Source organism: Enterobacter sp. JUb54, from assembly GCF_014298075.1.
In the GTDB taxonomy this organism is placed as follows: Bacteria; Pseudomonadota; Gammaproteobacteria; order Enterobacterales; family Enterobacteriaceae; genus Klebsiella; species Klebsiella lignicola.
In genome coordinates this window covers 5,227,342-5,284,029 of record NZ_CP060418.1, presented here as the reverse complement: position 1 = coordinate 5,284,029, position 56,688 = coordinate 5,227,342, and the positions used below count along the sequence as shown (strand labels likewise).

57 protein-coding genes, 1 other RNA gene and 1 pseudogene (2 of these 59 cut by a window edge) are annotated in these 56,688 nt (G+C 51.9%); 30 read left to right on the top strand and 29 right to left on the bottom strand.

Going from position 1 to position 56,688, the window contains the following annotated elements:
* The 5 genes from rplS to ffh form a co-directional block, all read right to left on the bottom strand.
* Positions 1-164, bottom strand: the beginning of a protein-coding gene (gene rplS / locus HF679_RS24630) for a 50S ribosomal protein L19 (RefSeq protein WP_095282974.1). The gene continues 184 nt to the left of window position 1, outside the view; 164 of the gene's 348 nt are visible here — the first part of the coding sequence; the start codon lies at positions 162-164; the stop codon falls past the left edge of the window.
* Between the two features lie 39 nt (positions 165-203).
* Positions 204-971 (bottom strand): tRNA (guanosine(37)-N1)-methyltransferase TrmD, encoded by a 768-nt coding sequence (gene trmD / locus HF679_RS24625; protein WP_123756914.1) that lies wholly within the window; start codon positions 969-971, stop codon positions 204-206.
* A gap of 31 nt (positions 972-1,002) precedes the next feature.
* Entirely contained in the window at positions 1,003-1,551 is a 549-nt protein-coding gene (gene rimM, locus HF679_RS24620; protein ID WP_123756913.1) for a ribosome maturation factor RimM, read from the bottom strand.
* Positions 1,552-1,569: 18 nt separating this feature from the next.
* Positions 1,570-1,818 carry a 30S ribosomal protein S16 gene (gene rpsP, locus HF679_RS24615; RefSeq protein WP_110277455.1) on the bottom strand — a complete coding sequence of 83 codons (249 nt, stop codon included), beginning with the start codon at positions 1,816-1,818 and terminating at the stop codon, positions 1,570-1,572.
* A 249-nt stretch (positions 1,819-2,067) separates the two neighbouring features.
* Positions 2,068-3,432, bottom strand: a complete 1,365-nt coding sequence (ffh, locus tag HF679_RS24610) for a signal recognition particle protein (protein WP_123756912.1) — start codon at positions 3,430-3,432, stop codon at positions 2,068-2,070.
* Positions 3,433-3,603: 171 nt separating this feature from the next.
* On the opposite strand from ffh, the gene HF679_RS24605 reads away from it, so the two are divergent.
* Both HF679_RS24605 and HF679_RS24600 read left to right on the top strand, forming a co-directional pair.
* Positions 3,604-4,395: an inner membrane protein YpjD gene (locus tag HF679_RS24605; RefSeq protein WP_123756911.1), complete on the top strand. Its 792-nt coding sequence runs from the start codon at positions 3,604-3,606 to the stop codon at positions 4,393-4,395.
* Between the two features lie 75 nt (positions 4,396-4,470).
* The gene (locus HF679_RS24600; protein ID WP_123756910.1) at positions 4,471-5,757 is read left to right on the top strand and encodes an HlyC/CorC family transporter; all 1,287 of its coding nucleotides are present in this window, start codon (positions 4,471-4,473) and stop codon (positions 5,755-5,757) included.
* A gap of 117 nt (positions 5,758-5,874) precedes the next feature.
* Here the strand turns inward: HF679_RS24600 and grpE are convergent, their stop codons facing one another.
* Positions 5,875-6,465, bottom strand: a complete 591-nt coding sequence (gene grpE, locus HF679_RS24595) for a nucleotide exchange factor GrpE (RefSeq protein WP_148060401.1) — start codon at positions 6,463-6,465, stop codon at positions 5,875-5,877.
* Positions 6,466-6,589: 124 nt separating this feature from the next.
* Between grpE and nadK the strand changes: the two genes are divergently transcribed.
* The 3 genes from nadK (at position 6,590) to bamE (ending at position 9,705) form a co-directional block, all read left to right on the top strand.
* Complete coding sequence (nadK, locus tag HF679_RS24590) at positions 6,590-7,468, top strand: NAD(+) kinase (protein ID WP_123756908.1); 879 nt, start codon at positions 6,590-6,592, stop codon at positions 7,466-7,468.
* 86 nt (positions 7,469-7,554) lie between these two features.
* Positions 7,555-9,216, top strand: a complete 1,662-nt coding sequence (gene recN / locus HF679_RS24585; RefSeq protein WP_123756907.1) for a DNA repair protein RecN — start codon at positions 7,555-7,557, stop codon at positions 9,214-9,216.
* Positions 9,217-9,363: 147 nt separating this feature from the next.
* Positions 9,364-9,705 (top strand): outer membrane protein assembly factor BamE, encoded by a 342-nt coding sequence (gene bamE / locus HF679_RS24580; protein ID WP_123756906.1) that lies wholly within the window; start codon positions 9,364-9,366, stop codon positions 9,703-9,705.
* A 72-nt stretch (positions 9,706-9,777) separates the two neighbouring features.
* Here the strand turns inward: bamE and HF679_RS24575 are convergent, their stop codons facing one another.
* On the bottom strand, positions 9,778-10,068 hold the full coding sequence (locus tag HF679_RS24575; protein ID WP_123756905.1) for an RnfH family protein: 291 nt from the start codon (positions 10,066-10,068) through the stop codon (positions 9,778-9,780).
* Complete coding sequence (locus tag HF679_RS24570) at positions 10,058-10,495, bottom strand: type II toxin-antitoxin system RatA family toxin (protein ID WP_195723713.1); 438 nt, start codon at positions 10,493-10,495, stop codon at positions 10,058-10,060. The genes HF679_RS24575 and HF679_RS24570 overlap by 11 nt, the downstream gene beginning before the upstream one ends.
* A gap of 152 nt (positions 10,496-10,647) precedes the next feature.
* Between HF679_RS24570 and smpB the strand changes: the two genes are divergently transcribed.
* From smpB to HF679_RS24550, 4 genes are all read left to right on the top strand, one after another.
* The gene (gene smpB / locus HF679_RS24565; protein ID WP_123756903.1) at positions 10,648-11,130 is read left to right on the top strand and encodes an SsrA-binding protein SmpB; all 483 of its coding nucleotides are present in this window, start codon (positions 10,648-10,650) and stop codon (positions 11,128-11,130) included.
* 143 nt (positions 11,131-11,273) lie between these two features.
* Positions 11,274-11,637, top strand: a transfer-messenger RNA (tmRNA) gene (gene ssrA, locus HF679_RS24560).
* 165 nt (positions 11,638-11,802) lie between these two features.
* A complete protein-coding gene (locus HF679_RS24555; RefSeq protein WP_187042473.1) occupies positions 11,803-13,032 on the top strand; it encodes an integrase domain-containing protein in 1,230 nt (409 codons plus the stop codon).
* 136 nt (positions 13,033-13,168) lie between these two features.
* Positions 13,169-14,287, top strand: coding sequence for a hypothetical protein (locus tag HF679_RS24550; protein ID WP_187042472.1), 1,119 nt, complete (start codon positions 13,169-13,171; stop codon positions 14,285-14,287).
* 119 nt (positions 14,288-14,406) lie between these two features.
* On the opposite strand, the gene HF679_RS24545 is transcribed toward HF679_RS24550, so the two are convergent.
* The 10 genes and pseudogenes from HF679_RS24545 to HF679_RS24955 all read right to left on the bottom strand — a co-directional run.
* On the bottom strand, positions 14,407-15,879 hold the full coding sequence (locus tag HF679_RS24545; protein ID WP_187042471.1) for a relaxase/mobilization nuclease domain-containing protein: 1,473 nt from the start codon (positions 15,877-15,879) through the stop codon (positions 14,407-14,409).
* A complete protein-coding gene (locus HF679_RS24540) occupies positions 15,876-16,250 on the bottom strand; it encodes a plasmid mobilization protein (protein WP_020231149.1) in 375 nt (124 codons plus the stop codon). Before HF679_RS24540 ends, HF679_RS24545 begins: the two co-directional genes overlap by 4 nt.
* Positions 16,251-16,678: 428 nt before the next feature.
* Positions 16,679-16,939: a hypothetical protein gene (locus HF679_RS24535; RefSeq protein WP_261802975.1), complete on the bottom strand. Its 261-nt coding sequence runs from the start codon at positions 16,937-16,939 to the stop codon at positions 16,679-16,681.
* A gap of 580 nt (positions 16,940-17,519) precedes the next feature.
* Positions 17,520-17,795 carry a hypothetical protein gene (locus HF679_RS24530; RefSeq protein WP_187042470.1) on the bottom strand — a complete coding sequence of 92 codons (276 nt, stop codon included), beginning with the start codon at positions 17,793-17,795 and terminating at the stop codon, positions 17,520-17,522.
* Positions 17,796-17,798: 3 nt separating this feature from the next.
* Positions 17,799-18,086 carry a hypothetical protein gene (locus tag HF679_RS24525; protein WP_046687680.1) on the bottom strand — a complete coding sequence of 96 codons (288 nt, stop codon included), beginning with the start codon at positions 18,084-18,086 and terminating at the stop codon, positions 17,799-17,801.
* A gap of 348 nt (positions 18,087-18,434) precedes the next feature.
* On the bottom strand, positions 18,435-19,484 hold the full coding sequence (locus HF679_RS24520) for a DUF4238 domain-containing protein (protein WP_187042469.1): 1,050 nt from the start codon (positions 19,482-19,484) through the stop codon (positions 18,435-18,437).
* Positions 19,485-20,417: 933 nt separating this feature from the next.
* Entirely contained in the window at positions 20,418-20,651 is a 234-nt protein-coding gene (locus tag HF679_RS24515; RefSeq protein WP_261802974.1) for a hypothetical protein, read from the bottom strand.
* A 132-nt stretch (positions 20,652-20,783) separates the two neighbouring features.
* On the bottom strand, positions 20,784-20,987 hold the full coding sequence (locus HF679_RS24510) for a helix-turn-helix transcriptional regulator (RefSeq protein ID WP_044695395.1): 204 nt from the start codon (positions 20,985-20,987) through the stop codon (positions 20,784-20,786).
* A 908-nt stretch (positions 20,988-21,895) separates the two neighbouring features.
* Complete coding sequence (locus HF679_RS24505) at positions 21,896-22,207, bottom strand: hypothetical protein (protein ID WP_123756868.1); 312 nt, start codon at positions 22,205-22,207, stop codon at positions 21,896-21,898.
* A 479-nt stretch (positions 22,208-22,686) separates the two neighbouring features.
* Positions 22,687-22,833 (bottom strand): annotated as a pseudogene (locus tag HF679_RS24955) (hypothetical protein); the annotation flags it as partial.
* Between the two features lie 523 nt (positions 22,834-23,356).
* On the opposite strand from HF679_RS24955, the gene HF679_RS24500 reads away from it, so the two are divergent.
* Together HF679_RS24500 and HF679_RS24495 are read left to right on the top strand one after the other, a co-directional pair.
* The gene (locus HF679_RS24500) at positions 23,357-24,214 is read left to right on the top strand and encodes a transcriptional regulator (RefSeq protein WP_187042468.1); all 858 of its coding nucleotides are present in this window, start codon (positions 23,357-23,359) and stop codon (positions 24,212-24,214) included.
* A complete protein-coding gene (locus tag HF679_RS24495) occupies positions 24,211-24,690 on the top strand; it encodes a hypothetical protein (RefSeq protein WP_123756866.1) in 480 nt (159 codons plus the stop codon). Before HF679_RS24500 ends, HF679_RS24495 begins: the two co-directional genes overlap by 4 nt.
* A 93-nt stretch (positions 24,691-24,783) precedes the next feature.
* Here the strand turns inward: HF679_RS24495 and HF679_RS24950 are convergent, their stop codons facing one another.
* From HF679_RS24950 to HF679_RS24470, 5 genes are all read right to left on the bottom strand, one after another.
* Positions 24,784-25,353, bottom strand: a complete 570-nt coding sequence (locus HF679_RS24950; RefSeq protein ID WP_227540148.1) for a fimbrial protein — start codon at positions 25,351-25,353, stop codon at positions 24,784-24,786.
* A 438-nt stretch (positions 25,354-25,791) separates the two neighbouring features.
* A complete protein-coding gene (locus tag HF679_RS24485; RefSeq protein WP_154145238.1) occupies positions 25,792-28,401 on the bottom strand; it encodes a fimbria/pilus outer membrane usher protein in 2,610 nt (869 codons plus the stop codon).
* A 41-nt stretch (positions 28,402-28,442) separates the two neighbouring features.
* The gene (locus HF679_RS24480; protein ID WP_123756863.1) at positions 28,443-29,120 is read right to left on the bottom strand and encodes a molecular chaperone; all 678 of its coding nucleotides are present in this window, start codon (positions 29,118-29,120) and stop codon (positions 28,443-28,445) included.
* 96 nt (positions 29,121-29,216) lie between these two features.
* Complete coding sequence (locus tag HF679_RS25055; RefSeq protein WP_123756862.1) at positions 29,217-29,663, bottom strand: fimbrial protein; 447 nt, start codon at positions 29,661-29,663, stop codon at positions 29,217-29,219.
* An 800-nt stretch (positions 29,664-30,463) separates the two neighbouring features.
* Entirely contained in the window at positions 30,464-31,147 is a 684-nt protein-coding gene (locus HF679_RS24470; RefSeq protein ID WP_123756861.1) for a helix-turn-helix domain-containing protein, read from the bottom strand.
* 382 nt (positions 31,148-31,529) lie between these two features.
* Here HF679_RS24470 and HF679_RS24465 point away from each other — a divergent pair, with 382 nt between their 5' ends.
* The 10 genes from HF679_RS24465 to HF679_RS24420 all read left to right on the top strand — a co-directional run bounded on the left by HF679_RS24465 (position 31,530) and on the right by HF679_RS24420 (position 41,847).
* Positions 31,530-33,107, top strand: a complete 1,578-nt coding sequence (locus tag HF679_RS24465) for an arylsulfatase (protein ID WP_154145239.1) — start codon at positions 31,530-31,532, stop codon at positions 33,105-33,107.
* A gap of 121 nt (positions 33,108-33,228) precedes the next feature.
* Positions 33,229-34,524 (top strand): anaerobic sulfatase maturase, encoded by a 1,296-nt coding sequence (locus HF679_RS24460; protein WP_123756859.1) that lies wholly within the window; start codon positions 33,229-33,231, stop codon positions 34,522-34,524.
* Positions 34,521-35,519, top strand: a complete 999-nt coding sequence (locus HF679_RS24455; RefSeq protein WP_154145240.1) for an AAA family ATPase — start codon at positions 34,521-34,523, stop codon at positions 35,517-35,519. The genes HF679_RS24460 and HF679_RS24455 overlap by 4 nt, the downstream gene beginning before the upstream one ends.
* Positions 35,519-36,424: a DUF58 domain-containing protein gene (locus tag HF679_RS24450; RefSeq protein ID WP_154145241.1), complete on the top strand. Its 906-nt coding sequence runs from the start codon at positions 35,519-35,521 to the stop codon at positions 36,422-36,424. The genes HF679_RS24455 and HF679_RS24450 overlap by 1 nt, the downstream gene beginning before the upstream one ends.
* Entirely contained in the window at positions 36,425-36,865 is a 441-nt protein-coding gene (locus tag HF679_RS24445; RefSeq protein ID WP_154145242.1) for a DUF4381 family protein, read from the top strand.
* A complete protein-coding gene (locus HF679_RS24440) occupies positions 36,858-37,835 on the top strand; it encodes a VWA domain-containing protein (protein ID WP_123756855.1) in 978 nt (325 codons plus the stop codon). The genes HF679_RS24445 and HF679_RS24440 overlap by 8 nt, the downstream gene beginning before the upstream one ends.
* The gene (locus HF679_RS24435) at positions 37,832-39,349 is read left to right on the top strand and encodes a vWA domain-containing protein (protein ID WP_123756854.1); all 1,518 of its coding nucleotides are present in this window, start codon (positions 37,832-37,834) and stop codon (positions 39,347-39,349) included. Before HF679_RS24440 ends, HF679_RS24435 begins: the two co-directional genes overlap by 4 nt.
* Positions 39,346-40,374 carry an oxygen tolerance domain protein gene (locus tag HF679_RS24430; RefSeq protein ID WP_261802973.1) on the top strand — a complete coding sequence of 343 codons (1,029 nt, stop codon included), beginning with the start codon at positions 39,346-39,348 and terminating at the stop codon, positions 40,372-40,374. The genes HF679_RS24435 and HF679_RS24430 overlap by 4 nt, the downstream gene beginning before the upstream one ends.
* Positions 40,371-41,366: an HAD family hydrolase gene (locus HF679_RS24425; protein WP_187042467.1), complete on the top strand. Its 996-nt coding sequence runs from the start codon at positions 40,371-40,373 to the stop codon at positions 41,364-41,366. The genes HF679_RS24430 and HF679_RS24425 overlap by 4 nt, the downstream gene beginning before the upstream one ends.
* 310 nt (positions 41,367-41,676) lie before the next feature.
* A complete protein-coding gene (locus HF679_RS24420; protein ID WP_154145243.1) occupies positions 41,677-41,847 on the top strand; it encodes a hypothetical protein in 171 nt (56 codons plus the stop codon).
* Positions 41,848-42,396: 549 nt separating this feature from the next.
* On the opposite strand, the gene HF679_RS24415 is transcribed toward HF679_RS24420, so the two are convergent.
* Positions 42,397-43,308, bottom strand: coding sequence for a LysR family transcriptional regulator (locus HF679_RS24415; protein WP_123756852.1), 912 nt, complete (start codon positions 43,306-43,308; stop codon positions 42,397-42,399).
* 112 nt (positions 43,309-43,420) lie between these two features.
* Here HF679_RS24415 and speB (HF679_RS24410) point away from each other — a divergent pair, with 112 nt between their 5' ends.
* From speB (HF679_RS24410) to HF679_RS24375, 8 genes are all read left to right on the top strand, one after another.
* The gene (gene speB, locus HF679_RS24410; RefSeq protein ID WP_187042466.1) at positions 43,421-44,371 is read left to right on the top strand and encodes an agmatinase; all 951 of its coding nucleotides are present in this window, start codon (positions 43,421-43,423) and stop codon (positions 44,369-44,371) included.
* 11 nt (positions 44,372-44,382) lie between these two features.
* The gene (locus HF679_RS24405; RefSeq protein ID WP_123756850.1) at positions 44,383-45,240 is read left to right on the top strand and encodes a sugar phosphate isomerase/epimerase family protein; all 858 of its coding nucleotides are present in this window, start codon (positions 44,383-44,385) and stop codon (positions 45,238-45,240) included.
* 2 nt (positions 45,241-45,242) lie between these two features.
* On the top strand, positions 45,243-46,319 hold the full coding sequence (locus tag HF679_RS24400; protein WP_174510395.1) for an isopenicillin N synthase family dioxygenase: 1,077 nt from the start codon (positions 45,243-45,245) through the stop codon (positions 46,317-46,319).
* A 9-nt stretch (positions 46,320-46,328) separates the two neighbouring features.
* Complete coding sequence (locus HF679_RS24395; protein ID WP_123756848.1) at positions 46,329-47,132, top strand: ABC transporter substrate-binding protein; 804 nt, start codon at positions 46,329-46,331, stop codon at positions 47,130-47,132.
* 31 nt (positions 47,133-47,163) lie between these two features.
* On the top strand, positions 47,164-48,684 hold the full coding sequence (locus HF679_RS24390) for an amino acid ABC transporter permease/ATP-binding protein (protein ID WP_123756847.1): 1,521 nt from the start codon (positions 47,164-47,166) through the stop codon (positions 48,682-48,684).
* Entirely contained in the window at positions 48,685-49,413 is a 729-nt protein-coding gene (locus HF679_RS24385; RefSeq protein WP_187042465.1) for a class II aldolase/adducin family protein, read from the top strand.
* 5 nt (positions 49,414-49,418) lie between these two features.
* Positions 49,419-50,351, top strand: a complete 933-nt coding sequence (locus HF679_RS24380) for a 2-hydroxyacid dehydrogenase (RefSeq protein WP_123756845.1) — start codon at positions 49,419-49,421, stop codon at positions 50,349-50,351.
* An 86-nt stretch (positions 50,352-50,437) separates the two neighbouring features.
* Entirely contained in the window at positions 50,438-51,232 is a 795-nt protein-coding gene (locus HF679_RS24375; RefSeq protein ID WP_154145249.1) for an SDR family NAD(P)-dependent oxidoreductase, read from the top strand.
* A 52-nt stretch (positions 51,233-51,284) separates the two neighbouring features.
* Here HF679_RS24375 and HF679_RS24370 read toward each other — a convergent pair whose 3' ends face one another.
* Positions 51,285-52,100, bottom strand: coding sequence for a transporter substrate-binding domain-containing protein (locus HF679_RS24370; RefSeq protein ID WP_187042464.1), 816 nt, complete (start codon positions 52,098-52,100; stop codon positions 51,285-51,287).
* A gap of 14 nt (positions 52,101-52,114) precedes the next feature.
* The gene (gene speB, locus HF679_RS24365; protein ID WP_123756842.1) at positions 52,115-53,086 is read right to left on the bottom strand and encodes an agmatinase; all 972 of its coding nucleotides are present in this window, start codon (positions 53,084-53,086) and stop codon (positions 52,115-52,117) included.
* A 134-nt stretch (positions 53,087-53,220) separates the two neighbouring features.
* On the opposite strand from speB (HF679_RS24365), the gene HF679_RS24360 reads away from it, so the two are divergent.
* Positions 53,221-54,123, top strand: a complete 903-nt coding sequence (locus tag HF679_RS24360; protein WP_123756841.1) for a LysR family transcriptional regulator — start codon at positions 53,221-53,223, stop codon at positions 54,121-54,123.
* A gap of 35 nt (positions 54,124-54,158) precedes the next feature.
* Here HF679_RS24360 and HF679_RS24355 read toward each other — a convergent pair whose 3' ends face one another.
* The 3 genes from HF679_RS24355 to HF679_RS24345 all read right to left on the bottom strand — a co-directional run.
* Entirely contained in the window at positions 54,159-54,920 is a 762-nt protein-coding gene (locus HF679_RS24355) for a transporter substrate-binding domain-containing protein (RefSeq protein ID WP_154145251.1), read from the bottom strand.
* Positions 54,921-55,330: 410 nt separating this feature from the next.
* Positions 55,331-55,660: a hypothetical protein gene (locus tag HF679_RS24350; protein WP_187042463.1), complete on the bottom strand. Its 330-nt coding sequence runs from the start codon at positions 55,658-55,660 to the stop codon at positions 55,331-55,333.
* Positions 55,661-55,727: 67 nt separating this feature from the next.
* Positions 55,728-56,688: the 3' portion of a galactitol-1-phosphate 5-dehydrogenase gene (locus HF679_RS24345; protein WP_222618213.1), read on the bottom strand. 86 nt of this gene lie beyond the right edge of the window; the window shows 961 of its 1,047 coding nt (coding positions 87-1,047); its start codon lies beyond the right edge, outside the window; its stop codon occupies positions 55,728-55,730.

Below are 56,688 nucleotides of genomic sequence, written 5' to 3'. Positions count from 1 at the left end.
AGACCGCGGTTACGAATAGCGATAACCACGCCCTCGAATGCCTGCAGACGTTTTTTGGAACCTTCAACAACCCATACTTTCACTTCCACGGAATCACCCGGGCGGAAGGAAGGTACGTCCTGCTTCATCTGTTCTTGTTCAATTTGCTTAATAATGTTGCTCATAATTTAATCTCTTATCCTGGGTAAACTGATATTGGGGGCTTACGCCGTCCCATCATGTTTATGTTGCTGTTGTGCGTGTTCAGTTTTGAACTGCGCCAGCAACTTTGCTTGCTCTTCAGTCAGAGCCAGGTTTTCCAAAAGTTCAGGTCTTCTAAGCCAGGTCCGGCCCAGCGACTGTTTCAAACGCCAGCGACGTATCTCAGCATGGTTTCCCGACAGCAATACTGGCGGTACTTCCATCTCTTCTAACACTTCAGGGCGAGTATAGTGTGGACAGTCCAGCAACCCATCAGCAAAGGAATCTTCCGTTGCTGATGCTTCATGGCCCAGAACTCCCGGAATGAACCGGGAAACGGAGTCAATCAGCGTCATTGCCGGTAACTCTCCACCGCTGAGAACGTAATCACCGATTGACCATTCTTCGTCAATTTCGGTCTGGATTACGCGCTCGTCTATCCCTTCGTAGCGACCGCACACCAGAATCAGTTTCTGATTCGTTGCCAGTTCGCTGACGCCTGCTTGATCAAGCTTGCGTCCCTGAGGTGACAGATAAATCACCTTAGCGCCTTCACCTGCCGCGGCTTTTGCTGTGTGGATGGCGTCCCGTAAGGGTTGCACCATCATTAGCATCCCCGGTCCGCCGCCGTAAGGACGATCGTCCACGGTACGGTGCCGGTCATGAGCAAAGTCACGAGGACTCCAGCTCTGGATGCTCAGCAGGCCATTTTTTACTGCCCGGCCAGTTACCCCGTAATCGGTAATTGCGCGGAACATTTCAGGAAACAGGCTAATTATGCCAATCCACATAGCGCCGTCTTTTACCGTTTATCCGGATAATTTAAAAACCAGGATCCCAATCTACTTCGATTGTACGAGTAGCGAGATCGACTTTCTTGATAACCTGCCCATCGAGGAACGGAACCAACCGCTCCTTGATGCCAAATGCATCTTTCAGGTTTGCCTTAATGACGAGAACGTCATTTGACCCGGTTTCCATCATATCGATGACTTTACCCAGGCCATAACCTTCAGTGGTGACTACCAGGCAACCCATCAGGTCTTTCCAGTAATAGTCGCCCTCTTCGAGCTTCGGCAACTGCGAGGAATCGACGACAATTTCACAATTAGTCAGCAGATTCGCAGCATCGCGATCGTCAATGCCTTTCAGCTTAATCACGATGTCCTGATTGTGGTGGCGCCAGCTTTCCAGCTCAACAACCTGCCACTGACCCGCCTTCTGGATTAACCAGGGCTGATAGTCAAAAATGCTTTCGGCGTCTTCGGTGGAGGAAAACACTCTGAGCCAACCACGGATACCGTAGGAAGAACCCATCTTGCCCAATACAATCGGATCAACAGGTGCTTGTGCGGTGTGTTGCTTGCTCATCATGACCACCGTGACAGATTAAGCTGCTTTGTTTGCTGCTTTGATCAGCGTAGCTACGCGATCGGAAACTGTCGCACCCAGGCCAACCCAGTGAGCGATACGATCCAGATCCAGACGAGTTTCTTCTTCATTCGCAGATGCGATCGGGTTGAAGAAACCAACGCGCTCGATGAAGCGACCGTTACGTGCATTACGGCTGTCAGTGACAACAACCTGGTAGAACGGACGCTTTTTAGCGCCGTGACGAGCTAAACGAATAGTTACCATAACATCCTCTTGTGTGAATAGAACAACCGGGCCCCATCGAGGAACGGAGCCCGGGTGTCATATTAAAAGCCCGAAAATTTTACTCATTTTTGGGGAAATTGCAATCAACAGTTGATAAGTCGGCTATAAAAGGCCGTCGGCGGTGCGGTCAGTTCGGTGCCGACGTGCGCGCAACCACCGGAGCGTACACGTAGTACGTGAGGATGGCGAGCACACCCCGGTGCCGAAATGGCAAACAAGCCAGGCCGATTAGCGACCAGGGAATCCTGGCGGCATCATCCCTTTCATGCCCCGCATCATCTTCATCATGCCGCCTTTCGACTTCATCTTCTTCATCATGCGCTGCATATCGTCAAACTGCTTGAGCAGACGGTTCACATCCTGCACCTGCATGCCACAGCCCGCGGCGATACGGCGTTTACGTGAACCTTTAATGATTTCAGGTTTGGCGCGCTCTTTCAGGGTCATCGAGTTGATGATCGCTTCCATCCGCACCAGCACTTTGTCGTCCATCTGCGATTTGACGTTGTCCGGGATCTGCCCCATACCCGGCAGTTTACCCATCAGGCTGGCCATGCCGCCCATGTTTTTCATCTGGCGCAGCTGCTCAAGGAAGTCGGTCAGGTCGAAGCCATCGCCCTTCTTCAGCTTGGAAGCCAGTTTCTCGGCCTGTGCACGGTCAACCTTGCTCTCGATATCTTCGATCAGCGACAGCACGTCGCCCATGCCGAGAATACGGGATGCAATACGATCCGGGTGGAACGGCTCCAGCGCTTCGGTTTTTTCGCCGACACCGAGGAACTTGATCGGTTTGCCGGTGATGTGGCGAATAGACAGCGCCGCACCGCCACGAGCATCACCATCGACCTTGGTCAGCACCACGCCGGTCAGCGGCAGCGCTTCGTTAAAGGCCTTGGCGGTATTCGCGGCATCCTGGCCGGTCATCGCATCCACGACAAACAGCGTTTCTACCGGATTCAGTGAAGCGTGGACCTGTTTGATCTCGTCCATCATCGCTTCATCGACGTGCAGACGACCGGCAGTATCCACCAGCAGCACGTCGTAGAATTTCAGCTTGGCTTCTTTCAGCGCCGCGTTGACGATATCGACAGGCTTCTGGCCCACGTCGGACGGGAAGAAATCAACGCTAACCTGCTCGGCCAGGGTTTCCAGCTGTTTAATCGCCGCCGGGCGATAAACGTCCGCGGAGACAACCAGCACTTTCTTCTTGTGCTTCTCACGCAGGAATTTACCGAGCTTGGCAACGCTGGTGGTTTTACCCGCACCCTGCAGGCCCGCCATCAGCACGACAGCCGGCGGCTGCGCGGCTAAATCCAGCGCCTGGTTCTCTTCGCCCATCGCCGCAACCAGTTCGTTACGTACGATTTTGACGAATTCCTGGCCCGGGGTCAGGCTTTTGTTAACTTCATGACCCACCGCGCTCTCTTTGACGCGGCTGATGAAATCACGCACGACAGGCAGAGCAACGTCCGCCTCCAGCAGCGCCATGCGCACTTCGCGCAGGGTGTCTTTAATATTGTCTTCGGTAAGGCGTCCGCGGCCGCTAATGTTGCGCAGCGAACGCGACAAACGATCGGTTAAATTATCAAACATTGTCTCTCGCCTGAGGTGGAAACTGTCGGTCGCGGTAGCGACTCGAAAAACACGGATTTGGCGCAGTATAACACGACATGAAGCGCGATGTGATGCAACGGTTGGAGCAGACGTCGCGTAACGCTATACTGCTTATCTTTCTTACTTATTTAGTCAACAGTCGACGCCCATATGCCTGTTTTTGCTCTACTCGCGCTTGTCGCCTATTCCATCAGCCTTGCGCTGATCGTCCCCGGCTTACTGCAAAAAAACAGCAGCTGGCGGCGAATGGCGATACTTTCCGCAACAATTGCGTTGATTTGTCATGCTTTTGCGCTGGAGTCACGCATTTTCCCCGGCGGAGAGAGCGGGCAAAATCTCAGCCTGCTTAACGTCGGCTCGCTGGTGAGCCTGATGATCTGTACGGTGATGACCATCGTTGCTTCGCGCAACCGTGGCTGGCTGCTGCTACCCATCGTTTATGCGTTTGCGCTGATTAATCTGGCTTTCGCCACCTTCGTCCCCAACGAATACATCACCCACCTCGAAACCACGCCGGGGATGCTGGTGCATATCGGCCTGTCGCTGTTCTCTTACGCGACGCTGATCATTGCCGCGCTGTATGCGCTGCAGCTGGCATGGATTGACTATCAGTTGAAAAACAAAAAGCTCGCTTTCAGCCATGAAATGCCACCGCTGATGAGTATTGAGCGTAAAATGTTTCATATCACCCAGGTTGGCGTGGTTCTGCTGACCCTGACGCTCTGCACCGGCCTGTTCTACATGCAGAATCTGTTCAGCACGGAAAATATCGATAAAGCCGTCCTGTCGATCGTGGCGTGGTTCGTCTATATCGTTCTGCTGTGGGGACATTATCATGAAGGCTGGCGCGGTCGCCGGGTCGTCTGGTTTAACGTCGCCGGGGCCGGACTGCTGACGCTGGCCTACTTCGGCAGCCGCGTGCTGCAACAGTTAATGAGTTAACCCAGACTACAAGCCTGGCCCGGCAGGCATCATCGAGACAAACAGCCTACCGGGCCAGGCGCTAAGGAGTCCCCCCTGGAACACATATCTACCACCACGCTGATCGTCACACTGATCATCATGGTGATCATCTCCGCCTACTTCTCTGGTTCAGAGACCGGCATGATGACGCTGAACCGCTATCGTCTGCGCCACATGGCCAAACAGGGCAACCGCCAGGCGAAGCGTGTCGAAAAACTGCTACGTAAACCTGACCGCTTAATCAGCCTGGTGCTGATCGGCAATAACCTCGTCAACATCCTCGCCTCCGCACTCGGGACGATTGTCGGTATGCGCCTGTATGGCGATGCCGGGGTGGCGATTGCCACCGGCGTACTGACCTTTGTGGTGCTGGTTTTTGCCGAAGTCCTGCCGAAGACCATCGCCGCGCTGTATCCGGAAAAAGTGGCCTACCCCAGCAGTTTCTTGCTGGCACCGTTACAGGTGCTGATGATGCCGCTGGTGTGGTTTCTTAACACCATCACCCGCCTGCTGATGCGCATGATGGGCATCAAAACCGATATCATCGTCAGCGGCGCGCTGAGCAAAGATGAGCTGCGCACCATCGTGAACGAGTCGCGGACCCAGATCTCCCGCCGCAACCAGGACATGCTGCTGTCGGTGCTGGATCTCGAAAAGGTCAGCGTTGACGACATCATGGTTCCGCGCAATGAAATCATCGGGATTGATATTAACGACGACTGGAAGGCCATCGTTCGCCAGCTGACCCACTCCCCGCATGGGCGCATTGTGCTGTATCGCGGCTCGCTGGATGACGCCATCAGCATGCTGCGCGTGCGCGAAGCTTACCGCCTGATGACCGAGAAAAAAGAGTTCACCAAAGAGGTGATGCTGCGCGCCGCCGATGAGATCTATTACGTCCCGGAAGGAACGCCGCTCAGCACACAGTTGGTGAAGTTCCAGCGGAATAAGAAGAAAGTCGGCCTGGTGGTCGATGAGTATGGCGATATCCAGGGCCTGGTAACGGTAGAAGACATTCTCGAAGAGATCGTCGGCGATTTCACCACCTCGATGTCACCAACGCTGGCGGAAGAAGTGACGCCGCTAACCGACGGCACGGTGATTATCGACGGCAGCGCCAACGTCCGTGAAATCAACAAAGCCTTTAACTGGCACCTGCCGGAAGATGAAGCGCGAACGGTTAACGGTATTATTCTGGAAGCGCTGGAAGAGATCCCGGTTCCCGGCACGCGCGTGCGCATCGAGCAATACGATATCGATATTCTCGACGTTCAGGACAACATGATTAAGCAGGTCAAGGTCATGCCGGTCAAACCGATTCGCGAAAGCGTCGCCGAGTAATCATCCGGCAAATCAGATACGGCGAGCCTGGGGTTCGCCGTTTTTTTGCCCCGGAAACGGGCAGAAGATAAGAGAAAGAGAAAAACGGCCACCGGCTGGCGGCCGTTTGGAAGCGAATTACTTCGCTTTTGCCACGGTGACCATCGCCGCGCGAATGGTACGTCCGTTCAGGGTATAGCCTTTTTGCATCACGCCCAGCACGTTGCCCGCAGCCACATCGTCAGACTCAACCATCGCAATGGCCTGATGGACGTTAGGATCCAGCGGTACGTTGGTATCGGCAATCACTTCCACGCCGAATTTGCGTACAACATCCAGCATCGACTTCAGCGTCAGCTCGATACCCTCGACCATAGAGGCCATGTCAGGGTTGGCTTTGTCCGCCACTTCCAGTGCGCGATCCAGACTGTCGATAACCGGCAGCAGTTCGTTGACGAACTTCTCAAGCGCAAATTTGTGCGCTTTTTCGATATCCAGTTCGGTACGACGACGCAGGTTATCTTCATCGGCTTTCGCGCGCAGTTTCACTTCCAGTTCACGTTTCTGTGCTTCAGCAAGCTGTGCTTCCAGATTCGCAATTGTTTCATCGCGCGGATCCACCTGCTCAGCCGAAACTTCAGGCTCAACAGCCTCAACGCTCTCGTGCTGTTCCGTGATAATTTCTTCCGGGGCTTGCCCGTCAGGCGTTTTCTGTTCTTTACTACTCATGAATTTCTCCGCGTTTTTTTTCGCATTCATCTCGCTAACTTCGCTTATTATGGGGATCCGTTTCCGGGTTTCAAGGGAAGCCGTCAGATTGTCATCATTCATTTAACGCAAGGACATCCAGAACATGAAGAATCATTTCAAGTGTATAGGCATTGTGGGACATCCTCGTCACCCAACCGCGCTGACCACACATGAAATGCTCTGGCGCTGGTTATGCAGCAAAGGATACGAGGTCCTGGTCGAACAGCAGATCGCTCATGAACTTCAGCTTAGCAATGTCAAAACCGGCACGTTGGCTGAAATTGGTCAGCAGGCAGATCTGGCGGTGGTGGTCGGCGGCGACGGCAATATGCTCGGCGCGGCGCGAACCCTGGCGCGTTACGATATCAACGTCATCGGCATTAACCGCGGCAACCTCGGCTTTCTGACCGACCTTGACCCGGATAACGCCCTGCAGCAGCTCGCGGACGTGCTGGAAGGCCACTACATCTCCGAAAAACGCTTTTTACTGGAAGCGCAGGTGTGCCAGCAAGACTGTCAGAAACGTATCAGCACCGCGATCAATGAAGTGGTTCTGCACCCGGGCAAAGTCGCGCATATGATTGAGTTTGAGGTCTACATTGATGAGGTGTTTGCCTTCTCCCAGCGCTCCGACGGCCTGATTATCTCCACCCCAACGGGCTCGACCGCCTACTCGCTTTCCGCCGGCGGCCCTATTCTGACGCCGTCACTGGACGCCATCACCCTGGTCCCGATGTTCCCGCATACGCTATCGGCTCGCCCGCTGGTGATTAACGGCGACAGCACCATCCGCCTGCGTTTCTCTCAGCGCTGTAGCGATCTGGAGATCAGCTGTGACAGCCAGATAGCGCTGCCGATTCAGGACGGCGAAGACGTACTGATCCATCGCTGCGATTATCATCTGAATCTGATTCACCCCAAAGATTACAGCTATTTCAATACATTGAGTACCAAGCTTGGCTGGTCTAAAAAATTGTTCTGATTTTTACCGCCGCCTCTTTACTGGATAAAAAACCAGTCTATACTGTATGAAAACACAGTAATGGTTTTTCATACAGGAAGGCAGCTATGCTGGCGCAACTCACCATCAGTAATTTTGCTATCGTTCGTGAACTGGAAATTGATTTTCACAGCGGCATGACCGCGATCACCGGGGAAACCGGTGCCGGGAAATCGATCGCCATCGATGCGCTGGGGCTGTGCCTTGGCGGAAGAGCAGAAGCAGACATGGTGCGACGTGGCGCCAGCCGTGCAGACCTTTGCGCCCGCTTCGCCTTGAAAGACACACCGGCGGCCCAGCGCTGGCTGGAAGAGAACCAGCTGGAAAGCGGGTGTGAGTGTTTACTCCGCCGCGTCATCAGCACTGACGGCCGCTCCCGGGGCTTTATTAACGGCACCGCCGTCCCGCTCTCTCAGCTGCGCGAACTCGGCCAGCTGCTTATCCAGATTCACGGCCAGCATGCACACCAGCGGCTGACCCGGCCCGAACATCAAAAAGCGCTGCTCGATGGTTACACCTGTGAGTATGCGCTTACTCAGCGTATGGCTGAGCATTACCATCAGTGGCATCAGAGCTGCCGCGAGCTGGCGCAACATCAGCAACAAAGCCAGGAGCGCGCCGCGCGGGCCGACCTGCTGCAATACCAGTTAAAAGAGCTCAATGAGTTCAACCCGCTAGCGGGTGAGTACGAGCAAATCGACGAAGAGTATAAGCGTCTGGCCAACAGCGGCCAGCTGCTGACCACCTGCCAGCACGCGCTGACGGTACTCGCCGATAGCGAAGAAGCTAACCTGCAGAGCCAGCTCTACACCGCCAGGCAGCTGGTGACCGAACTCGCCGGCATGGACAGTAAGCTCTCCGGCGTGCTGGACATGCTCGAAGAAGCGGCCATTCAGCTCAGCGAAGCCACCGACGAACTGCGCCACTATAACGACCGTCTGGATCTCGATCCGAACCGCCTGTTCGAGCTGGAGCAACGCATCTCCCGCCAGATTGCCCTGGCGCGTAAGCATCAGATCACCCCGGAAGAGCTCCCGGCATTTTATCAGGCCCTGCTGGAAGAGCAGCGCCTGCTGGACGATAGCGCCGGTTCGCTGGAATCCCTGAGCCATAGCGTCGTCGAGCATCATCAGCTGGCGCTGGAGACCGCCCGCCAGCTGCACGACCTGCGTCAACGCAGTGCCGAAGAGCTGACGCAGCTGATTACTGAAAGTATGCACTCACTTTCCATGCCTCACGGGGTGTTTGCCATCGATGTTGCCTTCGATGAGCGTCATCTTACCGCCGAAGGGGCTGACCGCATTGAGTTCCGCGTCACCACCAACCCGGGGCAACCGCTGCAGCCGATTGCGAAAGTGGCCTCCGGCGGCGAACTCTCGCGCATCGCGTTATCTATCCAGGTCATTACCGCCCGTAAGATGGAAACCCCGGCCCTGATTTTCGATGAGGTCGATGTCGGCATCAGCGGCCCGACGGCAGCGGTGGTCGGTAAACTGCTGCGCCAGCTAGGCGAATCCACTCAGGTGATGTGCGTGACTCACCTGCCGCAGGTCGCCGGATGTGGCCACCATCATTTCTATGTCTGCAAAGAGACCGATGGCGAAATGACGGAAACGCATATGCATCCGCTAGATAAGCGGGCGCGACTGCAGGAGCTGGCCCGTCTGCTGGGCGGTAGCGAGGTCACGCGCAACACCCTCGCTAATGCGAAAGAGTTGCTCGCCGCGTAAACTTTTTGAATTTCGCAGAGTCATAGTGAACAGCAAATTGCCGCAAGACCTGCAGTCGAAGGTTTCCAACCGGGCAAAGGTCTATTATTATCGGCATATTACAGATGAGCCACGTACTGCTCGGGCCCGAAAAGGAATAAAATCACTATGCGCTGTAAAACGCTGACTGCTGCCGCAGCGGTTCTTCTCATGTTGACCGCAGGCTGTTCCACTCTGGAACGAGTGGTTTACCGTCCTGATATCAACCAGGGTAACTATCTGGCACCCAACGACGTAGCAAAAATTCGTGTCGGCATGACGCAACAACAGGTTGCTTATGCGCTGGGTACCCCGATGATGTCGGATCCGTTTGGCACCAACACCTGGTTCTATGTGTTCCGTCAGCAGCCTGGGCATGAAAAAATTACCCAGCAGACATTGACGCTGACGTTCGACAGCAGCGGCGTGTTAACCAACATCGATAACAAACCGGCACTGACCAACGAGTAATCGGGTCAGCATCGGACCAGAAATGCAAAAAGCGCTCATTGAGCGCTTTTTTTATCACCACGGTTACGGCTGCTACTTGTCGGCGCTTTTTTCCGCGCGCTGGCGCCGCAGTTCTTTCGGGTCCGCAATTAGTGGGCGGTAAATCTCTACCCGGTCACCATCATGCACCGCATCGTGCAGCTTAGCGGGACGACTGTATATCCCGACCTTGTTTTTGGTCAGATCGATATCGTCGCGCAGCGTCAGCAGACCGCTGGCCTGAATCGCCTGTTCGACGGTCGCCCCCTCTTCCAGCTTCACGCTTTGCAAATACTGTTTTTCCGGCAGCGCATAGGCAACTTCAACCACGATTTTAGCCGACACGATAAACCTCTTTGGCCCGGGCGGTGAAAGCCTGCACCATGTTTATCGCCAGCTCTTTAAAGATGCGGCCAAACGCCATCTCGATCAGCATATTGGTGAATTCAAAATCGAGGTGAAACTCAATTTTGCAGGCATCCGGGCTTAACGGGATAAACTTCCAGCCACCAATCAATTTCTTAAACGGGCCATCGACCAGGCTCATCAAAATGCTGTGGTTGCTGGTAAGCGTATTGCGAGTGGTGAACGTCTTGCTGATGCCTGCCTTGGACACATCAACCGCCGCCATCATTTGCGTCGGCCCAGATTCCAGCACACGGCTCCCGGTACAGCCAGGCAAGAAATCAGGATAGGACTTCACGTCATTCACGAGTTGATACATCTGTTCCACGCTGAAGGGCACCAGCGCAGTACGGCTAATCTGAGGCATAGCAAGTTCCACATTTAAACACGGCGCAAATAATATCATTTATCTGGCGCTAAAAAAAACGCTGTGCCGCAACTCGTGCTAAGATAGCGCATTACACCTCGCAGGATGGATTGAGGTACTGTGTTCCCGTTTAGCAATGACTTCAGGACATTATGACCAAGAAAAAAGCCCACAAACCTGGATCAGCCACCATTGCGCTGAATAAACGCGCCCGCCATGAATACTTTATCGAAGATGAATACGAGGCTGGTCTTGCTCTGCAAGGGTGGGAAGTTAAATCTCTGCGCGCCGGCAAAGCCAACATCGGCGACAGCTACGTTATCCTGAAAGATGGCGAGGCCTACCTGTTCGGCGCAAACTTTACGCCGATGGCCGTGGCCTCCACCCACTACGTGTGCGATCCAACCCGTACCCGTAAGCTGCTGCTCAATCAGCGCGAGCTGGATAACCTGTATGGCCGTATCAACCGTGAAGGTTATACCGTCGTGGCCCTGTCGCTGTACTGGAAGAACGCCTGGTGCAAAGTGAAAATCGGCGTCGCGAAAGGTAAGAAACAGCACGATAAGCGTACCGACCTCAAAGATCGTGAGTGGGCGCTGGATAAAGCGCGCATTATGAAACACGCGGGCCGCTAATCCCCTCTTCAGGGCCAGCTCAGCTGGCCCTTCTGCGCTATATCGTTGTTGATGCTGCTTTTTTGCCCACTCCCCCGTAATAATCATCCTACGCAGTACTGGTAACCGCATTCACTAATCTGTTATACTTGCCGTAACACATTGGGGCTGATTCTGGATTCGACGGGATTTGCGAAACCCAAGGTGCATGCCGAGGGGCGGTTGGCCTCGTAAAAAGCCGCAAAAAAATAGTCGCAAACGACGAAAACTACGCTTTAGCAGCTTAATAACCTGCTCTGAGCCCTCTCTCCCTAGCTTCCGCTCTTAAGACGGGGATTCAAGAGAGGTCAAACCCAAAAGAGATCGCGTGGAAATCCTGCCTGGGGTTGAAGCGTTAAAACTAATCAGGCTAGTCTGGTAGTGGCGTGTCAATCCGCAGGTGCCAGGCGAATGTAAAGACTGACTAAGCATGTAGTACCGAGGATGTAGGAATTTCGGACGCGGGTTCAACTCCCGCCAGCTCCACCACTTTTTAGTATTATGACGTATACCGAAGTCTACAAAGCCCGCTTGGAACCAGCCTTGCGGGCTTTTTTACGTCTACAGAAGTCTACTGAGATTTGCTAGAAGCTACTCGTTATGGCACCCTTTTTGGGACCCAATGAAAAGGGTCCCAAAATCGAGGGTCCTAAAATGGCAAAGATCGCTAAGAAACTTACTGACACTGAAATCAAAAATACCAAGCCAGCAGAAAAGGAAATCAACCTTTTTGACGGTGATGGCCTGATGCTACGAATCGCTCCCCTATCAAAGGGCGGTAAGAAAAATTGGTATTTCAGGTATGCAGTGCCAGTAAGTAAGAAGCGAACAAAGATGAGCTTAGGAACCTACCCTCATCTCACACTTGCCAAGGCTCGGGCTTTACGTGATGAATACTTGTCGTTGCTTGCAAATAATATCGATCCGCAGATTCACAACAACGATAAAGCCAACGCCCTTAAGGATGCTACTGAGCACACGCTGCAGGCGGTTGCTAGGAAATGGTTAGATGAGAAGGTTAAGACCTCTGGTATCTCTCCAGACCACGCAGAAGACATCTGGCGGAGCCTTGAACGAAATGTCTTCCCCGGTTTAGGCAACGTTCCTATCAAAGAGATCCGTCCCAAGCTCTTAAAACAACACCTTGACCCCATAGAACAACGAGGCGTATTGGAAACCCTGCGCCGCATCATTTCACGTCTAAATGAAATTTTCCGTTGGGCTGCGACAGAAGAACTTATTGAGTTTAATCCTGCTGATAACCTCGGTCAGCGTTTCAGTAAACCCAAGAAGCAAAACATGCCAGCTTTACCACCGAATGAACTCCCCCGGTTCATGCTCGCCATATCTAACGCTTCCATACGGCTCGAAACACGTCTTCTAATTGAGTGGCAGCTCCTTACGTGGGTTCGTCCGGGAGAAGCAGTCCGTGCTCGTTGGAGTGATATAGACGAAGATAATCGGTTCTGGAATATCCCCGGTGAGTTTATGAAGATGAAGCGCCCTCACAAGATTCCGCTAAGTAAAGAGGCAATGCGCATCCTTGAGTTAATCAGACCAATCAGTGGTCATAGAGAGTGGGTTTTCCCAAGTATCAAAGCCCCGCTTAACCACATGCATGAGCAAACAGCTAATGCTGCAATCATCCGTATGGGATTCGGTGGGGAGCTGGTCGCCCACGGAATGCGTTCTATAGCAAGAACGGCTGCTGAAGAAAGTGGTAGATTTAGAACAGAAGTGCTTGAATCAGCCTTAGCTCATACTAAGAACAACGAAATCATAGCTGCCTACAATCGTTCAGAGTATCTTGCTGAAAGAACAGAACTGATGCAGTGGTGGGGAGATTACGTTCAGGCCAAGAAACTCAATGCTATTGCTGCATAACGTATGAATCATTACTTTTTTACATTATACGATATGGCAGTGATAAGTTGACTACATATTTATGTTGCTGCACAATATTATTTAGATTCTCATTTTATTAACCATACAGGACATTGAACAAACCACAGAGGTAAGCATGAAAGATAATTGGCCATTCTGCGGAAGAACTGTATTTTTATCAGGCGGTCCTATTGCTACAATTGAACCATTAAGTGATGAAGTTTTAATTTGGCCAAAAACTAAAGATGGAAAAATAACACAAATAAAAATAGATCAATACGGTAAACTCTTTTATGCAGTTAATAAAATCAACTTAAAAATTATCGGCGTTGAGTTTACTTCTAATGAAAGTGAATATATAGGTGAGTCCCCAAGAGAGTTTCGAGGCTATGTTAACCAAAAGAATATTTGGTCTAATTGGGATGCCATACAGACATGGGGTGGAATAGCTCTGTCATCATTTCATAACAAAAATGGAATTAGCTATGATCTTTCAAATAGAATCCGATTTCAACTGAACACAATTAACAACCGGTTAAAAAACTTAGCTGTTTCTTATCAACAACAATTAAATGCATTAGTTTTAAAAGAAAGTTTCAAAAGCGGGCAACGATTTCAGGATGGATATACCGATTTAGTTTATCAAGAATTCCATTCATTTTTATTTGATTCTGGAATCCTTCGAGATAATCTTTGCGAGTATGTATACAACTTCTCAAATGGAGGGATCAGTAAGCAACAAGGAAAAGAAATTACAACTGCAGGAGGCCTGCTAAGATTTTTAAACTCAAAGAAAGATCATTCAGAAATAGAGACTTATCTGAAAAAGGAAATGAGCATTGGTGGATGGCTGTTTGAGTTGGGAAATTATAGAGATCTAGTAATGCACTCTGCACCAATAAATATTGCAAGCCATAATTTATATGCAATTCATGAGCCTATCGCTATGCCTGAAGGTAAAGAACTTCCTGCAGTTCGTTTCCCGTTACCCGCTAATCCCGAAAAGCTTTATAGTGAACGATGTAAGAAAAGTGATTTTAATAAGTATATAGAAAACTTTAAAGAAATATCGCGAATTTCTCTTCAAGATCGTGGTAAATATGATTGCTTAGAATATGCACATAAAGCTTTTGGTTTGCTCACAAATTTATCATTAGAAGTAGCAAAGCAATCACCATTTAAACCAATGCGGCACAGGTTTATTCGCACAGAACAAGGACTTGTATCTATTCCTGAATATGAAGAAAAAACTTGATACTATAGCTAAAACCTTTGGGCGATTTGATCATCGTCCAAAATGAACTCAGTCTAATATTATGCTAAAACCACATACTTATCATTAATCACCTATAGTTCATAATATATTAATCATTTTCATCGCAGTTTAAAGGCTTTAGATTTTAAAATCCTGCCTCCTTCAATTTGTGTTAATTGCCCCTTGGGTTGTTTTCCTTTTGAATCGTGCTTTATCTTGTATTTAAATATATTCTCATAATCAACCATATATGATGGTTTTTTCTTTATTTCTTCTTTCATGGTCTTCTCTTTATTTTTAGACTTAATAACTGGTTTTATTATTCCCAGCCTATATCTCATCTCTTCGAGCTTAGTTGCTCTACTATTAAAACGGCTACCGCTCTTGAGTCTAAATTTATTTGTGGCTGCGTTTGCTGTTTCTGCATGATCAAGTATCCTACCAATAGAACCGCTGATAAGTTTAGAACCCCTACTATTGAAGCTACTTTTAGTATAAGTTTTGATTGGTTCTTTATGGTATTGTTTTTTAACTCTGTTGAGTACTTGTGCAGCTTTTTGTGTTGTTCTTCTAACTTTTGGGCTTGTTGGTCTATTGTATTTTTCGCTGAGTTTAAAGCGATTGTTGTTGCCTCTAATGAGTTGTTCACTCTTATTAGTGTCTGTTGTGTCTGGTTTAATGCTGTGCTGACTGACTCCGATAATATCATCATCGTTTCTGATAATGGTTCTATCGTCATTGATATTTGGTTCAACAAATGATCGTCTAATACTATTTTCGTCATCTGTTTTTCTTGCTGCGAATCTTCTAACGAGTTCATCATCTCTATTTTTGTCATATTTCACCTTGTTTTTTATAGTGTTCCAACTAAATTTTTTACCCAACTGTGAGCCTTTAAATGCCACATCTCCCACACTGAAAGAACAACCCGCCACGTTGCCAGTGCTGGCAACATTGAACTGAGGTTCAATGCCTACGGCCTGCAGACGTTCTACGAACGTCCCTAAGTCTGGTTTTCCTACCATAGCGGCTTGTAGAGAGGCTTGAAGCACTAAACGGGCTGGTTTCTCACCTGTCCTCAATGCCAGCTCGATCTCGTTCTTGGTTGGTGCTGATACGTCTGATTTTTGCCCCTGTAAGCCTTTAGTAATGGTTAAGCTGTGCTTTACTTCTAAACGTTCACAAGCTGCTATCGTGTTAAATGCTGAGTGCTGACCATGCCATACAGAACCATCAAGGCCGATCCTGTTTGCTACAATATGAATATGGTCTTGATCTGTATCTTTATGACGCACACAAATATATTGATTTTTTTCTATATCAACATTCATTTCTTTCAAATAGTCTTTTGCTATCTCCTGCCATTTTTCATCTGTTAATTTTTCATCTTTTGGAAGAGATAAAAATGCATGAAAGACTGGTTTTTTTATATTTTGTCTAAAGCCGCTTACAGTTTTAAACTCATCAGTTAACTCACTAACGTTATTTTTATCTGCTGACATATTGCTACAAATAAAACTGTGATCATCTTTTAATATATAATCAACCCTATTTTTAAATGATCTCCCTGTTTTAGCTACATTCCCTTTCATATATACCCCAAGTCTTTATTTATCTCTATTATCCTTCTACCAACCTGTTTTATATTAAAGTTGAGTTTATCAACCTCATTTTTATCAAAATACTCATTACCATTTAGTTTCTTTGTTGCTTGGTTTATATTATTGGCAACTGCTGAAAGCTGCATGTATGTTTTTTGATTTATTTCAGGCATTTTTCTTTTAACAATAGGTTCAGAGTTTAAAATCTCTTTCCTAATGTAATGGCCTCTTTCAAGACCGGATGCCTCAACAAGTTCTTTTAAATATTCAAACTCTGCTTTGTTTACTCTAAACTGTATAGATATATCTCTGCGTTCTTCGTGATTTAATTCTATACGCCCTCTTTTTCTGTCTGTTCGCATTCTTTATTCCTCTGGATAATGTAATCATCTGTTGCTCTTATGTAGTCGTTATCATTTTCAATAAGTAATGCTTCAATAAGCTCATCAGCTTTATTTTCTGTAATGTATCTATTGGCTACAAAATAACAAAAATCTCGCTCATCACTATTGATTTCATTAAATGGTATATCTTTGTTTTGTTCTATGTAATAAAAAACCTTGCCAGTATTTCGAGCTTATATTCTATAGTCATACTATTCATTAAGTTTTCTACATTCATGTTCTATTATTCCTTTTGTATTTAATCAATGCTTTTTTATCTATCATTTTTCTAACTTCTGATATTGCTTGCTTTGCTTCGCTTGAAGAGTTTGTTTTTCGAGTACAGCTACGGATCATAAAACCTCCCAACATAATACAAAGTATTACCATTGCTACAGACATAATCATCATAATATTCTTTTCTCCCTGCCTAAAAATCTAAATAGTGTATAAGAACCTACCAATGATATATCTTCAAACCACAATATAATATGTTCAGCTAAAGCAACCTTAGCCCTATTTGATAATTTATTTATTATCTCCACTGCTTCGTTTAAATCTTTTATTTCAACATCTCTATTTGCTTCATCTCTTGCCTCACCTAAAAAATAGATACTCGCTTCAAGATAATACCTTAAATAATCCAAGTCATAATGTTCATATTTCACAAATTATTTTTTTGTGTCATCATCACCCAGTATGGCATTAGTTAAATATTGATAATACTCAAATAAAATTTTCCCATCTATGTTATTTATAAAACCTAAATCATCATTCATTTTAAATACTCCTATAATATTAAACTGTATGGTTTACCGCCTCCCCTTTGACAAGGGGAATAGGCGGAAGGGTAGATCTTTTTCAACCCTACGAGCAAAGCGAGATAGAGCAATCCGAAGGATTGGGTAAATAGCGGATACGCTATTACACCTTGCCTCAGTTTCCGAAAAACAAAAAAAGCTGAACTACACTTATATTTAAATAAATAACCGATATAAAATACTTGTCAATAGCGGCTACATAATAAATACACTGCACGACGAATAAAAAGCAAATAAAAGATAGGGTAAATAATATATTGTCTTTCTGGTAGCTATGCGTAGCTGCGGGGACAAATCGTCAAGTGCTAAATCGTGGGGTCCCGTTTACGGGTTCCGATTTAGTGCTTGATGACATAGGGGGAGGAAATAAAATTTATATGGGTGATGGTTCACGTAGTGGAGCATCACCCTGAAAAACGAGACTGATTTACATTCTTCTTCTGAAGATAATGTTGTCTGAGAAAATTGCCTTACCCGCGACAAAACCGACAATAGCTATTATTGGTAAGCTAATTGTAGCTCCTGCCATGCCAGTAGACATTCCAATCAGCACTGACAGACCAAAAGCTAACAGGATGATCACCGCCGCATACCAACCGGGATATGTTCCATATAGCACGGATGCCTGACATCCGGTGCATACATGAACACCTTTTTGACTTTCTTTATAACAAAAAGGACACTGAATAATATTTTGTTCCATCACTTAATCCTTCTTAAAAACCGCACCTTGGTAAACGACGCCATCTTTGACCTTTTCGATTTTAAAAGTCCAAGAGCCAAGATCTTTGTTTTGCGTTTTGGCTATATAGATGGGTTTCTTGCTTTCATCCCAGCTTTTAACAGTAAAAACGCCATTTCTGAACTTGATCACATCTTTCTGAACATCAAGCCTGACACCGTATTGCTGATTAACGTAGCCGCCATAGATACCATCATCACCACAACCAGACAATAGCGTCACCAAACCTGCCACCATCATAAGTTTACGCATACCTTTTCCTTCACTGATGAGACACAGACCACCGCTTGGCCTGTAAACATCTTAGAATTCAATTATTTTCATAGTTCGTCACATCGTTTGTACCGATCGAAAAAAAACACACGATAGGTTAAAACCATCATAATTAATTAATCGATCGTCAAAAACAATTAAATGCCGATCGATAAAGCCATATCAATCGATATAAACTATCAATATCTATATATTGATCTTTTTTATCGATCATTATTTTGAAGTGAAATTTAGAATGACGTATTTTTAATTTTATGATAAATATCGCTTTTTATATTTATATGGCTCTATGGATACATTATAAATTAAACATCAATTTTATACTTTTTAATGACTTAACAAAATATTATCACCAATTAAATCACTCAACATTTCATCAATAAATTCATCAGACAAAAGGTAAGAATTAACACCAATGATTTTTTGAAGTTCATTCATATTATGAATAGGCTCCTTGCAAATAAAAAAATCAGTTGAACATTGTGCTACTATATCGTTTATATTTTCAATATTTGGGTTGTCATCAAGATATTTTGCGCCATACAATATAGAATGTGAATTAATTGGCATATATACTGCTTTTAAATCATCATCTTTTTCATGGAATGGTTTAAATCTACGATCCCCATCAACTTCAAAAATCACGAGACAATCCCCTAATATCAATGATTGCTCAACATTTATTACTTTATAAGTTAGCTTCTTATACTCTTCAATTTTCAAACTTTCATTCAACTCAAGTCCTTTTAAATGTCCTTTTTTAGCGGCCTCAGGAATACCGGATAAAACCATATTTCCAAATAAAGGAATAAGTTGCAATGAAAGTTTATTTGCTATGTCGGGAAGCCAAGCATGAACGTTATTAATCAAAACACCCTTAATATGTGGGTACAAAACTTGTGGAACATTTAACTCATTAAGCTGTTCATTAATCAACCTATCAAATTTTGATGGATCAGAAATGACATTTTTATTTAAATATCTATACAAAGCATCTTTGCTTAAAAGCCTTATTCGCATCTGGTCTATTAGATGAGATGCAGTACTGGTAAAGTTAGAACGTAAATTTTTAGTTCTGATTTCCATATGAAAGACAAAGTCAGACAAACTTCCTATATCATCCATGTTAAATGTACCATTAACTAACTCGCGCACGATTTTTGAATAGATATAAGTTTCCTTTTCAGTTATTTTGTCATCAATTGACGAATCGCCATCGAGAGTATAAAATTTATTTTCCAATCCAATGTTTTCAATTACTATATTTTCTTTTATAAACTCTTTTTTACATAAGCAAGAAAAAAACTTTCCTTCTTTCTCTAATGAAAATCCACGCTGTAAGAATCTAGGGATAAAATGCTGTCTTTTTCCTGCCATCTTTGAATCCTTAAAAAATAACTTTAATTAACTTTATCATATAAGAAATAACATTTTAATATTTTTCGTACAGTAGTACTAGAAATTTAAATTTTAAAGTTTTCGGGTTTTAGATGGCGACTTTCAGTCGTAGTAGTTTTCCGTTAGTAAAACTTAGTTTTTCTTGGAGCATTCCCCCCCCTCCCCCCGTGCGAAAAATGAAAATCGCTAAAGAGATAGAGAAAGGAAAAAAGAATGCTCATTGCGCTTTGATTACTCAAAAAGTATTTAGACCGTTTCCAATCTGATACTCCCCCCCGCGACCCGCGCAAACCCTACCATGATCTTTTAAGCACTTCTCGTTTTACTAAAGAAGCTATAACGCTTTATAAATTTTAGGTAAGGCGATTCAGGCTGACAGCATCGCTCCCGGTTAACCGCTGTCGCAATAACTATAAGATTCACCATCACTTGAGGGACCTTCGTATTCTTATACCTGATACAACAGGTTTTAACGTTATTGCTTTTGAGGATTAAAAAGGATTCTGGAAAGGGTATTTAAAAGACTTGTAAAAAGTTGGGATTTAGATTTGACAAATATAAGTTGATTAGATAATACTTTATTTATATTTGTAATCACGTTCTCGTATAACTGATTACAAGACTTAAAAAAGTCAGCGAAAACTTTTTAAGTCCTTTAAAAGTCAGATTTAACATCTGGCTTTTTTTGTATCTTTTCTTGTTATAGATCTTCTATCTAATTAGTCAATAGAAATATAAAAATATTTTACACAATCATTATTGATTCTGAAATAAATGAAGGCCAGATATATATCTGACCTTTAGTTTGATATGAACTCATTTTTCATAAATGGCCCTAAACGCCCCACAAATCAAATCGAGCTGCCTTATTTTACATATAGGAAATCATAATAACTTGTGTGTGCATGCACATTATATCCATTCTAACTTTTTCAAAATCAATGTACTTATGTTGGCTTTTATCAATACTCTTCTTTGTTTTTTAATAATGTCATCATAAACTGTTTCCATATAATATTTATCAGTAAATAAATCAAAAACTTCGCTGGAAGGCTTTGTTAGAGTTCTCTTCGTAAAACGAGAATATTCCAGTAATGCAGCTAAATCCGCTGAAGTTTGACTTGCATGTTTATTTTCTTTTTTCATTTTTTTCCTTATTTATTTTTTAAGTAAATATCCCCCTACACTTTCATGTATTATTAAAGGGATCGTTATTTTTAAACACAGGTCTATATTTTTATTACTTATAGCCTCCTAACTTCATTTATAAAAATATTATCATGCTGCTTTATTACGAGATGCGTAAATCATTTGGTCGATCCATTCATCGACTTCGCTTTCTACGAACCTTATTGCTCGATCACCTAGTTTTATAGGTGCAGGGAATTGACCACGACTAATCAATCGATAAATCCAAGCTTTACAAAATCCGGTTCTTTCCAACACTTCAGGCATACGGATAAATCTTTTTCTTTCTGTCATACATTTCTCCATTGTTGTTTTGATGGATGCAGTATCCTCAGATCGCTTATGGCGATCAACTATCAAAAAGCACGAATTGTTCAAGAGATGGTGCTTTTTTAGTCAGATCTATGAAGGGTGTTTTGAAAGCAAGCCAGCATAGGCTTAGGAGGTCTTTTGCAAAAAGTGCTATTTTTTTGGCCTATGTAAAATTTTTTAATAAATACTTAATTATCAATTAGTTAATTTATTTATGATTTAATTCCGTACTATCCCCCTTTATAATTCTTGTTTAGCACTTTGAGAAGACTAAGTTAGAGGTAAGATCTTGCATATGGGAAATAGCCTCCGGAACAGAAAGGCTATGTTTCGTGAGTTCAACTCCTCAACGTTAGTAGTATCTAAGATTTTGGCTCTGGAATAAGTAAAATCTGTGCTGACGTTTCTTAGGACCCTTTATTGAACCCTTAATGAATCAAGGCACAAAAATAACAATAAAAATCATATCATTAAGATATAAAGCACAGGGACGCCAGCCCACCAAAATTCTCCATCGGTGATCACCAGAGTCATCCGATGAAGTCCTGAGAGCCCGCACGGCGTAAGCCTGGCGGGCTTTTTTGTGCCTTGAATTTGTCCTGCGAAGTCTAATGCCAACTAATTAAATCCGAACCTTTAGGCACCTTGTTAGGCTCCTCGTTAAGCTTTATTATTTTTGAGGTGCCTAAAACTATGGAAACCCGCAATGGCATGTAAGTATCCCGCATAATCATGCTGTCATACGGGCAGAAAAATCAATCGGGCTTTTCAGCCACCGCAGTGAAGAACAGGACGCTGTAAAAGAGAGTTTTTTGAGAAGAAGCGAAACCGGAGAAACCCCACAGGAAATGTCTATGGGGTGGCATTGATATTATTAAATGGAGTACAAATCAATAGGTGTTACACACAACGCCATTCCCCATAGGGTTACAGGTCGTCGTAGTCATAGTTGGTGCTGCTGATTGCTGTTGAACTGCTTGTTGCTGCTGCATTTGCGCATTAGCCGCATTCAATCCACTAGTAAGCCCCTGCATATCAGCGGCGGCGTAACAAGCCGCCTTATCCCCACTATCACACATTGCCATTACCTGACCAACTGACTTAAAAGCATAACGACTGTTCCACATGCTATTGGGGTCATTTGTACAACCACTGAGTACACCTAAAGAAACTGCAGCTATCATCAATAACTTAACATTCATTTTTATTAACACCTAAGGAATTACCTACACTGTAAATTAATGTAAATCCAAATAATTTGTAAAGTGGTGATCTGGGTCAATATAAAATAGTTAATCACGTTCCATAAGCACGCAATAAAATTATGAATAACAATACAATTACAATATAAATACAATGCCACATACACTGCATGACAGAATACAAGTCAGAAACCGATACTTTCTAACTTGCAACGGTCAGTTTATTTAACCTATAGCTCCATAACACAACCATCAGTTTTTATAAGTTTTTTATAAGCATAGTCTTGCTGCTCTATTATTGATTAATACTCATAGAGCACAAAAAAAAGAACACCCACCCTAAGATGGCTATTACCCACTAAACCATTCAGATCTTATCGGCATTTAAACCCACAACAAAACGATGGCATTTTGCATCATCTTTGGTGCAGAATTTTGGCTTGTTTAAATTAAAGGTAAGCAAACCAGCATGGAAAAATCTAATACAGACCGCCTGACCCTGACCCGAAATCCTGCACTATTCGGAAACAGAACTCTTCCCTGTCCTGGTCACCGGTTTGTTCGCGGGTGAGCATAAAATCAGACGTTACACTTCCACCATCAAACCAGCTGTCCCAGCTTTCGCCCGTGGTGAATTTTTATTCTCATCGGTAGCATTCTACTGGTGCAGGCGATAAAGACGCGTACAAATTTATGTACATTATTACGCTCTGACAAATGATCTTGTCCCCGGTTAGACTCAGCCCCATATATATATACATATAAAAACATTACTAATATATCGCCGCGAGTTTATTTTGCCGACAGACAAATCATTTACCTAAGCAACATTAACACCGCCCCCCCTCTACCACCACCATCCATTAACCAACTAATCCTTATCTGAAATGGTATAGCGGAAATCCCCCGCACTACCCCTAATATTTTTGCATTAATTCCCTACGTATGGTCACGGCGATTCATTTCATTAACATGCCGTTTTCATTTATACAACGTGCATATTCCTAATTTTAGGCTAATGTCGGTACCGTCAGTTTATTCTGTAGATAACTATGTTACTCTGGATGCAATTAATGAAATTTTAACCAGCCCCGCAAACGTTCTTTTTGTTTGGAATTATCTATGCGATAAATTTTTAAAGGTTGTTATATGAATAATTTTACTGAGAGAAGTATGCAATGCATTCTCATTGGTGGGTGTGTAGAGTTTACCCCATACAATCGGATTTTAAAAAACACAAAAACCAATAAAAAATTAAAACTGCATGTCCCGGCGAGCTTGTGCTTTGAGCGATTATTAAGTAATCAAGGGAGTGTCGTTCCTCAGGATACGCTTATTCTTTGTGGTTGGGGTGAGAAAAATACTGCGGTAAGTTCCAATACGTATTATCAGTGCATATTACACCTACGCAAAAATCTCGCACTGGTTGGCCTGGATAATGTGATTGAAACTGTTCCGCGGCATGGCATTATGTTTAACCATAATGCTGAGATAATTTTTAATACTATTACAGAAGAGAAGGAAAAACCGACATTCGGAAATTATGCCAGAGAATCTGATGATGAAAACAAGCCTGCTTATCACTTAGTCAGCACAAAAATCCCGGTACAGGAAGAGAGCAATGATGGATACTTTGCCAGTACTGCAGAAGAAAAAAACACTGGTTCAGGTAAAAAACTGGCGCTTGCCATTATCGCCGGTGTATTCGCAGTGGCATTGCCGCTGATCTTTATGCATCTGCACTCTACTGATGACATCAATGATAAGTATATAAAGCTGGCATCGGATAAATGTACCATTTTTGCCACCGACAACAGGTTCTCGGCTACTGAAATAAAAGGGCTAATGGATAAAGCCGGGTTGCAATGCCTTAATAAGGAAACCGTGTTTTTTACCGCATCGCCGATGCAAAGCCGGTTAAACTTCATTTACTGTACCGTATACGATAAAAATCAGCAGAACTGCCGTTCGGTGACGCTGATAGGAAAAATTAAGGGTGCGCGATGAAAAACAAATCTTGTTATCTTGCTTTGGCAATCACCGCCGGTATCGTCGTTTCAATCTATGCTTACACTCAGATAAAACCAGCGTTTGCATTTACTAAAGAAATGTCATGTCAGAGTCGCCATACTCTGATTCATGACAACTTAACGCTTGATGTCAACTATGGTTTTACATTCGGCAATCACCAGGGGGAGTTGACGATCCATGGCGTTGCTACTGAAAATAATCAACACGCCCAAATACGCCGGATAGTTAGCTTTAGCTATGCTAAAAACAGTGGCGTTTATATATTACACTCTCAGCGGCTCGAATCATTGAGCGGTGACGAGAGTGATGAAAGCAGTGTTAACGCTCATTTCCCGGCTTTTTTCTATGAAACGGGCAAAGATACGCTGGTTAAAATCGAGCGGGATAAATTCAACACCCCCGTTATCTACATGCAGATGATGCCCGTTTTTTATTGTAAGACCTTTAGTTGAGTTTTTCTTCCCAGCACAATGACTTTGTTCTTTTACCCTGCCAGAGGTCCCGTATCCCGACGCGCCATCGGGGCACGGATACTCTGACAGCGCTTACTGGTAGGTAAAGCTGAACGTGGCGGAAGCAGCGACATCGCCCCCTTGTTGTAGCTGTAGATCGCCACCGTTATAGTAATAGTGGGCCTTGAAGGGCAAGGTCTCCGTCTCTTTGGCATCATTAACCACCAGGAAAGTCTGCCCGAGGGTGACGGGATTATTGCCATACATCATCTGTATGCCGACCGAACTGCCGGCGGAGTCGGTGCCGGTGCTCTGATTGGCCAGCACGTCGTTACGACCGGTCATGGTGGTGCCTTCAAACTTCATCGAGACTTTGGTCTGCGGCGTGCAGCTGAGGCCGATATTAAAGTCTTTGCCACCCGGATACCTGCCGGCATTGCTTTTTAACGCTGATGTTTTGACATCTAATAATGTCACGGTCTGGTTGGGATTGGTTACCGAGCAGCCTTTTTCTGGGGTGATTGTGATGGTATTACTAATTGAAAGATGTCTGAATATATTTATATTCCTATCGCTATTACTATGTGTTGCAATAATAGCCAGTGGTTTTGGCAGCGAGAGAACACCTTGTCCGACGTTATTACTTGTCGCATAAAACTGCATATATAGATTTGGTAACACGCCATCTATATAGCAACCTGTTGTATAGCAAACAGGAAAATCAACTGTAATAAAGGGCGACGGGGAGACCCCATACTGACTCCCCCCCACACTCTTAAACAATTTAAACCCTACCCCAGGCACATTTGTCTCGTATACATCAGAATAAGATGAAGGTGTCAATACAGTATTTAGATTTATATATACCTGCGACACATAATTGCACTGATAACCGTTTATATTCCCAGTATAAAATGGCCCGAAGACTTCACTAATGGGGGTGCCTGGCTCTGCCGTTCTTGGCACGGTAATCCCCCCCGTAGCAACGGTTACAGAGTACGAATAAAAAGGAGGAGCACACAACGCAGCCAAAGACACCCCCGGTGCCAATAAAAACAACAACGCTATCCATTTAATTATACGCATCATAAGATCCTTAAATTATAAACACTGCGCCGTCAGGCTGCGTATTCCCGAAGCCACCGCCTCATCAGATACCTGGTATGCCGCGCGGCACTGCTGCCCTGCCCCTTTGCCCCAGCGGACATCCAGCTCGCCCTGCTGCGCCAGCCCCGTCAGATAGACCTGACCGCCGTCGCCCACGATATACCCCTGGTCGGCAGTCTCTCCTGTCCGGGTCACCGTGGCCCCGAACGGCACCGTCTGACCACCGGCGCGGCTCAGCACCATCAGCGCCCTGATCCCGACGCTGGTCTGGTAGTTCGCCTTCACCACCGCCCCGCGGGTCGGGATCACCGTCTGCGACATGATTGCCACCTCGGTATCGTCCCCCAGCGTCTGCGGATCCAGGGTCACCGTATTCCGGCGATACGGGCTGCCGTACGACACCACCGTATAGCCGCGGAAGTCGGTCTTCACGCCGGTCTGGCTGTTCACCGCCACGCCGCTGGCCCCCGGCGCCGCCACCAGCACCACGGTTTCCCCCAGCGGCTGGGACAAGGTAATGCCCTCGCCGTGGGCGACAATCCCGCCCTGCAGGCCGTAGTTCAGACGACGGCTGTATTTGTCATAGCTGTAGCCGCCGTTCACTTCGCCATAGGTCGCCCGCCAGTCGGCATTCAGGCTGCCGCTGTAGCCCTGGCCTTTTGTGCCGTAGCCCTGCTGCACGCCCCAGCTCAGGTTGCCGCCCTCCAGCGCCGTGCCGTTCAGGCCCAGGCTGTGGGTGGTGCTCCCTTTTTTGCTGCTGTTGACCATGTAGCTGGCATACAGCGAACGGCGGTAATCGCGGCTGAACAGCCGGTCCAGCGGGGCGCTGATGTTGAACGAGAACAGGTGGTCGGTACTGCCCGCGTGGCGGCTGCTGTAGCCATCGAGGCCTGAATTGCGGCTGTAGGTGTAGCTCAGCCCGTAACTGATCCCTTCCCAGGAGCTGTTGTAGCCTGCCCCGAGGGATTCCAGTCGTCTGCTGGTGCTCCAGTAATCCTCACGAACCGCGCTCAGCCCCAGGCTGCCCAGGGTTGAGCCCAGGCTCTGGTTGAGGCTGACTTCTGCCCGGTTGCGCCGCCGCTCCTGCACCTGCCAGCTGTATCCCTCGCGTTGGGTGTCCATCACTTCCGCCAGGCTCCAGTAGCCGTTGGTCGCGTAGCGGTAGCCGGCTATCGTAAAGTTGGTTCCGGTGCTCAACACATTCTTGCTGTAACGGGCCCGGAAGGAGCGCCCGTTCTCTTTGGGCTGGTTCTGGCGCTTTGACCAGGCCTGGGTGACGTCAACGGACACCGCCCCCAGCGACCCGAGGTTCTTCCCGGTCCCCAGCGCCAGCGACTGATAAACTGAGGAAAACTGCCCGCCGCCATAGGCGGTAAACCCGGCCGGCAGCCCGTAGATCAGCGTGCCCTGGGTGAAGGGGGTTTTGTCGACCTGGCTGTCATAGGCCCGGTAGACGCCGGAGGTCAGGCTGTATTTCAGGCGCCCCTCGCGCTGCAGCACCGGCAGAGAAGCATAGGGGATCACCATGTTCTGCTCGCTGCCGTCAGACTCTTTGATCGTCACCTGCAAATCACCGCCGGCACCGGTCGGGTACATATCGCTGATTTCAAAGCTGCCGGGAGAGACGTAGGTCTGATAAATGGTGTGGCCGTTCTGGCGGACGGTGACCTGGGCATTGCTCCGGGCGATCCCCCGGATCGACGGCGCATAGCCGCGCAGGCTTTCCGGCAGCATCTCATCATCCGAGGCCAGCTGCCCGCCGCGAAACGGCACGCCGTCGAACACATCGGACGGGCTGGTGCTGTCCCCGAGCAGCAGCTGGCCGCCCAGCGCCTGGATATCACGCTGCAGATAGGTATAGACCGTGTCCCACTTGTTGCTCGTGCTGCCGCCCTGCTGGCTGCTGCGCGACCAGGTGGAGTAGTTGCGCAGGCGCCACGGGCCGATGTTCAGCCCCGGACGCAGGTTGACATACTGGCTGTTGCTGTCCCGTCCCTGGCCGTTGCGGGGGGAGTTGCTGGCCCCGCTGAGGCTGTAGTTGAGCAGCGCGGCAGGAATGCCGTCGTCCCATAAGCGCGGGTCCACCCAGCCACGGGCGGCGTTGCTGACCGCTGACTGGGGAAAACTCAGCAGCAGCTGCTGTTTCGTGAAGCGAAATTCACTGCTGGCCTGCGGTATGGCCGACATCAGAGCGCACTCTGCATCCCCCGCGCCCAGCGCCGGGAACTTGCCGACCAGCACGCCCCACTTTGCGAGGTCGTCCAGCGGGATACAGGGGAGCAGTTTGCTGTGGCCGTCCGGCGCGCTACCGGCGCGGAACTCCACCGTCCGGGTGTCCATTTTTTGATTGTTGAGAAAGATATCGACCCGGTAGTCTCCCGGGGTCTGGCCGCCTTCATCGGCAAACACCGACAGGTCGACAGCCTCCTGGCCTGTGGACCCACGCTCCAGCAGCGCCGGGTTAAAATAGTCCCGGGCAGCGGCATCCGGAATAATGCCGGCCTGCAGAAGCAGCGCCGCGGCGACACACACCGCCCCCTGGGTAAATGTGGTTCTGAGGTGCTGATTGTTCTTGTTGTTTTTGTTGTTCTTGTAGTTATCCATCCCCTGTCTCCTCCATGTGACCGACAAACGAGCGGCGCCGGTTAATGCGGTGCGGTGTGCTCCGGCCCGATGCTGCCGTAGTCATTGATCAGCTTCCAGCTCACGCTCCCGGCGGCGCCCGACGGGGCGGTAAAGGTCGCCTCGCTCATCGGCAGCACGTAGGTGACATCCGCCAGGTCACGCCCGCCGAGCCTGATCTCATAGAAATTCATCACAAACGGCGTCGGGTTAGTGACGGTCACTTTGTTGCCGGCAACGCGCCAGCGCAGCTGGCTGGTCTGTTCTTCAGGCACGCCGGACAGCGCCGCCGGGCGGTAAATCAGCTTGATGCGGTTTTTGACGGCAATCTGCAGGGTGTTGACGTTGTCCTGCTGCGTTCCCCGGGGAATGGCTTTGACGTTGAGCCAGTAGAGGGACTCCCGGTCTTCCGCCAGGCTGCCGCCGGCGCGGACGATACGCAGGACGCTCTGCTGGTTACCGTCGAGGCGAAACAGCGGCGGGGTAATGATAAACGGCGCCTTTTCGGCGCTGTCTTCCCGGACATCCGCCCAGGACTGCACCAGATAGGGTTCAGGGGAAGAGCTGGTGACGCTCAGCGAGGCCTCTTTGCGGCTGCCGTCATAAATCACACGCGTGCCGCCCACGGTAATGCCACCAGCCGACGCCAGCTGCCCGCCCAATACGGCAGAAAGCGCCAGAGCTTTAATCCAGATATTCATAACGTCGGGGACTCCGTTGCTTAGCAGAAGATGGACCGACGGACGCCGGTCCACAGCACCACGCTCGCGGACCAGACAGGGTCCACGAGACGGGGATTAGTTGTAGATGAGGGTGAAATTAGTGGAGGTATCTGCCGGGCCGGCGGTGACGGTAGCGCTTGTGGACTGGTAACGAGCATTAAACTCGAGATCGTTCGTACCCACAGCCAGGGTATATGCTGCTGATGTGGCTCTCGGCCGAACGATCGTGTTATTAGCATCAGCAATCAAAATGCCGACACCGGTCGCCACTCCCGCCACAGCATTCGGAGCCAGAAGACTAGCATCGTCTGGATGAGGGGCATTCTCGAACTTCACCTTGACCGTTTTGGCGCTGGCCGGGCAGCTGGTCAGGTTAATCTTAAAAGGTGAGATGGATGACTGCGCGCCTTTTGTTCCACCGAATGTGGATACCGCGACCTCCCCCAACGTCACAGTCAGAGGGTTAGTGGTATTATTGGTTACGGTGCAGGACTCACCCGTAATTTTACCTCTAAATTGAATTTATCCGTCATAAGCCAGCGCAGATGCAGATAAAGACCCCGCAATAATCGCCGCTGCAATAATACTTAATTTTTTCATTTTATTTTCCCTTGCTAATAATTGAGGGTCACGCCCTCGATATCACTATGATTTCGCACCGGCGTTGAACACTGAATTTATCTTTTTTATTTTTATTAAAATCCACGATATTATTTAAACCACTTCTTAAGTTATCTTATTTACAGCAATATTAAATCACATCTTGTTGATATTTAAAGAAAATAACATCATCAAACAAACTCAGTGACGGTTCCATACATTATTTTACCTACGCTGAAAAAGATGCAATATGAAGCAGAGCCGCAGGCTAAGCCAACATACAAAAACCCATTATGGCAATTTGCTTTTGTTTAAGCCGACGACTGGCACATTTCCAATGGCGGATTATTCAGCCATTTATCAGACTTTGTCTGTGATATCCCAGCAGCGCACGGTTATTCCCGGCACTTCTGTTCCCGGTAATTCCCTTCACTGCGTTCCACATTTTGTTAAGAAGAAAGACCAGTACAGTCTGCGCAGCAGTTTCGCCGCGCGACCCGGGCGGCCAGGCACAACGATGCGTTTACGGTATTAAAGGACAGGAAACGTTACCCACCCGACGCAGGAAAACATTTCAAATATGAATGGGATAGGGTTGGTTGCGGTGGCACAGAAGCACGACGTTTACATTACAACTACACCTTAAAAAACGAATTAAACAGCCGAAAGAACAGGAAAAACCGCTGTCCCCCTCAGCAATTACGGTGCTGAGCCCGTAGGCGTCAGTATTTTTCAGGCAACTCTTTTAAAATCGAATCCAGCTTTCCGTTGCGCACGTCAATATAGCCGCCATCTTTTAAGTCAGCGAGAATCTGGAATAAATAGCTGCGCGATATTTTGGTGCGTTTCAGAATAAACCCCGCCAGGCTGTCGTCATGTAAGATGCCTTCATCCTGTTGAATTTGATAGCGGTAGATCATGGAACGAATCACATTATAACGATTGCTAAAATTTCGCTCATTATAAGAATCCAGCAGCATCACCAGGGTAAATCCGGTCATTTTAATCAGATAGCTAAACTGCGCTTTTTGGGTAAACCTCTCGACAAAATCATCATAGTGCAGGGTCGCAATTTTGCTGTCCTGCTTGGCGACGTACTGCAGAGAGACGGATGAACCAAACGACTCCACCAGCCCGAGAACCATGCCCCGCACGGCTTTCCCGACGCGGAAAGGTTCTTCATGAGCCACCGTGATGCTCTCATGCTCCGGGAACGTAGGTTGCTGCATGTTGATCGCCAGCACCCCGCTCAGTACGACAATAATCTCGCCGTTTTCAATTCTGAAAATCTCGCCGCTTTTAATTATCCGGGTATTATCAGGCGTCGCGACAGATTTAATAATCGACTCATCCTGAGTAATAATTTTTTTATACTCAGAAATAATAGCAGAGTACTTTATTTTCATTTTTCGGCGCCTCTTATATACACTCTCCGCAGGTTAACATCACTTTTCCTCTATTGAAAGCGCAGCGCTGGCGCGATCCCACAACTCCAAAATAAATACTGAATCCGTAAACGGACTGTCGTCTGGTTAAAATCATCTCTTCGCACTAGAGTCTGCTTCACACTTTCATGTTCTGATTGCATTTACGCAATTCTGCAAATTGCATCACCCACAATGAAATTTCGAATTCGCATCACATTGTAAAAAATTCATGATCGGATGAGTGGTGGGTAACTCATTGATAGTCTATATGTAATGTAACTAAATCCTTACATTTGTAACATCAAATACTACAAGCCGTTTTCTATACGTCATCTGTTTTACCGTCGAAGGAACCTTGCCAATGCCAAAAAATGTCCCGTTTAAACGCACGATGCTGGCCAGTATGCTTACGCTAGCTTCAGGTGCCGTAACGTCTGCCTATGCAGCGCCGGCAACCGCCCCCCAAAAACAAGATAACGCCAAGCCCAACATCGTCGTGATTTTTGGCGATGACATCGGTTACTGGAACATCAGTACCTATAACGGCGGCACGATGGGGTATCAAACCCCAAACATCGATAAGCTGGCCTCTGAAGGTGCAAAATTCACCTCTTACTACGCTGAGCAGAGTTCTACTGCTGGCCGTTCTTCCTTCATTACCGGGCAGATGCCGTTCCGTACCGGGATGAGTAAAGTCGGTATGCCTGGTGCGCCACAGGGCCTGCAGAAAGAAGACCCGACGATTGCTAACATCCTGAAGCAACTGGGTTATGCCACCGGTCAGTTTGGTAAAAACCACCTCGGTGACCGCGATGAGTTCCTGCCTACCGCCCACGGTTTCGATGAGTTCCTCGGCAACCTGTATCACCTGAACGCTGAAGAAGAGCCAGAGAACCCGGATTATCCGAAAGACCCGGCCTTCCGTAAGCAATTTGGCCCGCGCGGCGTCATTAAGAGCACCGCGGACGGCAAGATTGAAGATACCGGTCCGTTGACTATTAAGCGTATGGGTACCGTCGACGAAGAGACTCTGGCGGCCAACAACGACTTTATGGAACGTCAGGTGAAAGCGGGTAAACCGTTCTTTACCTGGTTCAACACCACCCGTATGCACAACAAAACCCACCTGAAAGACGCCAGCATCGGCGTGACCGGTCTGGGGACATACGCCGACGGCATGGTTGAGCACGATAAGATGGTCGGTGAAGTGCTGCAGAAGATTAAAGATCTCGGCATTGAAGACAACACCATCGTCGTTTACACCACCGATAACGGCCCGATGACCGCCACCTGGCCTGATGCCGGTGAAACGCCATTCCGCGGCGAGAAGAACACCGGCTGGGAAGGCGGCTTCCGCGTACCGGCAATGGTTCGCTGGCCGGGCCATATCAAACCAGGCACCGTGATTAACGGCATGTTCGGTTCCAATGACTGGTTCCCAACGCTGGTTGCCGCCGCGGGTGAGCCGAACATCAAGCAGGAACTGCTGAAAGGCTACAAAACCCCATCCATCACCTACAAGGTTCACCTGGATGGTTACAACCAGCTCGATTACCTGATGGGTAAAGGCAAAGATCAGCGTAACGAATTCTTCTACTGGAGTGATGACGGCGATCTGCTGGCGATGCGTATGGGTCGCTGGAAAATCCACTTCATGATCCAGGAACATGAAGGTCTGGATCTATGGCGTTATCCGTTCACCAAACTGCGTGCGCCGTTGATTTTCGATCTGGATGTTGATCCACTCGAGAAAGCCGACAAAGGGATGGGCTACCAGTCCTGGTTCTACGATCGTATGTTCCTGATGGGCGGCGCAGCTGCTGAAGCGAAGAAAATGCTGGAAACCTTCAAAGAGTTCCCACCGCGCCAGAAACCAGGTTCATTCACCGTGTCTGACGCTTCAGCCATGCTGGAGAACAGTGCAAGCGGTAACAAATAATTTGTCGTTAACATGAGGCACTAACCTCATTAACAGAGCGGATTGCACCAGCAATCCGCTCTGCATTACAAAAAATACAATTGATGTGCGCTTTGTCAGCCATTTAGCCTAGGGGTTTGCTATGAAGTACAGCACCACATTGCCCGCCAAAGCACTACCGTCTGCTGAAAAATATGACGGCAAAGGGCCAGAATATAAACGCCGCTTCCACGTGATGGCCAAGCCATCCGGCTCCACCTGTAACCTCGACTGTACCTACTGTTTCTACCTGTCAAAAGAGCAATTACTCCATCAGGACCGCCACACCGGGATGAGCGACGAGGTGCTCGAACAGTTTATTCGTCAGTACATCGACGGCCAGGATGGCGAGCAGGTGGTCTTCTCCTGGCAGGGCGGTGAACCGACCCTGATGGGACTCGAATTTTTCCAGAAAGTCGTGAAATTCCAGAAGCAATATAAGAAGCCGGATCAACGCATCGAAAACGATCTGCAGACCAACGGCGTATTGCTCAACGATAAATGGGCGGAATTTCTTAAAGAACATAAGTTTCTGGTGGGTATCTCGATTGATGGCCCACGAGAACTGCACGACCGCTATCGCATCACCCGCAGCGGCAAGCCCACCTTCGATAAAGTGATGGAAGGTGTCGCGGCCCTCAAACGCCACGGCGTACCGTTTAACGCGCTGGTGACCGTCAACCGCACCAACGCCCGCTTCCCGCTGGAAGTCTACCGCTTTATGACCCGTGAACTGGGTGCCACCTACGTCCAGTACAACCCTTGCGTTGAAGGCGTCGATTTTAAAAGTACCGCGCCGCAATTCTGGCAGGATGACTCGATCCCGGTAACCGGCAGCCGCCGCGCGCGTCCGGGGGATCTTGACTCCATCGTCACCGACTGGTCCGTCGACCCGGAAGACTGGGGTAAATTCCTGATTGCCACCTTTGAAGAGTGGGTTAACAACGATTTAGGCCGCGTACAGGTCAATCTGTTCGAGACCGCCGTCGCCCAGACCATGGGGATGCCGGCGCAAATCTGCACCGCCTCCGAGTTCTGCGGCAAGGGGCTGGCGATTGAGAAAAATGGTGACATCTTCTCCTGCGACCACTACGTCTACCCGGAATACCAGATTGGCAATATCGAGAACAGCAAGCTGGCGCACCTGGCGTTTTCTGAGCGTCAGCAGGCCTTTGGTATGGGGAAAAAAGACACCCTGCCGAAATACTGCAAAGAGTGCCCTTACCTCAAGCTGTGCTGGGGCGAATGCCCGAAAAACCGCCTGGTCCGCACCCCCGACGGTGAACTGGGCCTGAACTACCTCTGTCCGGGGATCAAAGCCTTCTTTAACTATGCAGAACCGATTCTGGTCGGCATCGCCACGCTGCTGAAACGTGATTTTACGGGAGTGAAAAAATGAACAGCAGAGACAAACTGCTTCAGCTTGAACAGCGCATGAACACTCAGGTACTGGGCCAGGAAGAGCTGGTACGCATGCTGCTGATCGCCCTGCTCTGCGACGGTCACGTCCTGCTGGAAGGGCTGCCCGGCCTCGCGAAAACCCGAGCGGTACGTGAGCTGGCGCGCCACGTGGAAGGGGAATTTCGCCGCATTCAGTTCACCCCGGACCTGCTGCCGTCGGACATCACCGGCAGTGAGATCTACCAGCAAAATGCCACCCGCGAAGAGGACCAGTTCCGCTTCCGCCCCGGCCCGGTGTTTGGCAACATTATCCTCGCCGATGAGATTAACCGCGCCTCCGCCCGCGTCCAGTCAGCCCTGCTGGAGGCCATGGAAGAGCGCCACGTCACCGTCGCCGGCAAAAGCTGGGATCTTCCCGGCGTGTTTATGGTGCTCGCGACACAAAACCCGGTGGATCAGGAAGGCACCTGGCCGCTGCCGGAAGCCCAGCTTGACCGCTTCCTGATGAAAATTCTGGTCGACTACCCTTCTAAAGCCCAGGAGCAACAGGTCATGCAGCTGGTGCGTGCCGAACAGCAGGCCAAATATCAGGCCCTGACTCACCAGGACAGCGCCAGCGCTGAAGCAACCCTGACCCTGTCGCAGCAGGAGATCGCCACCAGCTGGCAGGAGATTTCCACCGTGTACGTCGCGCCCACCGTGGAGGAGTACATCGTCAATCTGATTGATGCCACCCGCCATCCGCAGAACATCAGCGAAACCCTGGCGAGCTACATCAATATTGGCGTCAGCCCGCGCGGGACGCTGGCGCTGGAGCGTTGCGGCCGTGCCCACGCGTGGCTGGAAGGCCGGGATGCGGTACAGCCGGAGGATATCCGCCGGATCGCCCCGGCGGTGATCCGCCATCGTCTGATGCTGAGCTATCAGGCGAACGCCGATAACCGCAGCGCCGACGACGTGGTGACGATGCTGCTTGATGCAGTGGTGGCGTGATGAACACGCCTCTCAGCGTCGATCGGCAGACGCTGCTCGCGCTGATCAACGACGCACGGCTGATCGCCAACCCGCCGGGGCAGATCCCGCCCGGTGCGCTGGCGGGCGAGCGCACCTCAAAACAGCAGGGGCGCGGGCTTAATTTCGACAGCCTGCGACGCTACCAGCCGGGAGACGACGTGCGGCTGATTGACTGGCAGGCCACGGCCCGTCTGCGTTCCCCGTGGATACGTCTCTATAACGAAGAGCGCGAGCGCCCGGTCTTTTTGCTGGTCGATCAGCGGCTCGACATGTATTTCGCCACCCGCGGGCAGACCAAATCCGTCGTTGCCGCCAAAACCGCGGCGCTGCTCGCCTGGCGCAGCTTTCATGATGGCGATCGCATCGGCAGCCTGACCTTCAACGATACCGCGATAGCGTTACAGAAATGCCGCTCGCCGCGCACCACGCTGAATGCGATCCTCGACGATCTCCTGCATTACAACCAGCTTCTGCCGGCGCAGTATCCCACCGAGCCTGTGGCGACGGTGTCCCTCGCCGATGCCCTGCAGCGCGCCAGTACGGCGATCCCCAACGGCGCATGGGTGGCGGTACTGAGCGATTTTCACGATCTGAATAAAAACTGCGATGCGCTGCTGGCGGGACTGCGCCGCCGCTGCGAAGTCAGCGCCTTTGTGATCCTCGACGATCTGCACCTGCATCTGCCCGCATCTGGCTCGCTGGCCGCGAGCTATCAGGGAAATGAGGCGGCCTTTACGCTCTCCCCTGGCATGAAAGCAGACATTGAACAGAGCATCACCGCCCGCCTGGCCCGTCAGCAAAGCCGCCTGACGCGTCTGGGCATTAAGGTGAATCATCTGGTGGTGACGCAGGACCTGATAAAGCAGTTACAAAAGGGTATCTAGATGCTCGAGAAAGGTTTTACCGTGCCCGCGCTGTTACATCCGGCGCTGCCCCCGTCGGTCTCCTGGTTTCCACTGCCGCCGGGCTGGCTGGTGCTGGGCGCACTGCTGCTGGCGGCGCTGGCCATTTACCTCTTTTTTCGCCTCGCGCGCTGGCGCCGTAACCGCTGGCGGCGTGAAGCGCTCGCCGCGTTTGCTCTCCCCCACTCCGTTGACGGCTGGATGGCGTTGATCAAACAGATCCAGCTGGTACATCAGCCGCGTAACGTGGTGAGCCACAGCCTGACCCCGGAATCACTGCTGGATCAGCTGCCGCTCGAAGCGGATCTGCAACAGACCCTGTGCCTGAAGTACTGCCAGCGCGATAACCGTCTCGAGAGCGAACAGGCATCGCGATTACGCCAGCAACTGACCCGCTGGCTGAAGGAGTTGCCTGATGTCTGAATTACTATCACGGATCGATTTTGCCTGGCCCTGGGCATGGCTGCTGCTATTGCTGCCGCTGCTTAGCCGCTACCTGATGCCGCAGGAAAAGCCGCAAAAATCCCACGTGCGCGTCCCGTTCCTGCCAGAGCTTATCAACGATCTGCAGCTCGACAGCCAGCCGGTGCGCGAAGGCTGGCTGCGCGGCGCGTTGTTCTGGCTGACGTGGGCGCTGCTGGTCTGTGCGCTGGCGCGCCCGGAATACCTTGCTCCGCCGCAGCATATTCAAAAACCGATGCGCGATATGGTGCTGATCCTCGACGTCTCCGGCTCGATGGAAAAGAACGACGTGGCGGGCGGAATAACCCGTTTGCAGGCGGTGCAGGCATCGGTGCGCAAGTTTGTCGCCGCGCGTCAGTCCGACCGTATCGGGATGGTGATTTTCGCCAGCTCCGCCTGGCCGTTTGCGCCAGTGAGTGAAGATAAACAGGCGCTGAATATGCGTATCAACCAGCTGGCACCGGGCATGATTGGTCAGCAGACCGCCATCGGCGACGCGCTGGGCGTGGCGGTTAAGATGCTCGATCAAAGCCAGAATAAAGAGGCCAGCAAGCTGGCCATCCTGCTGACCGATGGCAACGACACCGCCTCGCAGCTCTCTCCTGCCCTCGCCGCCCAACTGGCAGCAGCGCACCATGTGCAGGTGCACACGATCGCCTTCGGCGACCTGCAAAGCCAGGGTGACGACAAAGTCGATCTGCCGCTGCTGCAAACCATCGCCAGCACCACCGGCGGCAAATCCTGGACCGCCGCGAACTCCGGCGCCGCCCTCGACAGCGTCTGGTCGGAAATTGACGCCATCACGCCGGTGCAGGTGAAAAGCATCGGCTGGTCCTGGCATCTGCCGCTGTTTGCCTGGCCGATGGGGCTGGCGATGTTGATTCTGCTGGGGCTGGCAGTGGGCCGACTGATTGCGGAGAAACGCCGATGAGCGACTTTCATTTTATCTATCCCTGGCGGCTCCTTGGACTGATCCTCGCGGCCGGGCTGTGGTTTATTCCCTGGGGGCAAACCAGCGCCTGGCAGCGGATCATGGAAAAGCCCTTCGCCCAGGCGCTGATCGTCGGGCGTCAGAAACGCCTGACCCAGGTACTGCCATGGCTGTTTGCCCTGGGGGTTATCGCGCTGGCCGGTCCCACCTGGCAGCGTGAATACCCGGCGGCGCTGACCCCGGAAAGCAACGTGATGGTGATCCTCCAGCAGGACCTGGCGATGTATGCCCAGGACCTGGCCCCCAGCCGCAATGCGCGGATGCAGAGCAAAATCAGCCAGCTGATGGAGAACTCGCCCGGCGCGCGCTATGGCATGGTGGTCTACAGCAATCAGGCGTTTGTCACCACGCCCCTGACCCAGGATCCACCGTTCTTCTCGCTGTTTTTACATGCGCAGGAACCCTCACTGATGCCCGAAGGGCCAGGCTCAGGGTTGCAGCAGGCCGTCGCCCTGGCGCAAAAAAATATGCCGGCCTCGCCGCGTAGCCTGATTCTGGTCGCCGATACCCTCTCCGCCGCCGACGCCGAATGGCTGAAGAAAAGCCCTGCGCCACTGCAAATCTGGGTACCCGGCACCGCCGCCGGCGGCCCACTGCCGGAGCGCTACGCCAGCCGCGGCATCGATACCCGCCTGAACGTCGCGCGTTTCAGCGATCTTCGCGATGCCGGTATTCCGGTGACCCTGGTCAGCAGCGACGACCGTGATTTGCAGGTGGTGCAGAGTCATATCCAGCAATCGATAACCCAGCAGAATAATACCCGCCACGACCTACACTGGAAAAACAGCGGCTGGTGGCTGGCGATACCGATGCTGGCGCTGCTGTTTTTCTGGCGACGCCAGCTTATCTGCCTGCTGTTTACCCTGCCGATGCTGTTCTGGTCTCCGCAAGGCGAAGCCGCATGGCTCGACGCCTGGGTCAGCCCGGATGTTCAGGGGCAGCATGCCTTCGAAAAGGGCGAGTACCAGAAGGCGGCGGAACATTTCCGTGACCCGCTGTGGCAGGGAATAGCCTGGTATCAGGCCGGAAACTACCCTGCCGCGACAGGCGCATTTCGCCGCGCGCCGCAAACCCCCGAGACGCTGCTGTGGACCGGCAACGCGCTGGCGCAGCAGAAGCAGTGGCAGGCGGCGCTGGATACCTACGACCAGGCGCTGAGCCTGCGACCGGACTGGAAGATGGCGCACGATAACCGCGAAAAAATCGCGCAGATCGTTATGCAACTGCGCCAGAAAGAGCGCGAGAGAGAGCAGGAGCAAGGCGATGATATGGACGACGGGCCGGATAAAGTGGTGAAAGACCTGAAAAAAGGCGAAGGCGTGAAGCAGAAAGATATCGGCGCCGTCGACAGCGCAGCGCCACAGCTCAATCAGTGGTTTGAGAATCTTCAGGTCTCCCCTTCCGGCCTGCTGGAAAGTCTGTACCGCAACGGCGCGCAGGAGACGACACCATGAGATACCTGTCAGCCCTGCTGCTCCCGGCACTGCTGCTGGCGATATCCCCCGCCCGGGCGGTGATGGATATCAGCCGTGAAATTGTCGCCCCCAGCCATGTCGCTCCCGGCCAGCCCATCACGGTCGCCGTGACCTTCTGGACCGACAGCTGGTTCAATCCCCCGCCGCAATGGCCAGATTTTGCGGTGCAGAATGGTGCGCTGCTCAATACTCCGCTCCCCAATCAGCTGCTTACCCGCCAGAAAGATGGCATCAGCTGGAGCGGCATTCGCCTTGAACGCCAGGTGATGACGTGGGATCAGAGTACGCTGCGGCTGCCCGCGGTGGATCTGACGCTCACTTCCGCCGGTCAGCCGCCGGTGACCGTCCATCTCGATGCGCTGGAGCAACCTGTGGCCTGGCCGCCGGGCGTTGAGCAGCCTGACCGCTTTTTGCCCGCGCGTCATCTGACTCTCAGCCAGAGCATCACCCAGTTCCATGCGGGGAACGATAAAACCCTGCGGGCCGGCGATGCCGTCGAACGGGTGGTGACGCTCCAGGCCGAAGACGTACTCCCGGCGCAGATCCCGCAGATCCTGTATGCCATCCCCGGAGACGGCAGCCAGCGGCTGGCGCCGGAGAACCGCTTTGACAAAGACGGACGGGGCGGAATTAACGGCGCGATACGCGTCGAACGGCTGCGCTATCTGCCGACTGATGCCGGCACCCTGACGCTACCGCCGGTGAAGCTGCGCTGGTGGGATACCGATCAGCAGCAGTGGCAGCTGGCGACCCTGCCGGGCCAGACTCTGAAAGTCGATAGCGCGCGTGCCGCCGGGAAAGAGTCGGCCCTCGAAGGACGTCGCGACGGCGAAAAATGGCAGATAGCCCTGATTGTGCTCACACTGATAGTGCTGGCCGCCGCAGGCTGGTTTGCCCGTCGACCGCTGCGCCAAAGCCTGGTCTGGTTGCTGCACCGCTGGCAGCGCTTCTGGTCCCCGGTGTCGCTCCCTGAATTAGCCCCTATGAACAGGAGAAAACAATGAAAAAAAACCTACTGGCCTGTGCCTTGCTGCTGGGATGCGCGACCGCCGCCCATGCCGACCCTCTTTCCGCCTGGAATGACACCGCGGCAAAACAGTCGATAGAGCAATGGGTGCAGCATGCCACGCAACAGGGTAGCCCGGATTTTATCCCGGCAGACAAACGCTACGTGGTATTTGATAACGACGGCACGCTGTGGCCAGAGGCGCCGCTGACCTTCCAGATCCAGTTCATTCTCGATGAAATTGTCCGTCAGGCTCCCGAGCACCCGGAGTGGAAAAAGGACCCGCTGATCAACGCCGTGCTGACCAACGATCTCAAAACCGTAGTGAAAGCCGGCGATAAAGGGCTGATGAAGCTGCTGGCGTTAACCCACAGCGGGATCACCACCGACGAATTCGATCGCCGGGTCGCCACCTGGCTGGAGACGCATAAAGATAAGCGTTTTGGCTGCCGCTACGATCAGATGGGCTATCAGCCAATGCGCCAGCTGCTTGATTATCTGCGCGAGAATGGCTTTAAAACCTGGATCATTTCCGGCGGCGGTATCGACTTTATGCGCGTGATGTCGCAGAAGATGTACGGGATCCCGCCTGAGCAGGTGGTCGGTTCATTTGCGCTGGGCGAATTTTCCCTGAGCGCTGACGGCACGCAAATCCGCAAGACCATGCAGGGTGCCTTTAATGACGATAAGGCCAACAAGCCGGTGGCGATCCATCTGTTTATGGGGCATCGCCCGGTCGCCGCCTTCGGTAACAGCGATGGCGACCTGCAGATGCTGCAATACGCCGCCGCCAATCCGGATTACAAAGCCTTCGGCCTGCTGGTGCACCACACCGATGCGGCGCGCGAGTACGCCTACGACAGCCATCCGCCCGCCAGCGGCAAGCTGGTGGAGGCCCTGCCGGAAGCCAAAGCCAAAGGCTGGACGGTGGTCGATATGAAACAGGACTGGAAAACGGTCTTCGACCCGGCGCAGTGCCCGACGAAATAAGCTTTCCGCATAGCCTACATGCCAGCCCCTGCGGCTGGCATTCTCCCCTCACCACTAACCTCAACCGAGCATAAACCACTCACAAACGCCTGCCGGTAGCGTGACCCAAGCTGATTGCCATCAATATTATGGGGCTCACCTCGTAAGATGCTGACAGCTCACTTCGCTCACTAAAGATACAGATGAAGACTACTGCCAACATGCTCGTGCTTTCTGGGATAGCGTTCATATCCCACAACTGCCTGACCGTCACCAACGCCGCTCGAAAACGGACGGGTGCATCACTCGCCTCACGATCATGAACATGAACATGCCATCGTCTCGTCTCAGCCGTTTCTTAATCACCTGGGGTTCAGTGGCCCTGATCGAACTTATTTTTGCCCTGAACCATATCCCGATCCCCATCGGCAGCATCGCGATACTGTTTGTGGTATTGCTGCTGTATAAAAAATGGCGTAGCCGCTCTGCAAGGAATGAATAGCTCATCGCGTTATGCCTTAAATAAAATGCCCTCATTCTGGGGTAATGCTGTGGGTTACGTGGAGTAGTCCGTTCACTTTCGTGGAATGCTCCGTTCACGGTGAATCCAGTACTTTTCTCACCCCCTCCGCGGGTGAACGGCATGGGGGGCGTTTCGCTCGCCCCCCATGACCCCCGGCATTGCGCTGAAAACGGCCGCTACGCGGTATGCTCCACTCCGGCTTCATCTGGCGGACCGGGCCGGACTCGACATCCCTGTCTCGACCTGCCCTCTGACGGCCATCCAGGCCGTCAGTCCTGGATGCGCGCCTGCGTTCCCGCCCGTTTTCTTGATGCGCCTAACCCCGCGCTGCCATCCCGAGGCTGTCCCGTCGCGGTATCATGGCTGGGGGCTTTTTCAGTGGCAAAATGAAAGCATAGGAACCCGGCATAACCCAGATCCGCGATAAACCATAAAAAATGCTGGCCACCTTAAGTGACCAGCATTATCTCGTTCCGGTGGCGTTTATCCCTCGGATTGCCGCTGAAAAAGCCCCGTGGTCACCGCCGCCTAGTAGTTCCACTTCGGCCTGGCCACCGTGTTCTTCTTCAGTAAATTACGAAACTCTTTCAGATACGGCTCGTTGCTGCGCCCGCGCTTGCAGATTGCCGAGAACGGCGACTGGAAGCCAAACTCGTTGGGCAGCAGCACCCGCAGCCGGTTCTCTTTGATCCACGGCCAGGCATAGTGCTCGGGAAGATAACCGATATATTTCCCCGACAGGATCAGCAGCAGTTGTGCGTCGACGGTTTCGACGGTGGCGCTGCCTTTACTAAAGCCACGGCGGCGCAGGTCGCTGGTATTCCAGTAGCTGCGGGTCACCAGCGGACACTGGCTGATCTGGTCTTTATCGAGCTGGCGGCTGAAGAACATCGGATGCAGGTCGCTGCAGTAGAGCCAGTGCTGCTCGCGGTACAGCGGTTCGCTGATGATGTTATGCACCTGGGAGTTATAACTGCCGATCGCCAAATCAATATGGTTGTTCAGCACGCCGTTCAGCTGCTCCGCCGGAGTGCGGATAATCAGCTTGATATGCACATGGGGAAACTTATCGCTGAAGCTGCGCAGCACCACCGGCAGCGACAGCGCGGTTTCGGTTTCGATCGAGTCCAGCGTCGAGATGCAAATGGTGCCGCTGTGTTCGCCCTTCAGCAGCGACGACTGGCGCTCCAGCTCGTTCAGCTCGCTGAGCACCCGAATCGCCTGCTGTAAAAACTGCTGACCTTTCTCGGTCAGGGCAAAGCCCCCGCGCCCGCGCTGACACAGGCTGAACCCGAGCTGCGTCTCCAGCTGGGACATGGCGTTGCTGATCGCCGATACCGAAATCCCCAACTCCTGCTGGGCCCGGCTGTAGCTCTCAAGGCGGGCCACCGCCTCAAAAACCTGTAGTTGTCGAATGTTAAGGCTGCCGTCGTTAAGCATATTTAGTTCACCAATAAATGAACTAAGTATTTACAGCAGACGATTTAAAGTCCAGCCCATCTTTCGCACTATCTCCCTGTCGAGCATTTGTGTATCAGATCCAGGAGCTGAAATGGATAACGTCTTTCATCAACCACAGGGTGGCAACGAGATGCCACGTTTTGGCGGCCGCGCAACCATGATGCGCCTGCCGTTTATTGAAGATTTACAGGGACTTGATGCGGCATTCGTGGGCATCCCGTTGGATATCGGTACCTCCCAGCGCGCCGGAACCCGCTACGGGCCGCGCTATATCCGTACCGAATCGGTGATGATTCGCCCCTACAACATGGCGACCGGCGCGGCGCCTTTTGAATCCTTATCGGTTGCCGATATCGGTGACGTGCCGATCAACACCTACAGCCTGCTGAAATCGGTGCAGATTATCGAGGATTACTACACGGGATTAAATAGTTTCCCGATGATCCCGCTGACCCTCGGCGGCGACCACACCATCACCCTGCCGATTCTGCGCGCCCTGACCAAGAAACACGGCCCGGTCGGATTGATTCATGTGGATGCCCATACCGACACCAACGATGAGATGTTCGGGGAAAAAATCGCCCACGGCACCACCTTCCGCCGCGCGGTGGAAGAGGGTCTGCTGGACCTCAAACGGGTAGTGCAGATTGGTCAGCGCGCCCAGGGCTATGCCGCCGGCGACTTCCAGTGGGGCGTCGACCAGGGCTTCCGTCTGGTGCAGGCGGAACAGTGCTGGCACAAATCCCTGGCCCCGCTGATGGCCGAAGTGCGTGAGCAGATGGGCGATGGCCCGGTCTATCTGAGCTTTGATATCGACAGCCTCGATCCGATCTGGGCGCCCGGTACCGGAACGCCGGAAGTCGGCGGTCTGACCTCCATTCAGGCGCTGGAAATCGTCCGCGGCTGCCGCGGCCTTAACCTGATTGGCTGCGATCTGGTTGAAGTCTCGCCGCCCTACGACGTCAGCGGCAATACCTCGCAACTGGCCGCTAACCTGCTGTACGAAATGCTCTGCGTGCTGCCCGGCGTGAAATACCCATAAGGAGCCAGACCATGCAACTCAAGGTTTTTCGCACGCTCTGGGGTGTCACCGCCCCGTGGCAACAAACGCTCAGCGAACTGAAAGCGGTCGGCTGCTGCGGCATCGAGGCTCGCGTCCCGCTAACCAGCGACGCACGCCAGACGCTGGCCCAACAGTTGCACGAGTCTGCGCTGGAGTACATCGCCATCGTCTTCAGCGGCGGCGGCGTGATCCCGGCCCAGGCCGAAACGCCGCAGCAGCATCTCGAGCGCTTAAAAAGCCGCTTTGATGAGGCAAAGTCGCTGACCCCGCGCTTCGTCAATCTGCTGGCCGGCAACGACCGCTGGCCGCTGGCGCAGCAGGTGGATTTTCTCGGCAAAGCCCACGAGCTGGCGGCGACATACGAGCTGACCTGCAGCTTCGAAACCCACCGCGCCACCTCGTTGTACAGCCCGTGGCTGACCCTCGAGATTATTGCCCAGTTGCCACAGCTGCGATTTACCGCCGACATCAGCCACTGGATTGTGGTCAGCGAACGTCTGCTGGATGACCCTTGCGATGATTTCAGCGCTTTTATCGACCGCGTGCACCACACCCAGGCTCGCGCCGGTTATGACCAGGGGCCGCAGGTGCCTCACCCGGCGGCGCCGGAATATCGCGCCGCGCTGGATTTCCAGCAGCGCATCTGGCTGCAAATCTGGCACTCGCAGCGCCAGCGCGGCTATCAGCACACCACGCTGACCCCTGAGTTTGGCCCCGATGGCTATCTCCATCATCTGCCGTTCACCAACGTCCCGGTCGCCGACCTGTGGTCGCTGAACGCGTGGATGGCAACCCGGCAACAACAGCAGTTTGCCGACTTTTTATCCCTCACCGACAAGGAGCTTTAGAGATGAGCGTTGCAAAAAGTTCTTTCACTGAATTACCGACCATTAATATCAGCGCTCTTCTTAGCGACGATCTTGCCGAGCGCCAGACCGTAGCGGATGAAATAGGCCAGGCCGCGCGTGAAGTTGGCTTTTTCTATATTACCGGCCACGGCATTGCCCCGGAGCTGATCGCCGGGGTCCGCAGCGCCGCCAAAGAGCTGTTCGCCCTGCCGATGGATCAAAAAATGCAGTACTACATCGGCCGTTCAGCCAGCCACAAAGGCTATGTTCCGGAAGGGGAAGAGATCTATGGCTCCGGCAAACCGGACCATAAAGAGGCCTTTGATATTGGTTTTCAGGCCGCCGCCGACCATCCGTTCGTGCTGGCCGGTACGCCGCTGATTGGCGCCAACGAGTGGCCGGAGCTGGCCGAGTTTCAGTCGCGGGTGCTGGCCTATTACGAGGCGGTATTCGCCCTTGGTCATCGCCTGTTTGACGCCTTTGCCCTCGCCCTGGGTCTGCCGGAAGGCTACTTCAAAGAGATGGTCACCTGCCCGCCGGCAAAGCTGCGCCTGATCCACTATCCCTTTGATGCCAGTGCCGAAGATGTTCCCGGTATTGGTGCACACACCGATTACGAATGCTTCACCCTGCTGCTCGCTGACCAGCCGGGCCTTGAAGTGCTGAATGAAGATAGCGTCTGGATCGATGCGCCGCCGCAGAAGAACGCCGCAGAAGAAGAGGCGTTCGTGATCAATATCGGCGACATGCTGGAAGTACTGAGCGCTGGCACATTTGTTGCTACAGCACACCGGGTTCGCAAGGTGCCGCAGGAACGCTACTCCTTCCCGCTGTTTTTCGCCTGCGATTACCACACGCTGATCCGCCCGCTGCCGACCTTTTTGGCCGCCGGGGAAGCCGGCGAATACCAGGAATTAAGCATCGGCGAACATATGTGGAGCCAGGCGCTGCAAACCTATCGCTACCTGCGCGAGAAAGTCACTAAAGGCGAACTGCAGCTGCCGGAGCGCGCCCGCGGCACCAACACCTTTGGTCACCTGAAAAAACAAGCACAGCAAAAAACCGTTAATAACCCGTGAGGATAAATGATGAAAAAAACGCTTAAGAAGTTCTCGCGCCGTGTGGCTTTAGCTATCGCCGTCACCGCCTGTTTTTCCCCGCTGACCCAGGCCGCAGAGCTGCTGACCGATGGCGTCTTTAAAGTGGGCATGGAGGTTACCTATCCGCCGTTTGAATCTTACGACAGCAACAACAACATCGTTGGCCTCGACCCGGATTTTGCCGCGCTGATTGCCGAGCAGCTGAAAGCCAAACCGCAGCTGATCGATACCAAATTCACCAGCCTGATTTTAGGTATTGGTAAGAAGTACGACGCGGTGATCTCCGGGATGTACATCACCCCGGAACGCCTGAAACAGGCCGATGCAATCCCGTATGCCCTCTCCGGCGCGGCAATCATTGCCCTCAAGAGCGGCGATGTGCAGCCAAAAACGGAAGATGATTTGTGTGGCGTGAAGGTGGGCCTGCAGCAGGGAACCTCGTGGGTGACCAGCCTGAAAACCCACTCTGATGAGTACTGCCTGAAAAACGGCAAACCAGCGATTAGCATTTCGGAGTTCCCGACCTCGCCGGAAGTCTCCCAGGCCCTGCTGTCGAAAAATATCAGCGCGCAGGTCGAAATCGCCCCGGCGGCGCAGATCATCGTCGATAAAAGCCGTGGCCGCCTGGCCATCAGCTCCACGCGACTGGTGTATCCATTACCGCTGGGAATTTATGTCGCCAAAGGCAATAGCGAACTGGTGACCGCCATTAAATCGGCGCTGGCCACCTTAAAAGCCAACGGCAAATATGACGCCATCATCAAGAAATACAATTTAGAACGCATCGATTAATACAATAAAGCCATAAGAAACAGGAGTCGGTATGGAGTTCGATTGGGGATACTTTTTCTCATTATTTAGCGTTGGGGCATTCTGGCAGGCGTGTGTCACGGTGGTAGTCGTCAGTTCATTGTCCTGGTTTATTGGCCTGATACTGGGTTTCCTTTTAGCCTGCGCCAAGCTCTCCGGCCCGCGCTGGCTGAAGGTTCCCGTCGAACTCTATATTTGGTTTTTCCGTAGCGTGCCGTTAATGGTGCTGCTGGTATTCGTCTATAACCTGCCGCAGCTCTTCCCGGTAACCCAGCCGCTGCTTGGTATTCCGTTTATTGCCGGATTAGTGTCGATGACCGTCACCGAAGCGGCCTATATGGCGGAGATCCATCGCGGCGGATTACTGTCGGTGGCGAAAGGGCAAGGCGAAGCCGGTCACGCATTAAGCTTCAGCTTTATCGGGATCCAACGCTTAATTATTATTCCGCAGGCGTTTCGGATTTCGTTACCCACGTTGATTAACGAATACATCACCATTATTAAGCTCAGCTCGATTCTGTCGGTCATTTCATTACCGGAACTGCTGCTCACCGGCCAACGGCTGTATGCGCAGAACTTCCTCGTGATGGAGACGCTGCTGGCGGTCGCGGTCTACTACGTGATGGTGGTGACCATCTTTACCTGGCTGTTCCGGGCGCTGGAAAACATGCTGGATATTCAGCAAAAACGCCCGCAAACCTACAACGACGCCGAGTGTGATGCCCTGCGCAGCAGCCTGAAGGCGCCGCAGCAGACCGTCAAAGCCGAAGCCACCAGCGGCATGCCGCCGGCGCTCGACCTGCGGGCTATCGAAAAATCCTGGGGCCAGCATCAGGTGCTGAAAGGCATCGACCTGAAAGTCGAAAACGGCCAGGTCATCAGCATTATCGGGCCATCCGGCTCCGGTAAAACCACCCTTATCCGCACCATCAACGCCCTTGAAAGCATTGATGCCGGGGAGATCGTGCTGTACGGCGAAGACTACCTCAAAGGGGCGGCAATCGTCGATAAGCCGCAGATGCGTGCCGGCGTGCGGCGTATCGGCATGGTATTCCAGGGCTTTAACCTGTTCCCCCATCGCACAGTGCTCGACAACGTGATGCTCGCCCCGCTGTATCACAAGCTGGTTGACCGTGAAGTCGGCAAAGCGCAGGCCCTCTATCTGCTGGACCGCGTCGGGCTGCTGGCCCATGCCGAAAAATACCCATGGCAGCTCTCCGGCGGCCAGCAACAACGCGTCGCCATCGCCAGGGCGCTGGCCTTAAAACCGGACATCATGCTGTTTGACGAACCGACCTCGGCGCTGGATCCGGAGCTGGTTGGCGAAGTGCTGAAGGTGATTCAGTCCCTCGCCCGCGAAGGGATGACGATGCTGATCGTCACCCATGAGATGGACTTCGCGTTATCGATTTCTGACCGGGTGGTGATGATGGAAAACGGCGTCGTGGTCAGCGATGTCCACCCGCAGCGCATCCGTGATAACGCGGACGCCCCGGCGCTCGACCGCATACGTGAATTTATGGGAGTGCAATAAATGATGACTGAACGTCAACTACGCCAGGATCTGGCTGCCGCCTACCGCCTTGCGGCGCTGTTTGGCTGGGAAGATACGCTCTACACCCACTTCTCAGTGCGCCTGCCCGGCGACGGTGAACCGCGTTTTCTGATTAACCCGTTCGGCATGATGTTCGATGAGGTGACCGCCAGCAATCTGATCGTCGTCGATATGCAGGGGAAAGTGGTGGCCGGCCACGCCCCGGCGAACTCCGCCGGGTTTACCATCCATAGCGCGGTGCATATGGCGCGGGAAGATGCGCATTGCGTCATCCACACCCATACGCTGCCGGGAATGGCGGTCGCCGCCTGTCAGGATGGCTTACTGCAGCTTAACCAGATCAGCACCGAGTTTTATCAGCGTGTCGGCTATCACCCGTATGAAGGCGTAGCATTTGACCTCGACGAGCGCGCGCGTATTCAGCGCTCGCTGGGCAACAACATCGCCATGATCTTACAGAGCCACGGGCTGCTGTCGGTGGGGCGCACCGTTGCCGATGCGTTTTACATCATGTACTACCTCAATCGCGCCTGCGAAATTCAGATGGCGACCGCGCAGCTCGCCCCGCTCAGCCCGATCCACACCATTCCGCCCCACCTGAGCCAGCACGCCTGCGAGCAGCTAATGGGCGTGGAGCATGAGCGCCAGCAGGTCTGGCAGGCGTGGTTGCGCCGCCTCGACCGTCTCGACACTTCTTACAAAGACTAAAGCCTATGCCAAACCTGACTATCGTCGTCGATTGCAACGACCAGAGCTATGCCCGCGAGATTTGCGACGCGTTGCAGCGTTTTCCCGAGGTCACAGCGGTGCTGCCCGATCATCCGGCCGCCAGCGACGCGCAGTATGCCAGCTGCTGGTTCCCCAACCCGGAACTGCTGACCCGTTCGCCAGAATTGCAGCTGATCCAGGCCGCCTCGGCAGGTGTGGACCATCTCCCGGAGGCGGTTTTCGCCAGCGACGTGCCGTTGTGCCGGGTTGTCGATGAAGATTTTCGCCACGGCATGTTCGAGTACGCGCTGTGGGGCGTGCTGTGGTTCCAGCGTCATTTTGACCGCGCCCTGGCGCATCAACGCCAGCGGGTCTGGAAGATCGATCCCCAACGCGCCGCCGCCGATTATCACGTCGGGGTTATGGGGCTGGGGGAGATCGGCGGCTACATTGCCAGCCATCTCGCCGCACTCGGTTATCGTGTTTCCGGCTGGGCGCGCAGCGAGAAGCAGCTTGCTGGCGTCCAGTGCTATCACGGCGAGGCGCAGGCCGGGGCCTTTTTGGGCCAGCTGGACGCGCTAATCAACATTTTGCCGCTCACCGAGCAGACCCGCGGGATCCTCGCCCAGCCGTTGTTCGACCAGCTCCCGCCAGGCGCGGTGCTGATCAACTGCGGGCGCGGCGAGCATATGGTCAATGACGATGTGGTGCAGGCGCTGGATCGCGGCCAGCTGGCAGGGGCGGTGCTGGATGTATTCCCGGTCGAACCGCTGCCGCAAGACGATCCGCTGTGGGGCCATCCACTGGTGGTGGTCACGCCGCATATGGCCTCCATCGCCCCGGTCGAGGTGATTGCCCGCCAGCTGCTGGACAATATTCAGCGCCAGCAGCAGGCCCTGCCGCTGAAAAATCTGGTCAATAAACAGAGCGGTTATTAATCTTTTTTTGCCGGGCAATCCCCGGTCTGCACAATGAGCAACTGCTACGCTTAAGGGTCTGTTTCATCCACCATAAGGCCTACATTATGCACATTGATCTATCGGGGAAAGTGGCGCTGGTGACCGCGTCAACGGCCGGCATTGGCTACGCGATTGCCAAAGGGCTGGCCGCCAGCGGCGCGGAGGTGATCGTTAACGGGCGGAGCGAGCGCAGCGTCAGTGAAGCCATCGCCCGCCTGCAAAATGACGTCCCTGGCGCGCGCCCGCGCGCCGCGGTCGCCGACCTCAGCGACGCCGACGGCGCCGCGCAATTGCTTCAGGCGGTTACCGGCGTGGATATTCTGGTTAATAACGCCGGGATTTACGGGCCGCAGGATTTTTACGCCACCGATGATGCCACCTGGGAAAACTACTGGCAGACCAACGTCATGTCCGGCGTGCGGCTGTCGCGCGCCCTTCTACCGGCGATGGTCCAGAAAGGCTGGGGCCGGGTGGTCTTTATCTCCTCCGAGTCGGCGCGCAATATTCCGGCGGACATGATTCATTACGGCGTCACCAAAACCGCCCAGCTGTCGCTGGCCCGCGGGCTGGCGAAATTTGTCGCCGGTAGCGGCGTCACGGTCAACAGCGTGCTGCCCGGCCCGACGATCTCCGACGGTTTCGCCGAGATGTTAAAAGAAGAGGTCGCAAGAACCGGCCAGCCGCTGGACCAGCTCGCGAAAGATTTTGTGATGACCCATCGCCCGAGTTCGGTGATCCAGCGGGCGGCCTCGGTTGAGGAGGTGGCAAACATGGTGGTGTACGTCTGTTCGACCCAGGCTTCCGCCACTTCCGGCGCGGCGCTGCGCGTTGACGGCGGCGTGGTGGACGATATTATCTGACGGCGTTGCGCCCGTCCGCACTGTCGCGGCCGGGCGGGTTATCCTTCGATGACTACTGCGCCCTGTCATCCGTAATGCCGTAGGCGGCATACTTCTGCAACAACGCCTGATATTGCCCATTGTCACGCAGCGTTTGCAACGCCGCCGCGAACTGCTGCGCCAGCGCCTGGTTGCCCTTGCCGACATAAATTCCCAGCGTTTGCGGATAAATAGTCTGCGGCGAGCTGACCTTCAGGCGCCCTTTGCTGCGCTGGGTAAACAGGCTGACCACCCCGGCGATATCCACCTGAGCCTGAATATTGCCGGACTGCAGCGCCTGCAGGGTCTCCGGCGAGGTCGGGAACTCTTTTATCTCGATAGCCCCTTTGCCCTGCTGCTGGCAATACCCGGCGGAGAGCTCCTGTAATTTTTTCACCCACGACGTACCCTGCTGCAGGCCAACGCTTAAGCCGCACAGATCGTTTTCCGTTTTCGGCATCACCTGGCTGTCGCTGCGCACCATGATATAGGCCCCGGTGTTGGCATAGGGGATCGCATCCGCCTGGCGGACACGCTCCGGGGTGATATAGAGCGCGGAGATCACCGCATCCTGGCGCCCGCCGTTAAGGCCGAGGATCAGGCTGCTGAATTTGGTATCCACCAGCTGCAGCGTCAGGCCCATTTTCTCACTGAGCAGCGCCGCCAGTTCGGCATCAAAACCGACGATCTTGTCATCCTGCCAGGACTCAAACGGCGGATAGGCCACCTCCATGGCGACTTTTATTTTCCCCGGCGCAAGCAGCGTCTGCGCGGCCTGAGCCGACGACGCCAGCCCCAACGCCAGCACCAGCGCGCTGGCGAGCGTACGTACTGCAAAAGATTGTTTCATCTGTCGGACTCCGTTCAGGAAGCGATACGCCGATGGTGGGCATCGGCAAGCTGGCACAGCAGTTCAAACATCAGGGTCGCGCCGGTCAGGCTGGTGAGGTTGCCCTGATCAAACGGCGGCGACACCTCGACCAGATCCGCGCCGATCAGGTTCAGTCCGGCAAGCTGGCGAATGCAGCGCTGTCCCTGGATCGTGGTCATGCCGCCAATTTCCGGGGTCCCGGTGCCCGGCGCGTATACCGGATCCAGCACGTCAATATCAAAGCTGATGTAGGTCGGCCGATCGCCCACGATCTCACGGGCCTGCCGCATCACCGCGTCGATACCCAGCTCGTTCACCTGTTCCATACGGAAAATGGTGATGCCGTTTTCCTCCGCCCAGCAGTGTTCGTCTTCAGAGAACAACGCGCCGCGAATGCCGATTTGCACCGTTCGCCGGGGGTCGAGCACTCCCTCTTCCACCGCGCGACGAAACGGCGTGCCGTGGGTAAAACGCTCGCCGCCAAAGTAGCTGTCGTTGGTGTCCGAGTGGGCATCGAAATGGATCATCCCCAGCGGCTTCTCCCGCCCCAGCGCCCGCAATACCGGCAAGGTGGTGAGATGGTCGCCCCCGGCCGTTAACGGCATTACCCCCTGCTGAGTGAGGTCGCGATACCAGGCTTCAATGCGCGCCATGCTGTCCTGCACATCCATCGGGTTAATGCGCACGTCGCCCAGGTCCCCCACCCGCGCACAATCATAGGGGGAGCGGCGCGAGACCGGGTGCACCCGGCGCACCAGGCTCGAGGCATTGCGCAGCTCGCGTGGCCCGTGGCGGGTTCCCGCGCGGTTGGTGGTCCCGCCATCCCACGGCACGCCCACCACGCCGATGTCCAGATCGGCGGCCTGCGGCGCAAAGGGAAGACGGAAAAAAGTCGGTAGTCCGCTAAAACGCGGGATGTCGCCATCCTGCGGTTGCGGATAGGCCTGTTCAGAGGCAGATGTCATTGCGGTATCTCCATGCTTTTCGGGTCGATGCAGAGATACTGCGCAACGGGATGCTGAGAAAAAATAGTCAAAGCTAAAAAATTAGTTTAGAAAAATAAAAACAATTCCCGGGGCTTACAGCGGAGCATCCCCTTATGTCAGTTGGCAAATTTCCGAATCTGCGCCTGCTGCAGGTTTTTATGACGGTGGCAAAATATCAGGGCTACGCCAATGCGCAGCAGGAACTTAACCTGACGGTCTCAGCCATCAGCAACTATATGAGCGAGCTTGAAGAGAAGCTCGGCATCACCCTGTGCCGCCGGGGCAGAGGCGGTTTTTCGCTGACTGAAAAAGGCGAAACCGTGCTGCAGCAGAGCATCGACCTGCTCGATTCGATGGAGCATTTTGAGCGCAGCACCGCCATGCTGCGCGGTGAGCAAAGCGGGATTTTTAATCTTGGGGTGATCGATTCCACGATAACCGACCCGATGCTGCCGATGAGCAAAATCATCGCCAGCTTCAGCGAGCGCTACCCGCTGGTGCATATCAACCTGCAGGTCAGAAGCCCGAACGCCCTGCTGCAGGGAGTGTTGAATAACGAGCTGGATCTGGCGATCGGCACCTTCTCGATTCAGGCCAACAGCGTGGTCTCGCACCCGCTCTATCGCGAGCAAAACTGGCTCTACTGCGCCGACAACCATCCGCTGTTTACGGTGAAACATCCCACCGAAGCGCTGATTTCACAGATGCGGATGGTGACCCGCAGCTACTGGAGCAGCAGCGATTTGGGGCGCAAAGGATTTAAGCAGAGCGTGGCGAGTGCGGAGAGCATGGAAGCCCAGCTGATGCTGATTCTGTCCGGGAAATACGTCGGCTATTTGCCGGAGCACTACGCCTTGCCGTGGGTACAATCGCAACGGCTGCGCGCCCTGCTGCCGACGGAGTACGGCTACCAGGCACCTTTCTCGCTGATTTTTCGCCGCGGTCGCAGCAAAGAGACCTTAATTCGCGCGATACGCGACAACGTCCGCGCCGAGATTAAAGCGCGGAAACGTTAGCGCCCGGCCGTCAGGCAAGGCGTGTGTCGCAGTCCCTACTCGTGGATCTTCCATTTTTGCTTGAGGACATTTTTATCCTGGCGGTCCAGCCACTGATTGACCTTCTCCAGCAGCGGCTGATTGTCTTTGTTCATCATGTAGACTTTAAAGCTGGCGGTACCCGGGAACGGCTTATCGGTGGCGACACAAAAGACGCCGGGCTCTTTACTCTGGTAATAAAACCCTTCGATCAGGTCGGTAACCATCATATCGGCGGTTTTCTGGCGCAGCGCCTCCAGGTTATCGACGTTATTTTTGACCCGGATGATCTGCGCGTGTTTGATATGCGCATCGACGTAGCTCTGGTTGGTGCCGCCCGGATTAACGATCACTTTGACCGTCGGCTGGTCTATCTTCTCCAGGCTACCGAGCGCCGGGGCCGCGGCACAGTTCGCCAGGGCAATCTTGCCGTTCGCCACCACCGGATGGCTAAGGGCAAAATCCTTCGCCCGCTCCGGGGTCTCGGTCACGCCGCCCATCGCAATATCAAATTTGTCGGCTTTCAGGTCACTGGAGAGCGTCGGCCAGCTGGTCAGCACGAAGGTCACTTTTAGCCCCAGTTTCTGACCGAGATCCTTCGCCATATCGACGTCGTATCCGCGCAGCTCACCCGCTTCGTTATGAAATGCCAGCGGGGCGTAATCTCCCGGCACACCAACTTTCAGCTCGCCGCTCTGTTGGATCGTCGACATATCGCGCGCCTGGCTGCTACCGGCAACGCTCACCAGCACACAGGCAAGACAGACCTTCAGGTTCATACCATCATCCTTTTCAATGCGTTCGTTAGGGTACTTTTCCGCGTTATTACACCGCGTTTTATGGCTTGATTGCCGGGGGCAACTCCGATCATTTGTTAATGGTATGTTTTATTTTTGTGACACACAACCAGGAAGCGCCGCGCATGTTCACGATGAACACTTACTTCTCAATACAGTGTTACTGCTTTCACAAAATGAGACACCTGAGGGCATGCGGAAAAGAGTTTTTCTCAATATTACGGAGGTTAGGCTGTACCAGAATGATACAATACTGCGTATTTTTCGTGATAAATAATAAAACCCATAAATGACATTAATCTTATAGATCAGTGCGATGTCTCCTTGGCTTCAATAAAAGCGCCATCACGCCGATAGATATCGATGGAGTTCTCCTGGAGTCCATCGATAAATCAAGTCGACTCCGCATCAGCACAGGATATGAATAACACTTTCTTTTCCTTAACCATTTCGGAAGAGAGATAGTAAATCAGTTCAATATTAAACTCGAATACCTGAATGTTCATGTCTTTATTAGAGATACTTTCAATCAACCACTGAATTTCATCATAGACCAATTTATCAAAAAGCTTTTTTTTCTGTGCAGTAAAAAGCCATTGCTTCATAAACCTTTTTTTATTGATATCATTTATAGAGGGAAGGTTATATTTTCTAAGTTTAATCGCCAGAAGAAAGCAGTAATAAAAATTATTCAGAACAATAAGCTCATGCAACGATTTCATGGTCCTCCCATGTAAGACATGAGTATAATGAGAAATACAATCTTCCACACGTTCTTCAGGATAACGCCTATAGATTGATAAGAATTTTAACGAAAAATGCTTCTCGATTGTAAAGCCCCGGCAATACCGACGGCACATCTTCAAGTCGCACTTGCTTAGTAATTAATGGGGATACATCAATCTGTCCGGTGCTGAGGTAATGAATAGATGTCTGCCACTCTTTTCCCGGAAAAGGTGCAGAGATAGAGTTCCATGAACCAACGACTTTCAGTTCATTACGCACAATTTTTTCAAAATTCAACCGAGGTAAAGCAACGTCGCCATAAGGAATACCTAGTAGTACCACTGTTCCGCCTTTTGCCGCCAGAAGCAGTGACGAACCTATCCCAGCAGCATTCCCGGATGACTCAAAGACGATATCAACACCGGCGTTATGAGTGACGTCCAGGAACCGTGATAAATAGTTTTCATCATTGACACAGAACGTTGTCGTTGCCCCTGTTTTCGCAGCAACTTCGAGTTTCAATTCATCGGTATCAAATGCGAATACATTTCCCGCACCGCAGATTTTTGCCCATTGAACAGCAAGCAAGCCAATCGTGCCGCACCCAACAATGGCCACACTGCAACCAGGTTTGATATCGACCTGCCGCATTCCATGTACAACTACACTCGATGGCTCAATAAAACTTGCAGTCGCGAGGTCCATCGAGTCGGGTAATTTGAGGACGTTCTCAGCCGGAATCCGAATATATTCAGCAAAAGCGCCACTGACATGGCCGCCCAACACCTTAAGGTCCGTGCACCGGGCATAATTCCCCTGTTGGCAGTAATCACAGTGGAAGCAGGGAAAGCAGTTACAGGCTGTGACGCGGTCGCCTTTCCTAAGCCATGTCACATCACTCCCAATGCTCTCCACGACACCGGAAAACTCATGCCCCCAAGTCAGGCCAGGATTATATGACCCTATTTTACCAAAGCGCGATATATCAGAACCACATATACCTGCCGTATGCACCTTAATCAGA

Excerpts from the sequence above, each read along its gene's own strand:
- trmD (WP_123756914.1), bottom strand. The coding sequence starts at position 971 with ATGTGGATTGGCATAATTAGCCTGTTTCCTGAAATGTTCCGCGCAATT.
- rimM (WP_123756913.1), bottom strand. The coding sequence starts at position 1,551 with ATGAGCAAGCAACACACCGCACAAGCACCTGTTGATCCGATTGTATTG.
- rpsP (WP_110277455.1), bottom strand. The coding sequence starts at position 1,818 with ATGGTAACTATTCGTTTAGCTCGTCACGGCGCTAAAAAGCGTCCGTTC.
- ffh (WP_123756912.1), bottom strand. The coding sequence starts at position 3,432 with ATGTTTGATAATTTAACCGATCGTTTGTCGCGTTCGCTGCGCAACATT.
- HF679_RS24605 (WP_123756911.1), top strand. The coding sequence starts at position 3,604 with ATGCCTGTTTTTGCTCTACTCGCGCTTGTCGCCTATTCCATCAGCCTT.
- grpE (WP_148060401.1), bottom strand. The coding sequence starts at position 6,465 with ATGAGTAGTAAAGAACAGAAAACGCCTGACGGGCAAGCCCCGGAAGAA.
- nadK (WP_123756908.1), top strand. The coding sequence starts at position 6,590 with ATGAAGAATCATTTCAAGTGTATAGGCATTGTGGGACATCCTCGTCAC.
- recN (WP_123756907.1), top strand. The coding sequence starts at position 7,555 with ATGCTGGCGCAACTCACCATCAGTAATTTTGCTATCGTTCGTGAACTG.
- bamE (WP_123756906.1), top strand. The coding sequence starts at position 9,364 with ATGCGCTGTAAAACGCTGACTGCTGCCGCAGCGGTTCTTCTCATGTTG.
- HF679_RS24570 (WP_195723713.1), bottom strand. The coding sequence starts at position 10,495 with ATGCCTCAGATTAGCCGTACTGCGCTGGTGCCCTTCAGCGTGGAACAG.
- smpB (WP_123756903.1), top strand. The coding sequence starts at position 10,648 with ATGACCAAGAAAAAAGCCCACAAACCTGGATCAGCCACCATTGCGCTG.
- HF679_RS24555 (WP_187042473.1), top strand. The coding sequence starts at position 11,803 with ATGGCAAAGATCGCTAAGAAACTTACTGACACTGAAATCAAAAATACC.
- HF679_RS24550 (WP_187042472.1), top strand. The coding sequence starts at position 13,169 with ATGAAAGATAATTGGCCATTCTGCGGAAGAACTGTATTTTTATCAGGC.
- HF679_RS24545 (WP_187042471.1), bottom strand. The coding sequence starts at position 15,879 with ATGAAAGGGAATGTAGCTAAAACAGGGAGATCATTTAAAAATAGGGTT.
- HF679_RS24540 (WP_020231149.1), bottom strand. The coding sequence starts at position 16,250 with ATGCGAACAGACAGAAAAAGAGGGCGTATAGAATTAAATCACGAAGAA.
- HF679_RS24530 (WP_187042470.1), bottom strand. The coding sequence starts at position 17,795 with ATGGAACAAAATATTATTCAGTGTCCTTTTTGTTATAAAGAAAGTCAA.
- HF679_RS24525 (WP_046687680.1), bottom strand. The coding sequence starts at position 18,086 with ATGCGTAAACTTATGATGGTGGCAGGTTTGGTGACGCTATTGTCTGGT.
- HF679_RS24520 (WP_187042469.1), bottom strand. The coding sequence starts at position 19,484 with ATGGCAGGAAAAAGACAGCATTTTATCCCTAGATTCTTACAGCGTGGA.
- HF679_RS24515 (WP_261802974.1), bottom strand. The coding sequence starts at position 20,651 with ATGAAAAAAGAAAATAAACATGCAAGTCAAACTTCAGCGGATTTAGCT.
- HF679_RS24510 (WP_044695395.1), bottom strand. The coding sequence starts at position 20,987 with ATGACAGAAAGAAAAAGATTTATCCGTATGCCTGAAGTGTTGGAAAGA.
- HF679_RS24505 (WP_123756868.1), bottom strand. The coding sequence starts at position 22,207 with ATGAATGTTAAGTTATTGATGATAGCTGCAGTTTCTTTAGGTGTACTC.
- HF679_RS24500 (WP_187042468.1), top strand. The coding sequence starts at position 23,357 with ATGAATAATTTTACTGAGAGAAGTATGCAATGCATTCTCATTGGTGGG.
- HF679_RS24495 (WP_123756866.1), top strand. The coding sequence starts at position 24,211 with ATGAAAAACAAATCTTGTTATCTTGCTTTGGCAATCACCGCCGGTATC.
- HF679_RS24950 (WP_227540148.1), bottom strand. The coding sequence starts at position 25,353 with ATGCAGTTTTATGCGACAAGTAATAACGTCGGACAAGGTGTTCTCTCG.
- HF679_RS24485 (WP_154145238.1), bottom strand. The coding sequence starts at position 28,401 with ATGGATAACTACAAGAACAACAAAAACAACAAGAACAATCAGCACCTC.
- HF679_RS24480 (WP_123756863.1), bottom strand. The coding sequence starts at position 29,120 with ATGAATATCTGGATTAAAGCTCTGGCGCTTTCTGCCGTATTGGGCGGG.
- HF679_RS24470 (WP_123756861.1), bottom strand. The coding sequence starts at position 31,147 with ATGAAAATAAAGTACTCTGCTATTATTTCTGAGTATAAAAAAATTATT.
- HF679_RS24465 (WP_154145239.1), top strand. The coding sequence starts at position 31,530 with ATGCCAAAAAATGTCCCGTTTAAACGCACGATGCTGGCCAGTATGCTT.
- HF679_RS24460 (WP_123756859.1), top strand. The coding sequence starts at position 33,229 with ATGAAGTACAGCACCACATTGCCCGCCAAAGCACTACCGTCTGCTGAA.
- HF679_RS24455 (WP_154145240.1), top strand. The coding sequence starts at position 34,521 with ATGAACAGCAGAGACAAACTGCTTCAGCTTGAACAGCGCATGAACACT.
- HF679_RS24450 (WP_154145241.1), top strand. The coding sequence starts at position 35,519 with ATGAACACGCCTCTCAGCGTCGATCGGCAGACGCTGCTCGCGCTGATC.
- HF679_RS24445 (WP_154145242.1), top strand. The coding sequence starts at position 36,425 with ATGCTCGAGAAAGGTTTTACCGTGCCCGCGCTGTTACATCCGGCGCTG.
- HF679_RS24440 (WP_123756855.1), top strand. The coding sequence starts at position 36,858 with ATGTCTGAATTACTATCACGGATCGATTTTGCCTGGCCCTGGGCATGG.
- HF679_RS24435 (WP_123756854.1), top strand. The coding sequence starts at position 37,832 with ATGAGCGACTTTCATTTTATCTATCCCTGGCGGCTCCTTGGACTGATC.
- HF679_RS24430 (WP_261802973.1), top strand. The coding sequence starts at position 39,346 with ATGAGATACCTGTCAGCCCTGCTGCTCCCGGCACTGCTGCTGGCGATA.
- HF679_RS24425 (WP_187042467.1), top strand. The coding sequence starts at position 40,371 with ATGAAAAAAAACCTACTGGCCTGTGCCTTGCTGCTGGGATGCGCGACC.
- HF679_RS24420 (WP_154145243.1), top strand. The coding sequence starts at position 41,677 with ATGCCATCGTCTCGTCTCAGCCGTTTCTTAATCACCTGGGGTTCAGTG.
- HF679_RS24415 (WP_123756852.1), bottom strand. The coding sequence starts at position 43,308 with ATGCTTAACGACGGCAGCCTTAACATTCGACAACTACAGGTTTTTGAG.
- speB (WP_187042466.1), top strand. The coding sequence starts at position 43,421 with ATGGATAACGTCTTTCATCAACCACAGGGTGGCAACGAGATGCCACGT.
- HF679_RS24405 (WP_123756850.1), top strand. The coding sequence starts at position 44,383 with ATGCAACTCAAGGTTTTTCGCACGCTCTGGGGTGTCACCGCCCCGTGG.
- HF679_RS24400 (WP_174510395.1), top strand. The coding sequence starts at position 45,243 with ATGAGCGTTGCAAAAAGTTCTTTCACTGAATTACCGACCATTAATATC.
- HF679_RS24395 (WP_123756848.1), top strand. The coding sequence starts at position 46,329 with ATGAAAAAAACGCTTAAGAAGTTCTCGCGCCGTGTGGCTTTAGCTATC.
- HF679_RS24390 (WP_123756847.1), top strand. The coding sequence starts at position 47,164 with ATGGAGTTCGATTGGGGATACTTTTTCTCATTATTTAGCGTTGGGGCA.
- HF679_RS24385 (WP_187042465.1), top strand. The coding sequence starts at position 48,685 with ATGATGACTGAACGTCAACTACGCCAGGATCTGGCTGCCGCCTACCGC.
- HF679_RS24380 (WP_123756845.1), top strand. The coding sequence starts at position 49,419 with ATGCCAAACCTGACTATCGTCGTCGATTGCAACGACCAGAGCTATGCC.
- HF679_RS24375 (WP_154145249.1), top strand. The coding sequence starts at position 50,438 with ATGCACATTGATCTATCGGGGAAAGTGGCGCTGGTGACCGCGTCAACG.
- HF679_RS24370 (WP_187042464.1), bottom strand. The coding sequence starts at position 52,100 with ATGAAACAATCTTTTGCAGTACGTACGCTCGCCAGCGCGCTGGTGCTG.
- speB (WP_123756842.1), bottom strand. The coding sequence starts at position 53,086 with ATGACATCTGCCTCTGAACAGGCCTATCCGCAACCGCAGGATGGCGAC.
- HF679_RS24360 (WP_123756841.1), top strand. The coding sequence starts at position 53,221 with ATGTCAGTTGGCAAATTTCCGAATCTGCGCCTGCTGCAGGTTTTTATG.
- HF679_RS24355 (WP_154145251.1), bottom strand. The coding sequence starts at position 54,920 with ATGAACCTGAAGGTCTGTCTTGCCTGTGTGCTGGTGAGCGTTGCCGGT.
- HF679_RS24350 (WP_187042463.1), bottom strand. The coding sequence starts at position 55,660 with ATGAAATCGTTGCATGAGCTTATTGTTCTGAATAATTTTTATTACTGC.